The 57,383-nt window shown below is 74.7% G+C and carries 47 protein-coding genes (1 of these 47 only partly in view); 18 read left to right on the top strand and 29 right to left on the bottom strand.

From position 1 onward, the window contains the following. Nucleotides 1-1,675 carry the 5' portion of a hypothetical protein gene (locus AC07B0_RS38520; protein ID WP_469384175.1) on the bottom strand. The gene continues 329 nt to the left of window position 1, outside the view, so 1,675 of the gene's 2,004 nt are visible here — the first part of the coding sequence; the start codon lies at nt 1,673-1,675; its stop codon lies off the left edge, out of view. Between the two features lie 274 nt (nt 1,676-1,949). Here AC07B0_RS38520 and AC07B0_RS38515 point away from each other — a divergent pair, with 274 nt between their 5' ends. The 5 genes from AC07B0_RS38515 to AC07B0_RS38495 all read left to right on the top strand — a co-directional run bounded on the left by AC07B0_RS38515 (nt 1,950) and on the right by AC07B0_RS38495 (nt 6,307). Further along, nucleotides 1,950-2,375, top strand: coding sequence for a nuclear transport factor 2 family protein (locus AC07B0_RS38515; protein ID WP_469384173.1), 426 nt, complete (start codon nt 1,950-1,952; stop codon nt 2,373-2,375). After that, nucleotides 2,372-3,211, top strand: a complete 840-nt coding sequence (locus AC07B0_RS38510) for an NmrA family NAD(P)-binding protein (RefSeq protein WP_478900337.1) — start codon at nt 2,372-2,374, stop codon at nt 3,209-3,211. Before AC07B0_RS38515 ends, AC07B0_RS38510 begins: the two co-directional genes overlap by 4 nt. A gap of 118 nt (nt 3,212-3,329) precedes the next feature. Then, nucleotides 3,330-3,926, top strand: a complete 597-nt coding sequence (locus AC07B0_RS38505) for a TetR/AcrR family transcriptional regulator (RefSeq protein ID WP_356883892.1) — start codon at nt 3,330-3,332, stop codon at nt 3,924-3,926. Between the two features lie 104 nt (nt 3,927-4,030). Next, nucleotides 4,031-4,762 carry a GntR family transcriptional regulator gene (locus AC07B0_RS38500; RefSeq protein WP_467291553.1) on the top strand — a complete coding sequence of 244 codons (732 nt, stop codon included), beginning with the start codon at nt 4,031-4,033 and terminating at the stop codon, nt 4,760-4,762. Between the two features lie 165 nt (nt 4,763-4,927). Further along, the gene (locus tag AC07B0_RS38495; protein WP_478900335.1) at nt 4,928-6,307 is read left to right on the top strand and encodes an amidohydrolase; all 1,380 of its coding nucleotides are present in this window, start codon (nt 4,928-4,930) and stop codon (nt 6,305-6,307) included. A gap of 15 nt (nt 6,308-6,322) precedes the next feature. On the opposite strand, the gene AC07B0_RS38490 is transcribed toward AC07B0_RS38495, so the two are convergent. The 3 genes from AC07B0_RS38490 to AC07B0_RS38480 form a co-directional block, all read right to left on the bottom strand. After that, nucleotides 6,323-7,111, bottom strand: a complete 789-nt coding sequence (locus tag AC07B0_RS38490; protein WP_356883898.1) for a VOC family protein — start codon at nt 7,109-7,111, stop codon at nt 6,323-6,325. A gap of 150 nt (nt 7,112-7,261) precedes the next feature. Then, entirely contained in the window at nt 7,262-7,450 is a 189-nt protein-coding gene (locus AC07B0_RS38485) for a DUF6381 family protein (RefSeq protein WP_356883900.1), read from the bottom strand. A 102-nt stretch (nt 7,451-7,552) separates the two neighbouring features. Next, nucleotides 7,553-8,359 (bottom strand): ribonuclease BN, encoded by an 807-nt coding sequence (locus tag AC07B0_RS38480; protein WP_467291560.1) that lies wholly within the window; start codon nt 8,357-8,359, stop codon nt 7,553-7,555. Nucleotides 8,360-8,655: 296 nt separating this feature from the next. Here AC07B0_RS38480 and AC07B0_RS38475 point away from each other — a divergent pair, with 296 nt between their 5' ends. The 4 genes from AC07B0_RS38475 to AC07B0_RS38460 all read left to right on the top strand — a co-directional run bounded on the left by AC07B0_RS38475 (nt 8,656) and on the right by AC07B0_RS38460 (nt 13,404). Then, nucleotides 8,656-10,332 (top strand): NAD(P)/FAD-dependent oxidoreductase, encoded by a 1,677-nt coding sequence (locus AC07B0_RS38475; protein ID WP_356883903.1) that lies wholly within the window; start codon nt 8,656-8,658, stop codon nt 10,330-10,332. After that, a complete protein-coding gene (locus tag AC07B0_RS38470) occupies nt 10,329-11,804 on the top strand; it encodes an ATP-binding protein (protein ID WP_478900333.1) in 1,476 nt (491 codons plus the stop codon). The genes AC07B0_RS38475 and AC07B0_RS38470 overlap by 4 nt, the downstream gene beginning before the upstream one ends. Further along, nucleotides 11,801-12,151, top strand: a complete 351-nt coding sequence (locus AC07B0_RS38465; protein WP_356883907.1) for a UBP-type zinc finger domain-containing protein — start codon at nt 11,801-11,803, stop codon at nt 12,149-12,151. The genes AC07B0_RS38470 and AC07B0_RS38465 overlap by 4 nt, the downstream gene beginning before the upstream one ends. A 755-nt stretch (nt 12,152-12,906) precedes the next feature. After that, nucleotides 12,907-13,404, top strand: coding sequence for a helix-turn-helix transcriptional regulator (locus AC07B0_RS38460; protein ID WP_478900331.1), 498 nt, complete (start codon nt 12,907-12,909; stop codon nt 13,402-13,404). Here the strand turns inward: AC07B0_RS38460 and AC07B0_RS38455 are convergent. The 10 genes from AC07B0_RS38455 to AC07B0_RS38410 all read right to left on the bottom strand — a co-directional run bounded on the left by AC07B0_RS38455 (nt 13,401) and on the right by AC07B0_RS38410 (nt 33,526). Continuing rightward, a complete protein-coding gene (locus AC07B0_RS38455) occupies nt 13,401-14,423 on the bottom strand; it encodes a TolB family protein (RefSeq protein WP_469384155.1) in 1,023 nt (340 codons plus the stop codon). The two genes, AC07B0_RS38460 and AC07B0_RS38455, sit on opposite strands and share 4 nt — an antisense overlap. Continuing rightward, entirely contained in the window at nt 14,420-15,658 is a 1,239-nt protein-coding gene (locus AC07B0_RS38450) for an MFS transporter (RefSeq protein ID WP_478900330.1), read from the bottom strand. Before AC07B0_RS38450 ends, AC07B0_RS38455 begins: the two co-directional genes overlap by 4 nt. 66 nt (nt 15,659-15,724) lie before the next feature. Further along, entirely contained in the window at nt 15,725-16,963 is a 1,239-nt protein-coding gene (locus tag AC07B0_RS38445; protein ID WP_469384151.1) for an alkaline phosphatase family protein, read from the bottom strand. Nucleotides 16,964-17,064: 101 nt separating this feature from the next. Further along, nucleotides 17,065-17,973 (bottom strand): galactokinase, encoded by a 909-nt coding sequence (locus AC07B0_RS38440; protein ID WP_469384149.1) that lies wholly within the window; start codon nt 17,971-17,973, stop codon nt 17,065-17,067. After that, entirely contained in the window at nt 17,970-19,820 is a 1,851-nt protein-coding gene (locus AC07B0_RS38435) for a methyltransferase domain-containing protein (RefSeq protein WP_469384147.1), read from the bottom strand. The genes AC07B0_RS38440 and AC07B0_RS38435 overlap by 4 nt, the downstream gene beginning before the upstream one ends. Continuing rightward, entirely contained in the window at nt 19,817-20,989 is a 1,173-nt protein-coding gene (locus AC07B0_RS38430; RefSeq protein WP_356881455.1) for a glycosyltransferase, read from the bottom strand. Before AC07B0_RS38430 ends, AC07B0_RS38435 begins: the two co-directional genes overlap by 4 nt. After that, on the bottom strand, nt 20,986-21,819 hold the full coding sequence (locus AC07B0_RS38425) for an alpha/beta fold hydrolase (protein WP_469384144.1): 834 nt from the start codon (nt 21,817-21,819) through the stop codon (nt 20,986-20,988). The genes AC07B0_RS38430 and AC07B0_RS38425 overlap by 4 nt, the downstream gene beginning before the upstream one ends. A gap of 5 nt (nt 21,820-21,824) precedes the next feature. Next, nucleotides 21,825-22,157 (bottom strand): acyl carrier protein, encoded by a 333-nt coding sequence (locus AC07B0_RS38420; RefSeq protein WP_478900329.1) that lies wholly within the window; start codon nt 22,155-22,157, stop codon nt 21,825-21,827. Further along, nucleotides 22,147-26,709 (bottom strand): beta-ketoacyl synthase N-terminal-like domain-containing protein, encoded by a 4,563-nt coding sequence (locus AC07B0_RS38415; RefSeq protein ID WP_478900328.1) that lies wholly within the window; start codon nt 26,707-26,709, stop codon nt 22,147-22,149. The genes AC07B0_RS38420 and AC07B0_RS38415 overlap by 11 nt, the downstream gene beginning before the upstream one ends. After that, entirely contained in the window at nt 26,699-33,526 is a 6,828-nt protein-coding gene (locus tag AC07B0_RS38410; RefSeq protein ID WP_478900326.1) for an SDR family NAD(P)-dependent oxidoreductase, read from the bottom strand. Before AC07B0_RS38410 ends, AC07B0_RS38415 begins: the two co-directional genes overlap by 11 nt. 667 nt (nt 33,527-34,193) lie before the next feature. Between AC07B0_RS38410 and AC07B0_RS38405 the strand changes: the two genes are divergently transcribed. The 3 genes from AC07B0_RS38405 (at nt 34,194) to AC07B0_RS38395 (ending at nt 37,051) form a co-directional block, all read left to right on the top strand. Then, nucleotides 34,194-35,087, top strand: coding sequence for a LysR family transcriptional regulator (locus AC07B0_RS38405; RefSeq protein WP_356881465.1), 894 nt, complete (start codon nt 34,194-34,196; stop codon nt 35,085-35,087). Nucleotides 35,088-35,193: 106 nt separating this feature from the next. Continuing rightward, nucleotides 35,194-36,366: a putative Ig domain-containing protein gene (locus tag AC07B0_RS38400; protein WP_478900324.1), complete on the top strand. Its 1,173-nt coding sequence runs from the start codon at nt 35,194-35,196 to the stop codon at nt 36,364-36,366. A gap of 172 nt (nt 36,367-36,538) precedes the next feature. Continuing rightward, the gene (locus tag AC07B0_RS38395; protein WP_478866991.1) at nt 36,539-37,051 is read left to right on the top strand and encodes a universal stress protein; all 513 of its coding nucleotides are present in this window, start codon (nt 36,539-36,541) and stop codon (nt 37,049-37,051) included. 73 nt (nt 37,052-37,124) lie between these two features. Here the strand turns inward: AC07B0_RS38395 and thpD are convergent, their stop codons facing one another. From thpD to AC07B0_RS38370, 5 genes are all read right to left on the bottom strand, one after another. Next, nucleotides 37,125-38,027, bottom strand: coding sequence for an ectoine hydroxylase (thpD, locus tag AC07B0_RS38390; RefSeq protein WP_478900323.1), 903 nt, complete (start codon nt 38,025-38,027; stop codon nt 37,125-37,127). A 70-nt stretch (nt 38,028-38,097) separates the two neighbouring features. After that, nucleotides 38,098-38,502, bottom strand: coding sequence for an ectoine synthase (locus tag AC07B0_RS38385; RefSeq protein WP_356881473.1), 405 nt, complete (start codon nt 38,500-38,502; stop codon nt 38,098-38,100). Between the two features lie 44 nt (nt 38,503-38,546). Continuing rightward, nucleotides 38,547-39,815, bottom strand: coding sequence for a diaminobutyrate--2-oxoglutarate transaminase (ectB, locus tag AC07B0_RS38380; RefSeq protein WP_356881475.1), 1,269 nt, complete (start codon nt 39,813-39,815; stop codon nt 38,547-38,549). Between the two features lie 68 nt (nt 39,816-39,883). Then, complete coding sequence (gene ectA, locus AC07B0_RS38375; RefSeq protein ID WP_467291595.1) at nt 39,884-40,441, bottom strand: diaminobutyrate acetyltransferase; 558 nt, start codon at nt 40,439-40,441, stop codon at nt 39,884-39,886. 300 nt (nt 40,442-40,741) lie between these two features. Beyond that, on the bottom strand, nt 40,742-41,602 hold the full coding sequence (locus AC07B0_RS38370; protein WP_469384128.1) for a DUF4344 domain-containing metallopeptidase: 861 nt from the start codon (nt 41,600-41,602) through the stop codon (nt 40,742-40,744). Between the two features lie 270 nt (nt 41,603-41,872). Here AC07B0_RS38370 and AC07B0_RS38365 point away from each other — a divergent pair, with 270 nt between their 5' ends. Next, a complete protein-coding gene (locus AC07B0_RS38365; RefSeq protein ID WP_478900322.1) occupies nt 41,873-42,229 on the top strand; it encodes a hypothetical protein in 357 nt (118 codons plus the stop codon). Nucleotides 42,230-42,313: 84 nt separating this feature from the next. On the opposite strand, the gene AC07B0_RS38360 is transcribed toward AC07B0_RS38365, so the two are convergent. Beyond that, a complete protein-coding gene (locus tag AC07B0_RS38360) occupies nt 42,314-43,921 on the bottom strand; it encodes an FAD-binding oxidoreductase (protein ID WP_356881483.1) in 1,608 nt (535 codons plus the stop codon). Nucleotides 43,922-43,985: 64 nt separating this feature from the next. Here AC07B0_RS38360 and AC07B0_RS38355 point away from each other — a divergent pair, with 64 nt between their 5' ends. Beyond that, on the top strand, nt 43,986-44,645 hold the full coding sequence (locus AC07B0_RS38355; protein ID WP_356881485.1) for a TetR/AcrR family transcriptional regulator: 660 nt from the start codon (nt 43,986-43,988) through the stop codon (nt 44,643-44,645). A gap of 85 nt (nt 44,646-44,730) precedes the next feature. Beyond that, the gene (locus AC07B0_RS38350) at nt 44,731-45,426 is read left to right on the top strand and encodes a VOC family protein (protein ID WP_478900321.1); all 696 of its coding nucleotides are present in this window, start codon (nt 44,731-44,733) and stop codon (nt 45,424-45,426) included. 40 nt (nt 45,427-45,466) lie between these two features. Here the strand turns inward: AC07B0_RS38350 and AC07B0_RS38345 are convergent, their stop codons facing one another. Beyond that, the gene (locus AC07B0_RS38345; RefSeq protein WP_478900320.1) at nt 45,467-45,943 is read right to left on the bottom strand and encodes a MarR family winged helix-turn-helix transcriptional regulator; all 477 of its coding nucleotides are present in this window, start codon (nt 45,941-45,943) and stop codon (nt 45,467-45,469) included. Between the two features lie 89 nt (nt 45,944-46,032). Between AC07B0_RS38345 and AC07B0_RS38340 the strand changes: the two genes are divergently transcribed. After that, complete coding sequence (locus AC07B0_RS38340; protein WP_469384121.1) at nt 46,033-46,893, top strand: SDR family NAD(P)-dependent oxidoreductase; 861 nt, start codon at nt 46,033-46,035, stop codon at nt 46,891-46,893. 196 nt (nt 46,894-47,089) lie between these two features. Here the strand turns inward: AC07B0_RS38340 and AC07B0_RS38335 are convergent, their stop codons facing one another. Beyond that, on the bottom strand, nt 47,090-48,316 hold the full coding sequence (locus AC07B0_RS38335) for a cytochrome P450 family protein (protein ID WP_478900318.1): 1,227 nt from the start codon (nt 48,314-48,316) through the stop codon (nt 47,090-47,092). A 510-nt stretch (nt 48,317-48,826) separates the two neighbouring features. On the opposite strand from AC07B0_RS38335, the gene AC07B0_RS38330 reads away from it, so the two are divergent. Then, entirely contained in the window at nt 48,827-49,216 is a 390-nt protein-coding gene (locus AC07B0_RS38330) for a gamma-glutamylcyclotransferase family protein (protein ID WP_469384116.1), read from the top strand. A 22-nt stretch (nt 49,217-49,238) separates the two neighbouring features. Here the strand turns inward: AC07B0_RS38330 and AC07B0_RS38325 are convergent, their stop codons facing one another. The 3 genes from AC07B0_RS38325 to AC07B0_RS38315 all read right to left on the bottom strand — a co-directional run bounded on the left by AC07B0_RS38325 (nt 49,239) and on the right by AC07B0_RS38315 (nt 51,548). Then, the gene (locus AC07B0_RS38325; protein WP_478900316.1) at nt 49,239-49,943 is read right to left on the bottom strand and encodes a M24 family metallopeptidase; all 705 of its coding nucleotides are present in this window, start codon (nt 49,941-49,943) and stop codon (nt 49,239-49,241) included. A gap of 22 nt (nt 49,944-49,965) precedes the next feature. Further along, nucleotides 49,966-50,742, bottom strand: coding sequence for a class I SAM-dependent methyltransferase (locus tag AC07B0_RS38320; RefSeq protein ID WP_478900315.1), 777 nt, complete (start codon nt 50,740-50,742; stop codon nt 49,966-49,968). A gap of 104 nt (nt 50,743-50,846) precedes the next feature. After that, nucleotides 50,847-51,548 (bottom strand): pyridoxine/pyridoxamine 5'-phosphate oxidase, encoded by a 702-nt coding sequence (locus tag AC07B0_RS38315; protein WP_478900313.1) that lies wholly within the window; start codon nt 51,546-51,548, stop codon nt 50,847-50,849. A gap of 307 nt (nt 51,549-51,855) precedes the next feature. On the opposite strand from AC07B0_RS38315, the gene AC07B0_RS38310 reads away from it, so the two are divergent. Continuing rightward, nucleotides 51,856-52,611: a helix-turn-helix transcriptional regulator gene (locus AC07B0_RS38310; RefSeq protein ID WP_478900311.1), complete on the top strand. Its 756-nt coding sequence runs from the start codon at nt 51,856-51,858 to the stop codon at nt 52,609-52,611. A gap of 89 nt (nt 52,612-52,700) precedes the next feature. Here AC07B0_RS38310 and AC07B0_RS38305 read toward each other — a convergent pair whose 3' ends face one another. The 4 genes from AC07B0_RS38305 to AC07B0_RS38290 form a co-directional block, all read right to left on the bottom strand. Further along, entirely contained in the window at nt 52,701-53,333 is a 633-nt protein-coding gene (locus AC07B0_RS38305; protein ID WP_478900310.1) for an isochorismatase family protein, read from the bottom strand. A gap of 68 nt (nt 53,334-53,401) precedes the next feature. After that, nucleotides 53,402-55,042, bottom strand: coding sequence for a (2,3-dihydroxybenzoyl)adenylate synthase (locus AC07B0_RS38300; RefSeq protein ID WP_356881508.1), 1,641 nt, complete (start codon nt 55,040-55,042; stop codon nt 53,402-53,404). Beyond that, complete coding sequence (locus tag AC07B0_RS38295; RefSeq protein WP_478900309.1) at nt 55,039-56,265, bottom strand: isochorismate synthase; 1,227 nt, start codon at nt 56,263-56,265, stop codon at nt 55,039-55,041. Before AC07B0_RS38295 ends, AC07B0_RS38300 begins: the two co-directional genes overlap by 4 nt. A gap of 100 nt (nt 56,266-56,365) precedes the next feature. After that, on the bottom strand, nt 56,366-57,190 hold the full coding sequence (locus AC07B0_RS38290) for a 2,3-dihydro-2,3-dihydroxybenzoate dehydrogenase (RefSeq protein ID WP_478900308.1): 825 nt from the start codon (nt 57,188-57,190) through the stop codon (nt 56,366-56,368). Nucleotides 57,191-57,383: the final 193 nt, after the last annotated feature.

Below are 57,383 nucleotides of genomic sequence, written 5' to 3'. Positions count from 1 at the left end.
CCGGTACGACGGCGAAGCGCCGCGTCAGGTGGGCGGTGACCTCCTCGGTCCGCCCGCGGGCGAGCTGGTGGTACATCTCCTGCACCGGCTTGCCCTCCTCGCGGTAGTACTCCGCGAGGAGTTCGTGCACGGCGTCCCACCCGTCCGGGCGTGCGGCCAGCCGCCACAGCAGCAGCCGGCGCAGCCAGGGGTGGAGCACGGGGACGACGGCCACCGGTCCGGTCAGCAGCCAGCGGGAGCGGATCTCGCCGAACAGGGAGTCGTCGGGGCTGAGCAGCCGCGTGGCGACGGAGAAGTCCCGGGCGGCGGCGCATTCGGCGAGGGCGGCGCGCTGTGTTCCGTCGAAGTCGCGCAGGAGGTGGCCGAGGGCGGTGTCGGCGAGGGTGGCCGAGTTCTCCCCGGTGCGCAGCGCCCGGTCGGGCAGGGTGCGCAGCCAGTGGTCCTGCCGGGAGCCCGAGTCCGGCGGCGGGCCGGCCTGGCGCAGCACGTCGAGCACCTGGTGGACGGCGCGCGGCAGCCCGCCGGTGAGCCGGTGCACGAAGGGGGTGAGGCGGGTGAGGGGGGCCAGGTCGCTGTTCCCGCCGAGCTGGAGCTCTATCCGGATCCGTACCTCGTCCAGGTTGAGGTCGCGCAGGCGCAGCGGGTACCACCAGGTGTCCTCGCTGTCACGGGTCGGCCGGTGGGCGTTCCAGTCGGCGAGGGAAGCACGGTCGGGTCCGCGCAGCTGCCAGGGCCAGGAGTCCCCGGTGGCCGGGCCCCAGCGGGGCAGCCAGCGGTTGGAGCTGGCGACGACGGTCAGCGGATCGCTGGCGTGGCCGGCCACGACCGTCTCGTCGTGCCGGGAACGCAGCAGCAGGTCGAGGAAGCGGCGGCCGTACTCGGTGTGGGAGTTGTCCAGGAGCAGCAGGTAGGAGCGGGGCATGAAGTTGCGGGCCGTGTTGCGCCTGAGGTCCTCCAGGAAGGCCGAGAACAGGACGAGGTCGAGCCGCTCCTGTTCGTTCTCGTCTCCCTCGTGGCGCCAGAGGTTGAGCTCCACGAGGGCTTCCATGGGGTCCGCGCTGCGGGTCATGGGGTGGCGTCCGTACCAGTGGGCCCCGGAGGTGAGCCGGCTGCCCAGGCGGCCGCCGAACAGGCCCGGCACGGTGCGGCGGCCGCGCCGCAGGGCGTCCTGGAAGAGGGTCAGCGCGGCGGAGGAGGCGCCTTCGGGCATGCCGACCGCGCCCATGCCCACTTCGAAGAAGGCGGCCAGGTAGTCGCCGTGCCGGGCCTCGTTCTCCTCCTGGAACTCGTCGAGCTGGCGCTGCACCGCGCGCCGCCCCTCGGCGAGGCTCCGCATGCGCAGCTCCTGGTCCGAGGCGAGCAGGCCGAGGCTGAGCAGCGGGAAGTGGGAGCGGCCGTAGCGGGGGAGTTTGCGTTCGAGCTGGCGGGCCAGGAGTCCGAGGGCGTAGCGCGGCAGCAGGGACTGGGCGCCGCCGAAGTTGACGAAGGCGAAGGGGTAGTCGTGCCCGAAGTGCTCCATGAGCGCGCTGTGCGCCTCGCTGGCTCCGCTGCCCGCGGGGCCGAGGAGCATGGTCAGGGGCCGCTCGGCCGCCGGGTCCTCCTTCAGGCACGCGTCGACCAGCGACAGGATGCCGCTGCGGCCCCGCAGGCCCATGCCCGTACCCGGCTCCCTCACGTGTGATCCCCCCCCAGGACGACGTCTCCGAGGAGTAGAGCCTGCCATCCTGAGGCCCGGTCAGACAGGGGTTTCGGCCCCTTGATTCGTTTCGGCCCGCACCGGGCCGTGTCGCCACCCGTCTTGTGAAGCGGACCGGCGGTCCGTATGGTTCATCCATGCGGACCGTCGGTCCGCTTTGCGTCCGTCGCCGTCGGTGCCGCCGTCGGCGCCGCCTCGACGTCTGCGGCGGGCCGGGAACCACCGCGCCCCCGAACAGAACGGAAACCCCGACATGACCACCCCCACGGCCCCCGCGGAGCTCTACCGCCACGGCCTGCGGCTCCTGCTGGACAAGGACATACCCGGTTGGGTGGACCTGTGGCACGAGGACGGGATCCTGGAGTTCCCCTTCGCGCCCCCCGGCTGGCCCCGGCGCCTGGAAGGGCGGCAGGCCGTCGCGGACTACATGCGCCACTACCCCGACCACGTCGACCTCCACGACTTCCCCGAGGTGACGGTCCACCAGACCACCGCCCCCGAGACGGTCGTGGTCGAGATGCGCGGCGTCGGCCGCCTGGTGCGGACCGGCAGCCCCTTCGACATGACCTACATCGCCGTCGTCACCGTCAGGGAAGGGCTCATCACGTCCTACCGCGACTACTGGAACCCCCTCGCCGCTCAGGAGCCCGGCGCCGACTTCGTAGGAGCGAACCGATGAGCGACCCCCGTGCCACCCTCGTCATCGGGGCCACCGGCACCACCGGCCGCCGCGTCACCGCCGGCCTCCTCGCCGAAGGCCGCCGCGTCAGGGCGGCCGGCCGCACCGCCGCCCCGGTGGAGGGCGCGCAGGCCGTCCGCTTCGACTGGAACGAGCCCGCGACCTGGGGTGCGGCCCTGGACGGCGCCGACCGCGTGTACCTCGTCCCGCCCGTCGGCTCCGCCGACCCGGCCGCGGTCATGCTGCCCTTCCTCCGCCAGGCCCGTGCGGCGGGCGTGCGGCGCGCGGTGCTGCTGAGCTCGTCGGCGATCCCGGCGGGCGGTCCGGCGGTGGGACAGGTCCACCAGGCCCTGCCCGGCCTGTTCGGGGAATGGGCGGTGCTGCGGCCCTCGTGGTTCATGCAGAACTTCACCGGAGCCGCCCCGCACGCCCGCGGCATCCGGGACGAGGGCGTCATCCGGACGGCGTCGGGGGACGGCCGGGTCGGATTCGTCGACGCGCGGGACATCGCCGCCGTCGCCGTGCGCGCGCTCACCGACGGGCGGGCCCCCGACACCGATCTGATCCTGACCGGGCCGCAGACGCTGAGCTACGACGAGGTCGCCGCGATCATCACCGAGGTCACCGGCCGGCCCGTCGTGCACCGGCACCTGACCTTCGAGCAGCTGCGCGACCGCTGGGCGGCCGAGATCCCGCTGGAGTTCGCCACCATGCTGGCCGGCATGGACCGCGCCATCGCCGAGGGGGCCGAGGACCGTACGTCCGACGCCGTCGAGCGGCTCACCGGGCGCGCGCCGGGCACCTTCCGCGCCTTCGTCGAAAGGGAGGTGGCGTGAGGCGGCTCCCGGCCCGCTACCGGGCGCGGGGGACCGGCCCGGTCCGCGGAAGCCGGACGGCTGCGCGTATCTTCGACTGGCCCGATGACGCGAACCGACCCACCGGACCGGAGGACCCGTGGCCCAGCGCACAGAACGCACCGAACGCGCGGACGCCCTGCGCAACCGAGAAGCCGTACTGGCCGCGGCCGACGCCCTCTTCGCCGCCAGCAGCAGCCCGCACGGTGTGTCCATGGACGACATCGCCGCCGCCGCGGGCGTGGGCAAGGGCACCCTCTTCCGACGCTTCGGTGACCGCGCCGGCCTGATCGGTGCCGTGATCGCCTCCCGGCTCGAACCCCTGCGGCAATCCGTACGGGAGGCGCGGGACGCAGCCGGGTCCTCCCCCCGGCAGCGGGTGGCGGACCTCCTCGACGCGTCACTTCGCTTCAAGATCGAGAACCGGCACCTGATGTCGGCCGCGGAGGACGCCGGGCTCAGCAGCCCCTACCGGGCCGACCACTACGGCTGGTGGCACGACGTCCTGCGTACGGAACTGGAGCAGGTGCCGGGCGTCCACGACCCGGACTTCACCGCCCACGCCCTGCTGGCCGCCCTGCGCGCCGACCTCGTGGCCCACCTGATCGACGACCGGCGGATGGAGCCCGAACGCCTGCGGGCCTCGCTCGCGGCGCACCTCGACGCCGTCCTCGGTGGCGGCGACGAGCCGGCCTGACCGCATCGCCGGGGCAGGGCCCCGGCGATGCCCGCGGTTCCCCCGGCGCCCGGCGGACGGCGCCGCGTATCCTCTGCGGGGACACCGAGCGGAGGACGGCGTACGTGACGGGCAGCAGCGCAGGGCGGGACGGTACGCGGCCGGGCGCAGGCCGGGACGACGGCCGGGACGACGGCCGGGCGGCTCCCGAGCGCACCTCCCTGAGCGTTCAGGCCCGTGACGCGATCCGGCGGCGGATCGTCGACCGCCGCTACCCGCAGGGCGTGCGCCTCGTGGAACGCGAGGTCGCCGAAGAGCTGCGCATGTCCCGGGTCCCCGTACGCGAAGCGCTGCGCGCGCTGGTTTCGGAGGGGCTGCTCGAACTGCTGCCGCACAGCGGGGTCCGGGTGCGGCGGATGGCGCGCCTGGACGTGGAGCACCTGTACGAGGTGTGGGAGCCGCTCGCCGTCCAGGCCTCGCGGCTCGCCGCACGCCGGGTGGAGCGGACCGCGCCCGACGGGCCTTCGCCGCTCACCGCGCTGCGGGCCGCCCTGGACCGGGCAGAGCAGGCCGCGTCCGACGACGAGGGGGCGCGCGAGGTCGCGGCCCACACCGCCTTCCACGAGGAGATCGTGGCACTGAGCGGCAACCCGATGCTCGGCCGCACGATGGAGCAGCTGAACGGACAGCTCCAGCTGCTGTTCGGCATGCGGGAGGAACCGGAGCACATGCGGGCCCAGCACGCGGTGATGTTCCGGTGCATCGCGGCGGGCGACGAGGAATCGGCGGCGGCGAGCACCCTGCTGCACGTACGGGACAGCCGCGCCGTAGCCCTGAGGTCCTTGTTCGACGTCTAGGCGCGACGCCTGGCCTTTTGTATACCAGAGAGACTCCCCGAGATGCGCGCCGGGCAGGATCCGGCCTGTTTGCGCTGCCGGAATGACCCCTTCCCGAAATCGCGACCCTCCTGGTATACAAAGTGCTCCCACGTTCGCTCGTCCCCAGCGATCAAGGAGACCTCCGTGTCCTTCGCATCCGTCCCGACGTCCTCCCGTCCCCGGCTGACGCGGCGGGGCGTCCTGGCAGGCGCCGCGGCCCTCGCCGGCACAGCCGCCGCGCTCACCCCGTCCGCGGCGGAGGCCGCCCCGACCGGGACGGCGGCCCCCGCCCCCGCCGACCGGATCACCGAGCGGGACGGGCCCGAGGCCGCCGGCCGCGGACGCGCCACCGTCTTCAGGAACGTCCGGCCCTACGGCGCGAGGCGGCCCGTCGACATCACCGTCGTCGACGGAACCGTCACCGCGGACCCGGCGCCGCGCGGCGCCCAGGTCGTCGACTGCAAGGGCAGGATCGCCCTCCCGACGCTCGTCGACGCCCACATCCACCCCGACAAGACGGCGTGGGGCGAGCCCTGGGTCACCCGCAACCCCGCGAGCACCATCGCCGAGTACACCGCCGAGGACGTGAAGCTGTACCACGCCCTGCGCACACCCCTCAAGGACCGCGCGCAGCGCCTCATGGGCCACGCGGTCACCCGGGGCACCCGGGCGATGCGCGCCCACGTCGACGTCGCGCCCGCCTACGGCCTTGCGGGCGTCGAAGGGGTCGGCGCCGCCCGCCGGGCGCTGCGCCACGCCCTCGACGTGGAGATCGTGGCGTTCCCCCAGCACGGGATCGTCCGTACGCCGGGAACCAGGGAACTGCTGGAGGAGGCCGCGCGCACGGGCGCGGTCGACCGGGTCGGAGGCATCGACCCGATCGGCTTCGACGAAGCCCTCGACGAACAGCTCGACGTCGTCTTCGGCATCGCGGACCGGCACGGCGTCGGCGTGGACATCCACCTGCACGAGCGGGCCGCGACGGGAGTGAGGTCGCTGCGCGCGATCATCGCCCGTACGCGCGCGCTGTCGATGCAGGGCAAGGTCACCGTCAGCCACGTCTTCTGCCTCCCGGGGCTGGCCGAACGCGAACTCGACCAGCTGGCCCACGAACTCGCCGAAGCGCAGATCTCCCTGACGACGGTCGCTCCCTCGTCGGACCTGGTACTGCCGCTCGCCCGGCTGCGCGGGCACGGCGTCCGGACCGGCCTCGGCTCCGACGGCGTCCGGGACGCGTGGAGCCCCTTCGGCAACGCGGACATGCTGCACCGCTCCCATCTCCTGGCCTGGGCGCAGGACGCCCGCCTCGACGAGGAGCTGGAGGCGGCCTTCGGCGCCGGCGCCGACGACGGCGCGCAGCTCCTCGGACTGCCGCGGGTGGACCTGAAGCCCGGTTCCGCGGCCGACTTCATGCTCGTCCGGGGAGAATGCCTGCCGCAGGTCGTGGTCGACATGCCGCAGCGGGACGTGGTGGTGCGCGGCGGACGGGTCGTCGCCAGGGACGGCGCCCTCGTGGACGGCTGAGCCGCCGAGCCCGCCTCAGCCGGTGGGGTCCTGGGGCGCGACCACGGTGAAGAGGGCCCCTTCGGCGTCGGCCAGTACCACCGACCGGCTGACGGCGGAGGCCGCGACGGGGGAGGCGGCCCTGCCGCCCAGCCGCGTCGCGGCCTCGATCGCGGCCTCCAGGTCCGGAACGCGGAAGTGGACGTGCCAGCGGGGGCGGACCTGCGGGTCGGGGTCCTCGCCGAGCGCCCCGCCGCTGATCCGGGCGACGGTGTCCCGGCCGTGCCGCAGGACGACGTGGTCGTGCTCGTAGGAGACGGTGCAGCAGCCCTGCCGCTCGCCCGCCCATTCCAGTACCTCGCCGTAGAAGATGGCCGCGGCGAACGCGTCCCGCGTGCGCAGCTCCAGCCACGCGGGAGCGCTGTCACGGCCCACGCCCCAGTCGGGGATGACCTGGCCCTGCCAGAAGCCGAAGACGGCCCCCGCCGGATCGGCGGCCAGGCCCGCGCGCCCGGTGCCGAAGGCGAGGGGCCCGACCGCCACGGTGGCACCGCGCTCACGGATGCGTGCCGAGGTGACGTCGGCGTCCTCGACGGCGAAGTACGGCGTCCACGCCACCGGCATGCCGAGGCTTCCGGCCAGCGCGCCGATCCCCGCGACGGGCGCGCCGTCACGGAACGCGACCGTGAAGCCGTCCCCCAGGCGCGTGGGCCGGAAGCTCCAGCCGAGGACCGCGCCGTAGAAACGCTGGGCGGAATCCAGGTCCCGGGCCATCAGGCTCACCCAGCACGGCGCACCGAACACCTCGTGACTCGACGTCGACATCGCGGCGCACCTCATCTGCCGTACGGGTGGGACGGGGACCCTCCCACCGTAGACCCGACGGACCTGCCGGGCGGCGAGGCACGGCACGCGCCCCACCCATCCGTGGGCCCGCGGCCAGGTCACCGGTCCGACCGCGGCGGCTCTGGACGGCTACATGGGGTCCATGGTTCCGCTGCCCGGGCCGTTCTCCTCCTCGCTCTTGCGGCGGATCCGCAGGGCCTTCTCCGTCAGGCGCCGGCGCTCCGCCGGATCCGCCGCGTGCTGCGCGGCCTGCTCCAGCTCCTGGGCCTTGTCGCGCATCTGCCGGGCCCGCTCGCTCGGCTGGTTCTCGTTGCTCATGACCGGTCCTCGGGTCGGGGGGAACGGGGGTCGTGCCGGTCCCCCCAGCCAAACAGCACCGGGGCCCGACCGCCACCGTGGCTCCCGCCGGACGCGCGGCCCTCAGGGGCCCGGAGCGGCGGGGTTCGCGGGGCGCCGCAGCTCGTCGTGGAGCAGGCGGCCGAGGAGCGCGCCGCCGAACACGACGACGCCGACGCCGACGAGCCAGGACTGGATGACGAGGACGGTTCCGAAGGCGCCGTAGGTGACCGCGCCGGACGCGATCAGCGGCGAGAACACGAGCCGGGAGAAGACCCGCAGCCCGAACAGCCCCAGCATGGTGGCCACCGCCCCCGGCAGCAGGGCGGTCCAGGGGACCCGGCCGCCGAGCAGCAGCCGCTGGGACCACCAGAAGAACAGGGTGCCGATCAGTACCGTGACGAAGCCGCGCGCGGGGGATGCGCGCCACGGCGGGGAGAAGGCCGACAGGTACAGGGCGCCGATCAGTACGGCGAGCCACAGCACGTGCCGCCAGCCGGCCCACCAGCGGCCCGGAGCCAGGTCCCAGATCCGTTCGTAGCCGCTCTGGAGCATCGTCGCGAAGGACAGCCCGAACACGGCGAGCAGCGCCAGACCGAACGCCGTGGTGGTGCGCCACGCCTGGCCGGGCAGGGCGAAGAGCCGCTCGATCTCCAGCCTGGCCGCCGGCGACACGCCGAGCCCGTCCCCGAGCCACTGCGCGAACCCCTGCCCGCCCGCGGTGTCCGCCGCGGAGACGACGATCAGCAGCGGTACCAGCGTCAGGAACCCGAGCGCCGCGAAGCCCAGCGACCGCTGCCAGAGGTCCAGCTCCCGCACGCGCACCCAGCGCCGCCCGGCCCGCGCCCGCCGGACCGCGCTGCCCAGCCGCCCGAAGGACGACCGGATCATCGCGGCGGGGGTACGCGTCGGCGGGCGTCACGGCGGGCGTCACGGCGGGGAAGCGGGTACGGGACCGCGGTGCGAGGCATGGCCGCTCCAACTGCTGCTGCTCCCACGGTAGGACTCCGCGGCCGCCGCCGCGCAGCCGGCCGCCGGGGTGCTGACCCCGCGCGACGCGCAACGCACCCGGCGTACACGGTCCGCTCCGCCCGGGGCGGAGCCGGGCGATCGAACTTACGATGGGCGGGAACCGGCGCGGGCGGCCCGCCGCGCCGGCAGTCCAGGCCTCTCGGGGTGGGAGACGTATGGCACAGGTCCCCGAAACCGCTCGGACCGTCATCCTGACCGTGGACGACGATCCGGGTGTCTCCCGCGCCGTCGCCCGCGACCTGCGGCGCCGCTACGGCGCCGCCTACCGGATCGTGCGCGCCGAGTCCGGCGAGTCCGCACTGGAGGCGCTGCGCGAGCTGAAGCTGCGGGGCGACCTGGTCGCCGTGATCCTGGCCGACTACCGCATGCCGCAGATGAACGGCATCGAGTTCCTCGAACAGGCCCTGAACGTCTACCCGGGCGCCCGGCGCGTGCTGCTCACCGCGTACGCCGACACCAGCGCGGCGATCGACGCGATCAACGTCGTCGACCTCGACCACTACCTGCTCAAGCCCTGGGACCCGCCCGAGGAGAAGCTCTATCCCGTGGTGGACGACCTGCTCACGGCCTGGCGCTCCAGCGACTACCGGCCGGTACCCGCCACCAAGGTGGTCGGGCACCGCTGGTCTGCGCGCTCCTCGAACGTCCGGGAGTTCCTGGCCCGCAACCAGGTGCCCTACCGCTGGTACTCCTCCGACGAGCCCGAAGGGCTGCGGCTCCTGGAGGCCGCCGGCGCCGACGGACAGCGGCTGCCCCTGGTGATCACCCCGGAGGGCGCCGTCCTGATCGAGCCGGAGCCGGCCGAGCTGGCCGCCCGGGTGGGGCTCGCCACGACACCCGCCGCCGACTTCTACGACCTCGTCGTGATCGGCGGCGGCCCGGCCGGCCTCGGCGCGGCCGTGTACGGGGCCTCCGAGGGGCTGCGGACGGTACTGGTCGAGCGTTCGGCGACCGGCGGGCAGGCCGGGCAGAGCTCCCGCATCGAGAACTACCTCGGCTTCCCGGACGGGGTGTCCGGCGCGCAGCTCACCGAACGCGCCCGCCGCCAGGCCGGCCGGTTCGGCGCCGAGATCCTCACCGCGCGCGAGGTCACGGGGCTGGAGGCCAACGGCGCGGCCCGCGTCGTCCGTTTCTCCGACGGCTCCACGGTCGCCGCGCACAGCGTCATCCTGGCGACCGGCGTCTCGTACCGGCAGCTCCACGCACCGGGCTGCGACGACCTCACCGGCTGCGGGGTGTACTACGGCTCCTCGCTCACCGAGGCCTCCTCCTGCCAGGGGCAGGACGTGTACATCGTCGGCGGCGCCAACTCCGCCGGACAGGCGGCGATGTACCTGTCCCGGGGCGCGAAATCGGTGACGCTGCTGGTGCGCGGGGCGTCCCTGACGGCGTCGATGTCGTACTACCTCATCCAGCAGATCGAGGAGGCGCCGAACATCACGGTCCGGACCCGGACCGTCGTCGAGGAGGCGCACGGCGACGGGCACCTGGAGCAGCTGACCCTGCGCGACGTGGACACCGGCGCGACCGAACTCGTCGACGCGCAGTGGATGTTCGTCTTCATCGGGGCGGCCCCGCTGACCGACTGGCTGGACGGCACGGTCCTCCGCGACGAGCGCGGCTTCATCCTGGCCGGGCCGGACCTCACCCCCGACGGGCGGCCCCCGGCCGAATGGGAGCTGGAACGGCCGCCCTACCACCTGGAGACCAACGTGCCCGGCGTGTTCGTCGCCGGAGACGCCCGCGCGGAGTCCGCGAAACGCGTCGCGTCCGCCGTCGGAGAGGGAGCCATGGCCGTGATGCTCGTCCACCGGTACCTGGAGCAGTCGTGAGCGGGCAGGTCATGCCCTGCGGCCCGCAGGAGATCGCCTCGCTGTTCCTGTTCGAGAAGCTCTCCCCGGAACAGCTCGGACGGCTGTGCGCCGAAGGACGGGTGGAGCGGTTCGAGACCGGCCCGGTGTACACCGAGGGCGACCCGGCGACCTGCTTCTACGTGATGATCGAAGGCACCGTCGTGCTGTCCCGCCGGGTCGGCGCCGACGACGTGGAGGTGAGCCGGACCTCGCAGCGCGGCGTGTACTCGGGGGCCATGCAGGCCTACCTCGGCGACCGGGTGCCGCAGACCTACACCAACTCGATGCGGGTGACCGAACCGACACGGTTCTTCGTCCTGCCCGCGCAGTCGTTCGCGGACGTCATGCGGGAGTGGTTCCCGATGGCCGCGCACCTGCTGGAGGGGCTGTTCTTCGGCTCGAAGAGCACCCAGCGGGCCATCGGCCAGCGCGAACGGCTGCTGGCCCTCGGATCGCTGTCCGCCGGTCTCACCCACGAGCTCAACAACCCGGCCGCGGCGGCCGTCCGGGCCACCGCGACCCTGCGCGAGCGGGTGGGCAAGATGCGGCACAAGCTGGCCCACATCGCCCAGGGCTCCTACTCCCGCGAAGCGCTCGCCGACCTCATCGAGATCCAGGACCGCACCGCCGAACGCGTCGCCAAGGCGACGGCGTTCAGCCCCCTGGAGGCCTCCGACCGGGAGGACGAACTCGCCGACTGGCTCGACGACCACGACATCGCCGACGGCTGGCGCGTCGCCCCGACCTTCGTCCAGGCCGGACTGGACACGGACTGGCTGGAACAGGTCGCGGCAACGGTGGACGCGGACCTCCTGCCGGCGGCGATCGGCTGGCTCAACTACACCGTCGAGACCGAGCTGCTGATGGACGAGATCGACGACTCCACCAACCGCATCTCCCACCTCGTGGACGCCGCCAAACAGTACTCGCAGCTCGACCGGGCCCCGTACCGGGTCGTCGACGTCCACGAACTCCTCGACAGCACCCTGCTGATGCTGTCCGGCAAGATCGGCCCCCGGATCCGGGTGGTCAAAGAGTACGACCGCTCCCTGCCGGACGTCCCGGCCTACCCGGCGGAGCTGAACCAGGTGTGGACCAACCTCGTCGACAACGCCGTCTTCGCCATCGGCAGCACCGGCCGCGACGGCACCCTGACGGTCCGCACCGCCCGGGAGGGGGACCGGCTGCTCGTGGAGTTCCGCGACACCGGACCCGGCATCCCGGAAGACATCCGCAGCCGCATCTTCGACCCCTTCTTCACCACCAAACCGGTCGGCGAGGGCACCGGACTCGGCCTGGACATCTCCTGGCGGATCGTCGTCAGCAAGCACCACGGCAGCCTCCAGGTCGAGTCCGTACCCGGCGACACCCGCTTCCAGGTGCTGCTGCCGCTGACCGCCGACCGACCCGAGACCCCGTCCGGAACCGAGACAGCGGAGGAACCGGTATGACAGGCATCGACGGAATCGACCCCGGCGTCCCGCCCAGCGGCACCGGCTGCGCCGACTGCGACGCGGCCGGCGGCTGGTGGTTCCACCTGCGGCGCTGCGCCCGGTGCGGTCACATCGGCTGCTGCGACAGCTCGCCCGGCCAGCACGCCACCGCCCACTGGAAGGCCACCGGCCACCCCCTCGTGCAGAGCTTCGAACCGGGCGAGGCGTGGTTCTGGGACTACGACAAGAACGCGATGTACGAGTCCGGCCCCGAACTGGCGGCCCCGGACGCCCACCCCGCGGAGCAGCCCGCGCCGGGCCCCGCCGACCGGGTACCGCAGGACTGGCAACAAAGGCTCCGGTAGCCGTCCCGACGGTGACGGCCCTCCCCGGACGGCCCGGCCCCGGCACTGGGCTGACGCCGCCCGAAACCCCCGTCCTCGGGCGGCGTCAGCTCAGTGCCGGGACCACGAGAGGTCCCCGGCCGTCGGCGGGGGCTCCGGTTCCCCGTCCCCTCACCGACCCTGCGGCGCCCACTCTGCCAAGCCCCGGAGCACCGCGCATTGACCTGGCGTGCACAGAGTCTTGACGGAGAGTCGCCCCGCCGCCCGCGCCCCGGGCCCCGGCTTTTGTTGCGTGGGCCGCCACGGCCCGTGTAAACCCGTGGTCATGCTGCCCGAGAGAGAATTCCGCAGCGCGGAACTAGCGCCCGCCGACCGTTTCGAGAGCTGGCGGGCCCTGATGTCGGAGACACACGCGCCCATGGAGATGCGCAGTGAGCACGCCGCCGACTTCTGGGTGAACCAGCGCGTCATCTCGCTCGGCGGGATCACGGTCTATCCGATGGAGTGCCGTCCCCTGACCTTCCAGCGCACCCCGAAGCTGATAGCGAGGTCGGACCCCGAGGCGTTCCACCTCTCGCTGATCAAACGCGGGGCGGGAGCGGTCACCCTGGGCAAGGACACCGTGGTGCACGGTGTGTGCGACATCCACACCAGCGACACGTCACGGCCGTTCGAGATCAGCTCCGGCCCGCATTCCGTCGAGATCATCGGGGTCGAGGTACCCAAGGCGCTGCTGCCGCTGCCCCCGCACACCGCCGGCCAGGTTCCTCGACCAGGTGACCAAGGACAGCCGGTCCTACCGGGAGGCCGAGGGCCCGCGCCTGAGCGGCGTACTGGCCGATCTCGTCGCCTCGCTCTTCGCCGGCGTCCTCGAAGCGGACCGGTCCTTGACCCCGGAGACGCACCGACGCGCCCTGGCGCTCCGCGTGATGGCCTTCATCCGGGACAACGCCGACGATCCGCTGCTGGACGTCCCCGCGATCGCCGCCGCCCACCACATCTCCGTCAGCTATCTCCACCGGGTGTTCCAGCAGGAGGGGGACGGGGCGACGGTCGCCGCCTTCCTCCAGGGCCGGCGGCTCGCGCGGGCCCGCCAGGACCTGGCGGACCCGCTGCACCAGGGGGTGCCCGTGCACGTCATCGGCGCCCGGCGGGGCTTCCGGCACGCGTCCGCGTTCAGCCGGGCGTTCCGCGAGGCCTACGGCCTGCCGCCCGCCGCCTTCCGCGGGCAGGCCCGGACGGAAGACCTGGCCGGGGCGGAAGAGACGGCCTAGGGCCGGACCGCCGGGGAGACGGCGGACTTCAGCAGCAGGCGCGGGGTGCCCCCGCCCGTCGCGGGCAGCGACCACAGGTCGCCGCCGAAATCGCCCGGCAGGGCGTACAGGAGCGTGGTGTCGTCGTACCAGAGGGCCTGGTCGTCGACGCTCCGCCGCTCCGCCAGCTCGGTCTCCGCCCCGCTGCGCAGGTCCAGTACGTACAGACGCCACGGAGCCTCGGCCGGCAGGCCGTCCACCCGCTTCTTGAAGGCGATCCGGGTGCCGTCGGGCGACAGGGAGGGGCACTCCACGTTGGTCCGCAGGACGCGCAGTTCGCGGGCCCGCAGGTCCCCCTCGACGAGGTGCGTGCCGCCGCCCGTGGCGAGGGTCGCGTAGAAGCGGTTGTCGTCGGCGGCGAAGGTCACCCCCCAGAAGTTGTGGTCGGCCGCCCGCAGGCGCCGGCCCCCGTCGAACACCGCGAACTCCTCCAGGCTCTCGACGAGCGCCCCCGACCGGGTGTCGTAGACGGCGGTGCGGGTGGAGAACGCCCCGCCCGCGTACGAGTCCCCGCTGACGAACACCGTCCAGCCCAGCAGCCGCCCGCTCGGGGAGACCCGCGCCCGGGTCGGCGTACCCGGCACGGGGAACGAACGGACCGGCCGCAGCGCGGAGTCGAGGACGACCGCCTCGTACTGGGGGACGACCCCGCCCGCCCGGCGCAGGCACACCCCCGTACCCGCCGCCGCGTGGAAACGCAGGCAGTCCTGGCCCGCGGTGGTCCGGGCGGCCTCCTCCGGCGCGCCCAGCGGCACCGAGGCGACCATGTCGCGGCCGGGCCCCCAGGCCAGGTTGCGGAACAGCAGCCGGCCCGGCTGGTCCAGGCTCACCGCCCCGGACCGCGCGGCGGGACCGCCCGGCCGGGCCCGCGCCCGGTCGTCGGCCCGGTCCGCGGCCCGGACCACCGACACCACCCCCACCGCCGCGAGCAGCGCGGAGAACAGGACCAGGAGCAGGACCTTCCGTACGGTGCGCGTCATCGCAGGGCTCCCTTGCCGAGCATCCCGGCCGCCGCCAGCGACAGGGTGAGACCGATGGCCGCCCCGGCCAGCGCCGCGCCGGGACCCGCGTACGTCCAGCCGGCACCGAAGAGCAGCGCCCCCGCGAAGCGGGCCAGGGCCTGCGCCGTCTGCACCACGGCCATGCCGCTCGCCCGCAGCCGCGCGGGCAGCAGCGGCCCCGCGGCCGCCATCAGCACGCCGTCGGTGGCCGCGTAGAACGCGCCGAGGAGGAACAGGACGAGCACCGCCGGGACCGCACCGCCCAGCGGGGACAGCAGCAGCAGGTACGCCGCCACCAGCGCGGCATGGCCCGCCAGGAACACCCGGCCGCGCCCGGCCCGGTCCGCGAGCCTGCCCAGCGGCACGGCCAGCAGCAGGAACCCGGCCGCCGTCGCCACCGGGAGCAGCGGGAACGCGGCGGCGGGCAGCTCCAGCCGCCGCTGGAGGAGCAGGTAGACGAAGGAGTCGCCGACCGTGAACACGCCGAGCAGGGCCGCCGTCAGCGCGATCCGCCGCACGCCGCGGTCGCGGAACACGGAGCCCGGCCCGCGCCCGCCGGGCGGTGCGGGGGACCGGGGCGGCCGGGTGCGGACGTCCCGTACGAACAGCGCGAGCAGCAGCACCGCGAAGGCCGCCGCGCAGAAGCTCACGGTGAACACCGCGTCGTAGGCGTCGTGCGCGAACCACAGCACGCCGAACGCGACGAGCGGACCCAGGAGCGCACCCGCCGTGTCCATGGCCCGGTGCACGCCGAAGGCCCGGCCCTGCCCCTCGGGCGGGGCCGACAGGGAGATCAAGGCGTCGCGGGGGGCGGTGCGCAGGCCCTTGCCGGTCCGGTCGGCGGTCAGGACCGCCGCGACCGCCCACGGGGTGGAGACCGCCAGCAGCCCCAGTTTGCAGACCGCCGACAGGGCGTAGCCGGCGCCGGCCACCAGCTTGTGGCGTTCGGTGCGGTCGGCGAGGTGCCCGCCGGCCAGTCGCAGCAGGGCGGTCGCGCCCTGGTAGAGCCCGTCGAGGGCGCCGAAGGCCAGCGGCGACATGCCGAGGCCCACGACGAGGTACAGCGGCAGGACCGCGGTGACCATCTCGGCGGAGACGTCCGTGACCAGGCTGACCGCGCCGAGCACGAGCACGTTCCCGGCGACGGCCGGGCCGGCCGCAGGGCGCGGCACGCCCCGGGCCGTATCGGCGGCTCGGTTGGCCGACAGGTACACGGACGTCTCCTTCCGGTTCCTTCAGGTCCTCACGGCTGGTGTTGCGTTGTTCGCTGCACCGTTCCGTCAGAACCAGTTGAGGGTGAGCGGGAAGACGGTGCTCGCCGCCTTCCCGGCGGCGTCGGTGGCGGTGGCGGTGATCTGCACGGTTCCGGACCCCCATGGCTTTCCGCTGATCCGGCCGGTCGAGGCGTCCATGGTCAGACCCCACGGCAGCCCGGCCGCGGTCCACCGCAGCGGAGCCGTGCCCCCGGTGGCCGTCACCTGGATCGTGCAGGACTGGTTGAACTTGCAGGTCTGCGCGCCGGGGTTGACGACGGTCGGCCCGCCGCCCGGCGGCGGCTCCTCACCACCGGTCCCGAAGACCTCCGTGATCGGCTGGGCACTCGCCGCGTTGCCCGCGTGCCCGGTCCCGAACAGGTCCTCGAAGGTCCGCAGCAGGTTGAAGTGGTTGTACGCGCCGCTGTAGCGGCCCTGCTTGACGTGCGCGCCGTAGAAGACGGTGGCGATCTGGTTCGACCCGAGGTAGTTGTCCTCGTCCCAAGTCAGCACGAGGAGGCTGTTGTTGGCCTTCGCCCACTGGGCGTACGCGTCCAGGTTGTTCCTGGTCCACGTGTCACCCGTGCTCACCGGGCACGAGTGCATGTCGTTGCACTGGTTCGGCACGACGAACGACAGGTGGGGCAGGGCGTTGAAGTCGGTCCGGGGGAACTGCGCCCAGGTCTTGCCGGTGGTGAGGGGCACGTTCTTGAAGGCGAACCAGGGGTTGTGCTTCTGCGCGTACTGGCCGTTCGTGCAGGCCGTGGACCCCTCGCCCGGCAGGTCCTCGTTGTACGAGGCGAACGTCTTGCCCGCCGCGATGAGTTCCTGGCCGAGGTTGGGCACGCTCATGGACTGGGGCGTGTAGCAGCCGTCCCCGGTGATGCCCTGGGTGCCGCCCGAGAAGAGGTTGAAGTAGTTGGGCTGGCTGGGATGGGTCAGGGCCTTCATGCCCGTGAGGCTCGCGCCGCCGTTCGCCAGCTGGTTGACGTACGGGGCGTTGGCGCTGCCGATGATCTCCCCGTACTGCTTGTTCTCGTAGACGACGACCACCACGTGGTCGTAGCCGGGGAGGGCCGCCGCGGCCCCGGCGGCCTTCGGGGGATTCGGCGCCGAAGCGACGTCGGCGGCCTGGGAGTTGCCGATGGTCATGGCGGTGACCAGGCCCAGTGCGCAGGCGAGGGCGGTCGCGGTCGCCCGCCACCTCCTGTTCCGCCCGTGCGGTGGTGCGACCGGGATGTCCGGTGCCGGATGTCTGGTGCGCATGGCTGATGCCTCCTGTGTCCTCTGTCCTCGGGGTGTCGCGGTGCGGAGGTCTGGGGTGTGGGGGTCAGGGGGTGCGGGGGCCCGGGGGTGCCGGGCCCCGGTCATTCCTCCCGGCGGGCCGCTCCGGCCACGGCCACGTTCACGAACCGCGGCACGGGCAGGCCCCGGTCGCGGAACGCGTCCGCGACCGCCGCGCGGACCGCCGTCAGCCGGTCCCGGGGCAGCAGCACCAGGACGCTGCGGCCCGGCCGGCCACCCGGCGGCCAGGCACTGAGCGCGCCCGCCCGCCGCGCGCACTCCACCGCCCGCGCCAGGCCGTCGGCGCGCTCCCGCGCGGAGCCCCGTACGGCCATGAGCACCAGGCACGCCCCGGAGGCGGGCGGGTCGAAGGGCACGCTCCGCCGCACCCCGCCGGGCCCGGCGTGCAGGGCGGTACCGGGCCGCGCGAACAGCACCGCGTCGCGGAGGGCGTCGTCGTCCCCCGGGGCCACCTCCCGGACCAGCGCGGCGAGCCGCTCCCGCGAAGGCCGCGCCCCGCCCTCCGGGGTGTGTACGTCGGCCACCGCGAGCGCGACCGCGCAGTCGAGCGGTTCCGTGAGGCTGAGCCCGGCGGCCTCGGTGAGGGTGCCCTGGACGTGCAGGTCGGTGCCGGAGCGGCCGTAACCGGCTCCGGCGAGGGCCCGGAGCAGGGCGTACGGGCGGGCCGCCCACTCCGGGGTGTCCGGGAAGGGGCCGGTCAGCGGCAGGTCGCAGCTCTGCGCGGGATGACCGAGCGAACTCAGCCGCACCGTGCCGTCCTCGCGCGGGGCCGCCGCGGCCGCCACCGGCCAGCCGGCCGCCGCCACCAGACCCGGCGAGCCGAGGTGGAAGGCGTGCGGCGCGCTCCACACCGCCGCCGGGGGCCGCCCGTGCGCGGTCTCCAGCGCGTGGGCGACCAGCCGGAACAGCGGGTCGGCGGTCGCCCGGTGGGACAGCGGCAGCGGGGCCCCCTCCGTGGCCGGGGCGTTCACCGCGCCTCCTTGCGGGCCAGCAGCCGGTACGCGTTCCCGCCGTCCGTGCGGCGGGCCGCGGCACTGCGGACGGCGTCCAGCACCCCGGCCGCCGCCAGGCACGGCAGCGCGGCCGCGCGTACCGCCAGCCGGGCCGCGCGCCGCCCGGGGCGGGCCAGGGCCGGATCGGCCCACGGACTCGCGGGGTCGGGGGCGAGCCGGTTCGTCACGAGGGCCACGGCTCCCACGAAGTCGTTGTGCTGATGGGCCGCCCCGTGCTCCTCGGCCAGTACGGTGAACCCGCGCCCGGCCAGTGCCGCGCGGAGGTTGCCCACCGGGATCAGGTGCTGGTGCTGCGGCTGGAACCACGGCAGCCAGTGCGCGCCCAGCAGGCGGGCCATCCGCGACTCCGGATCGGGCAGTTCGATCAGCAGGTGCCCGCCCGGCACCAGGACCCGCGCGGCCGCGTCGAGCTCCGCGAACGGGTCCCGGGTGTGCTCCAGGTAGTGGTACATGCTGACGGCCTCGTACTGGCCGGCCAGCTTGTCGGCGAGGTCGGGGAACTGGCCCTGGTAGCCGGTGGCGACCCAGCCGCGCCGTTCGGCGTCCTGGATCCCGTCGCCCATGTCGAGCCCGTCGAAGCGGGTGTCGGGCCACACGTCACGGGCCACGTCGCAGAAGTGCCCGTGACCGGTGCCGACGTCGAGCCAGGAGGCGGGGGTGGCGTACGGGGCGAGCATCGCGGCCCGCGCCCGGTAGTGGGCGCCGAGCCGGCCGAACACCACCCCGGCCCCCTCGCCGCCCCGGCCGTCGTAGAAGTCGCGGTAGTAGAAGTCCAGCCCCTCCACCGTCAGCCGCGGGTTCTGGAAGACGTGCCCGCAGGACCGGCACTCCTCCAGGGTGAAACGCCCCGGCTTGCCCTGGAGGAGGTCCGGCATCCGCACCCGCACCACCGGCCCGGGCGCACCGCACCACGGGCAGTCGGCGCGCCGCGGCTCGAAGAACCGGGCGGTGCCGCCCGCCAGTTCGGCGGCGTACTCCGCCGTGCGCTCCCGCTCACCGGCCGGCGGCCGGGACCGGGCCCCGGCTGCCGTGCGCACGGCGGCGCGCAGCGACCGCAGCGGCCGGGCCGCGCTCGCACGCGCCAGGTCCGCGGGCCGCAGCGGGCCGCCGGTGCCCAGTACGAGCAGCGGCTGCAGCCAGTACAGGCCGGCCGCGGCCACACCCCAGCGGCCGTCCCGCACGGCTGCCGCCGCCAGCAGGGCGAGGCCGGCCAGCTGGAGCGCCGACAGCAGCCCCGGCGGCAGGCCCTGGGCCCGCAGCTCGGCAGCGCGGTTCCCCCCGCCGGAGGGCGCCGGGTGGGAACTCAGGCCGGGGGCGACGGCCAGGTCGGTGGAGGCGGTGGCGTACTCCTTCAAACGGCGGGTCAGTTCGAGGAGTTCCACCCGGTTCCGGGGCCGGTCCGGATCCACCCCGGCCCGCGCCAGCACGTCCCCGGAGACGAGCACGGCGTACCCCGCGCCGCGCCCGGCGGCCAGCCGGTCCTGCCGGTACCCGGCCGGGTCGACCAGCCGCAGCAGCCCGAGGGCGTCCTCGGCGGCCAGGTCCTGCGGCAGCAGTTCCAGTACGTCGAGACCCTCCCGGTCGGCGTGGGCGCCGGCCGCAGCGAGGACCCCGGGCTCCACCACGACGCCCCGCGCGGTGAGCAGCCGCCGGCGCGGCCCCGGGGAGGGCCGTCCGTCCGGGTCTTCCGCGGAGGTCCGCCCGTCGGCGGAGCGCAGGACCGGCAACGCGTGCAGGCGGCTGCGGGCCCGTACCGTTCCCGCGCCGAGTGCCGCGGCGATCACGAGGGAAACCCATGGGCTCATGACAGCTTCTCCAACCTGTCGGCCGCGGTGGCGGCGCCGCCCGCGGCGGCGAAGGACGCCTGGATCCGCCGGGCCGCACGACGGTGCGGGCCGAAGTCCTCCAGTACGGCGGTGAGCGCGTCGCACAGGTCGGCCGGCCGGGCCCGGCCGAACCGCACCCGGACCCCCGCCCCGGCATCGGCGACCTGCTGCGCGACGATCGGCTGGTCGTCCCGGATCGGGGCCACGACCAGCGGGAGGCCGTGGGCGAGCGCCTCACAGACCGTGTTGTGGCCGCCGTGGCTGACGACCGCGTCGAGGTGGGGCAGCAGCCGCAGCTGCGGCACGGTCTCCCGGAGCAGGGCGTGCGCCGGCCCGGGGCCGGTCAGGTGCCGGGGCGCGGCCACGACCAACTGCACCCGGTCGGCGAGGAGTTCCCCGGCGGCCAGGACCGCGGCGTAGAACCGGGAGCCCGCCTCCTGGTTGAGGGTGCCCAGCGAGACCAGCACCCGGCGCCGGTCGGGGTCGAGCCGCTGCCACGGGAAGTCCGTACCCGGCGGGCGGGCCCCGAAGGCGGGCCCCACACAGGCGTAGTGCCCGGGGAAGGATCCGGCGCCGCCGATGAGCTCCGGCGTGGAGAACACCAGCACCAGCCGGTCCGAGAACCGGGGGTCCCAGCCGGGCGGCGCCCCGCACGAGGCGAGCAGCCCGGCCAGCTGCTCCGCCACCCACTCCCCGACCTTGGGGAACCCGGCGAACGGCCGCGTGAACTCGGCCGAGGTGCTCGCCGAGGTCGCCCACGGGATACCGAGCCGCCGGGCGACCACGGCCCCGGCCAGCGCCTGCTGGTCGGCGACCACCACGTCCGGGGCGAAGGCCGCGACGGCACGCTCGACGCCCGGCACCATCGCCCGGGCCAGCGGCACCAGCGCCTCCTCCCACAGGAACCGCAGCGCGGCGACGCCCCGCAGGTCCCGCCACCGCCCGTGCAGTGCGGCGTACCCGCCGGATCCCGGTCCGGCGGCGTCGCCGGCGGGGAACAGCCGGGCGTGCGCGGGCAGCAGCCCGGTCAGCACTTCGGCGGGGCCCGTCCAGGCGGTCTCGTGGCCGCGGGCGGCGAGTTCCGCGGCGACGGCGACCGTCGGATTGACGTGGCCGGCGAGCGGGGGCACGACGAACAGGAACCTCATGTGATCAGCGCTCCCGCCCGGGCCCGGCGGACGGCCGCCGCGTGCGCCAGCACCGCCTCGCGGAGCACCCCGCTCGCCTCCTTGAGCACGTCGTGGCCGAGCCCGGGCAGGATCCGCAGCGCGCCGCGCGGGGCGTGCCGTACCAGTTCCCGGGCGCCCGGGACCAGTTCGGAGTGTTCCCCGCAGACGACCAGGACCGGGCAGTCGACCGCCCGGTAGTCGGCGGGCGTGAAGGTGCGGCCGGCCGCGACGTCGTCGATGAGGGTGGTGCCGTTGAGCAGCGCGTCGGCGATGGCGGTCAGCTTCGCCGCCTTCCGCAGCCGCAGCGAGGCCAGCTCGGCGGGGACCTCGCTGTCCTCCAGGCTGAGCGCGGCGACGGACAGGGTGTCGACCATGTTCTCCACCCAGGGGCCGCTGAGCGGCGGTTCGAGGAGGGTCAGGCCCGCGACGAGACCGGGCCGGGCGAGGGCGGCGTGCAGGGCGAGCGTGCCGCCGTAACTGTTGCCGACCAGGTGGACCGGCCGGGAGTCGAGCCCGAGCGCGGACAGCAGGGCGAACAGGTCCCGGACGGCGGTGCGGCTGTCGTACCCCGAGGGCGGGCGCTCGCTCAGGCCGTGGCCGCGCAGGTCGTAGAGGACCACCTCGTGCCCCGCCCGCGCCAGCGGCACGGCCAGGGGGCAGTAGAAGCTGGAGAGGTTGTCGACGACGAGGCCGTGCAGGAAGACGACGGGGGTGGCACGGCCACCCGACGTGCCCTCCGGCGCCGGGACTTCGGATGCGGGAAGCCGCTGGACGTGGAAGCGCAGCGCGTTGGCGAGGATCTCGGCCATGGCGGTCAGGCCGTCGTGACCGGACGGACCGGACGGACCGGGCGGACCGGGAGGGCGGCGAGGGAGCTGTGGGCGACCCGCGCGATGTGGTCGACGAGTTCGCCGACCGACATCGCGAGGATCGCCTCCATGTCCTTCTCCGCGAGGAAGCCCATCAGGTCGACGCGGGATCCGTAGCGCTCGTGCAGCAGCTCGGCGAGGGCGACGAACTCGATGCTCTCCAGCGCCAGGTCCTCGTTGAACGTGGTCTTCATGGTGACCTCGTCGGCCAGGAGGAACTCGTCGCCGACGATCCGGACGAGCATGCCGGTGATCTCGGCGAGGATGTCAGATGCCATGGCTGTTCTCCGTCGGGGTCGGAAGGACTGCGGGGGCGGATTCCGGTGCGGATGAGGGGGCGGAGCGTGGGGCCGCAGCGGCCGGGACGGTCCGGGCGACCAGGTGTCCCGCGTGCGTCGTGGTCCGTACGTGGTGGGTGCGGCCGGCGGGGGACAGGACCCGGAGCCCGTCCGCCGGGTACTCGGTCACCCGCCAGCGCACGAGCCGGCCGCCCAGACCCGTGCCCTCCGCCTTCGCGGCGGCCTCCTTGGCGCACCAGAGGGTGGTGACGGCGGCCGCGAGGCCGGTCCCGTCCCGGGCCGCGAGGCGCTCGGCGAGGCGGTGCTCGTCCGGGGTGAGCGCGACGCGGATCAGCGCGCCGGGGTCCTCGGCGACCGGCTCCACGTCGATGCCCACGGGGGCGTCGGGATGCGCGACCGCGACGGCGATCCGGTCCTTGTGGGCCAGGCTCAGGTGCAGGCCGGCGGCCAGGCCCCCGGGGACCGGCCGGCCCGCACCGTCGGCGGTGACGGTGACCTCCGCCGGGAAGACCGGGCCGGCCCCCCGGTCCCACAACAGCTGTCGCAGGGCGTCCTTCGCGGCGATCCGGCCCAGCAGCCACGGGGCGCGGGCGCGAGGCGAGAGCCGCTCGTACGCCTCGCGCTCGGCGGCGCCGAGGTAGCGGCGCATGACCAGCTCCTGGGACGCGGGATCGTTCCAGCGGCGCACGGCCACGCACCAGCCGCCGGGCTGCGGCTCGCCGATCCCGGACACCTCCGGGGTGAACTTCATCGGCCACACCCGCTCGTCGGCGGCGAAGCGCCGGTACGTCCAGTCCTCCAGCCGGGCCCAGACCGCGCCGTCGGGGGTGCGGAGCTCCACGTCCCCGCGTACGGAGGTCGGTGCCACCTCGCGGACGCGGGCCGTCGCGCCGAGGAGGGTGCCGGGCGCGGGCGGGGGTCCGTACAGACGGATCCGGGCGAGCACGGCGGGGAACACGAGCTTGTCGGAGTCCAGGCGCAGCTGCATCCAGTGGCCGAGGAGCTGCCCGGCGGCGTCGAGCAGCGCACCGGGCGCGGGAAGGGCCCGGAGCACTCCGCGGATGCCGTCGTCGGCGACGGCGGTGACCTCGTGGACCCCGGCGAAGCGGGGGCCGTGGAACATCCAGCGGTCCCGGTAGAGCGCCCCGGCGGAGACCGGCGCCGGGCGTTCGGCGGTGAGCGGGGCCGGATCGGGCGGGGGCGGCGCACCGTGGCCGGACCCGAGGCGGACGACGACGGACGCGCAGTCGCCGATGGTCACCCGGACGCGGCCGTCTCCCTCCGGGCGGGTGGTGAACTCGACGTCCACGGCGGGCGCGACCGGCAGCCAGCGCAGGGCGCGCATGTCGTCGAAGCCGGTGACGAGCTGCCCCGGACGGGTGGCGAGGGCGGCCTCGGCGGCCAGTTCCAGCATGGTCGTCATCGGGACGACGGGGAAGCGGTCGGAGTTCTCCGGCCAGCCCTCGGGCTGGAGGTAGACGCAGTGGTCGCGGACGGAGGGCAGGGCGTCGAGGGAGAGGCGGCGGCTGTACGCGCGCGCCGCGCCGGCCGGTGCCCCGGCCGGGGTGGCCGCCGGCCCCGCTCCGGCGGTGCCGCTGCCGGTGCCGGTACGAGGGGCCGCGGCGGCCGTCGTTCCCGCCCCGGCCAGGGCTTCGGTGACGGCGTGGGCCGCGGCCTCCGCCTCGTCGAGGACGGCGTCCAGAGCGGACAGGAGCACGGGCCGGCGCGGGCCGGCCGGGCCGCGCCGCGGGCCGGCGAGGGGTCCGGCCTCCCGCAGGGGCCGGGCGGCGCCGTTGAGGCGCACCAGCGGGGAGCCGAGGTCGAGCAGCACCGGATGCCCGACGCGCTCCGGCGCGGGCCGGTCGAGGAGCCGATCCCAGCGGGGTTGCAGACCCTCGGTCCACAGCGCCGCGGCCAGGTGGCGCAGGGCGTCCGGGCCCGGACGGCGCGGGCTGGAGGCGGCGACCGCGAGGTGCTCCGTACCGCGCAGGGTGTCCTCCACGAAACCCGTGAGGCTGCCCGGGCCCGCCGACACGAAGGCCCGTACGCCCGCCGCGTGCAGCCGCAGGGTCAGGGAGCGGAAGTCCACCGGCTCCAGCAGGTGCCGGACCACCAGCTCCCGGACCGCGTCCGGATCGGACGGGTACGGGGCGGCCGTGGTGGCCGACCACACGGGCAGCCCGGCCGGCTGGAGCGGCAGCCGCGCGAACGCGGCCCGCACCTGGCCGAGGTACGGCTCCCACATGGGGGTGTGGAAACCGGACCGGAACGGCAGCTCCTGGCCCAGTACGCCCTCGGCCGCGAGCCGGCCGAGCACCGACGCGATCTGCTCCGGCGGCCCGCAGACCACCGACTGGTGCGGGCAGTTGTCGTGGCTGACGGCCACGCCCTCCAGGCCGTGCAGGGCGGCGGCCGCCTGGGGCGCGCCGCAGCCGAGGGCCGCGTACACGAGGTCCGGGACGGCGAGAGATCCGGGCCGCAGCGAGCCGAGGAAGGTGTCGACCGCGTCTTGCGGGTACATGCCGGCGGCCACCATCGCGGCCCACTCGCCGAGGCTGTGCCCCGCCAACAGGTCCGGCCGGACGTCCAGTTCGGCCAGGACCCGGGCGAAGAAGCGGCCCGTGGCGAGGGCGTCGAGGGCGCGCTCGACGAGCTCCGTGCCGCCGGTCAGCGCGGGCGCGGCCACGCCCAGGCGGGCGCCGACCTCCTCCAGGGCGGGTGCGAACTCCGGTTCCAGGCCCGGGAAGAGCAGGGCGAGCCGGCCGCCCGGCTCGGCGGCGTACGGGCCGAGCAACGGCCGGGGCGTGAACCACACGCCGCCCCGGCCGCGCCAGGGGCGGCCCCGCGCGAGCACCTTCGCGGCCAGGGCCAGGCGCTCCGGGGTCGGCCCGGCGACCGCCAGCCGGTACGGTCCGCCGTGCTCGGAGCCGGCGGCCCCCGCCCCGGGTTCCGGGGAGGCCAGGAGCCGGGCCAGGGCTTCGGGGGTCTCCGCAGTGAGGAGGAGTACGGACGCGGGCGTTGCAGACCCGCGGGGGCCGGCCGTGGTGCCCGCGGCCGGCAGCGGGAGGAAGCGGCGTACGGGAGGCCGGGCGGCCGTGCGGGACCGGGGGGCCTCCTCCAGGATGACGTGGGCGTTGATGCCCCCGAACCCGAAGGCGTTCACCGCCGCCCGGCGCGGCTCCCGGCCCGGCTCCCAGGGTTCGGCCGTACGGGCCGGGCGCATCCGGGTCCGGGCCAGGGCCTCGTGCGGATCGTCGAGGTGGAGGGTCGGCGGCAGCACCCCCTCGTGCACGGCGAGCGCCGCCTTGATCAGCCCGGCCATGCCGGAGGCCTGCATGGTGTGCCCGAGCATGGACTTGACGGAGCCCAGCGCGACGGAACCGGCGGCCGTCCCGCCGCCGCTCCGGGGCGGGCCGAACACCCGGGCCAGGGTGGTCAGTTCGGCCTCGTCGCCGACCGGGGTGCCGGTGCCGTGCGCCTCCAGCAGACCGATCGACCCGGGTGCCTTCGGGTCGAGGCCCGCCATCGTCCAGGCCCGCTCCAGCGCCTGGACCTGCCCGTCCACGAGCGGGCTCATCAGGCTCGCCGCGCGGCCGTCACCCGCGACGCCGACCCCGCGGATCACCGCGTACACCCGGTCACCGTCCCGCTGCGCGTCCGCGAGCCGCTTGAGCAGGACCACGCCGGTCCCCTCGGACAGCAGCGTGCCGTCGGCCCGCCGGTCGAAGGGTCGGATGCGCTCGCTGGGGCTGAGCGCGCCCAGCTGGGTGAACACGCTCCAGAGCGTGGCGATGTGGCAGTGGTGGACGGCGCCCGCCACGACCAGGTCGCAGCGGTCGGCGGCCAGCAGCGACACCGCCTGGTCCACGGCCAGCAGCGAGGAGGCGCACGCCGCGTCCAGGGTGTAGGCGGGGCCCCGGAAATCGAGCCGGTTGGCGGTCCGGGCCGCCGTGAAGCTCGGCACCAGACCGATCGACGCCTCCGGCTGCTCCGGGCCCAGGGCGCTCTGGAACGCCTGCCGGATCCCGGCGATCCGGCCGTCGCTCAGCTCCGGCGCCAGCTCGCGCAGCGTCGCGCTCAACTGGTGGGCCGTGCGGACCCGTTGGTCGAGCCGGGCGGTCGCCACGCCCATGAAGCCGCCCCGGCCCAGCACCACGCCGATCCGGGCCCGGTCGGCGGGCAGCCGGTCCTCGCCGCCCGCGTCGGCGATGGCCTCGGCCGTCGCGTGTAGAGCCAGCAGCTGGTCGGGCTCGGCCCCGGCCACGGCGGCGGGCATGATGCCGAAGCGGGTGGGGTCGAAGGCGGCGAGGTCGTCGACGAAGCCGCCCCGCCGGCAGTAGAAGCGGTCACTGCCGGACGGCCCCTCGGGGGCGTAGTACACCTGCGGGTCCCAACGCCCCGGCGGTACCTCGGTGATGGCGTCGACACCGGTGAACAGGTTGTGCCGGTAGGCGGCGAGGTCGCCGGCGCCGGGGAACACGGCGCCCATGCCGACGATCGCGGCATCGGAGGGACGCGGGTCAGCGGCCATGGCGGGCCTCCGGGTCCGTCGCGTCCGTGCCGCCCGGATCCTCCGTGCCGCCCGGATCCTGCGGACCGTCCGCCATGAGGACGACCTGCGGATCCGTGCCGTGGGCCAGTTCCGCCAGGAAGGCCTCCACGCCCGCGTCCGGCGCGATGAGCGCGATGCCCCGTCGCGCGTACGCCCGCTCCAGCTCCGGGGTGACCATGCCGCCCGCCTCCGCGGCCCACGGGCCCCAGTCGACGGCGAGGACCCGGCCGGGGGAGGCCGCGGCCCAGACGTGGGCCAGCGTGTCGAGGGCGTCGTTGGCGGCCGCGTAGTCGACCTGGCCGCGGTTGCCGTACACGCCGGCGACGCTGCCGAAGAGGGCCAGGAACGCCGGGGCGGGCGCCGCCGGCGCGCCCTCGTCGGCGACGGCGGCGGCGAGGTGCCGGGCCCCGTCCACCTTGGTGGCGAAGACCTCGGCGAAGGACGCCGGGTCCTTGTCGCGCAGGAGCGAGTCCCGGAGCAGGCCCGCGCCGTGCACGATCCCGTCGAGCCTGCCGTGGCGGGCCCGTACTCCGGCGACGACCGCGCGGACGGCGGCCTCGTCGGTGACGTCCGCGCAGTGGTAGCGGACCGACGCCGCCGCGCCGCCGAGGGCGCGCAGGGTCTCGCGCACCTCCCGGGCGGCCAGGGTCGCGGAGGCGACCGCCTCGATCTCGGCCGGGGTGCGCAGGCCCCCGGTGATCAGCGCGGCGCGCAGGGCCACCCGGTCGTGCGCCGAGGCGAGGGCGGGATCCTCGGCCCCGGGCGGGGGAGTGCGGCCGATCAGTTCGACGTGGCAGCCCGTGGCGCGGGCCAGGGCCAGGGCGACGCGGGCGGTGATGCCGCGGGCCCCGCCGGTGAGCAGGACCACGCTGCCGGAGTCCAGCGGCAGCCGTACCGGCGCGGTGTCCGGGAGCGGCGCGGGCACGGTGCGCAGGACGGTACGGGTGCCGTTGGTGTACCCGACGGCCACCGGCTCGGCCGGGGCGCACAGTTCCGCGAGCAGGTGGGCGGCGATGCGTTCCGGACGGTCCTTGGGGTCGATGTCCACGGCCCGTACGAGGACTCCGGGGCATTCGAGTGCGGCGCTGCGGGCGAACCCGCGCAGCCCGAGACCCGGCACCGGGTCGGGCGCCGCCGGGCCGTGGCCGAAGGTCCCGCCCCCGGCGGTGACGACCACGAGCCACCGCACCCCGCCGAGCAGCGCCCCGCGCAGCCTCGCGAAGGCCTCGGGCAGGGCGGGGTCCGGGCCGGGACGCAGGGCGCTCAGGTCGACGAGGCCGTCCACGCCCTCGGTGTCCGCCGGAGTTTCGGCCGGGAGCGTGCGCACCCGGGCCCCGTGGGACTCCAGGAGCGCGGCGAGTACGGAGCCCACCCCGAGCCCGTCCTCCACCAGGGCGAAGCTCCGCCCGGCCAGTGCCTCCCCGGGGTCGCCCGCGCGGGGTGGCCCGGCCGGGCCGGTCTCGACGCGGAGCCGGACCGGACGGCGTACGAGGGCCCCGCCGGGCCGCGGCTCCGCGGCGGCGGCCCGGACCGGGTCCTCGACCGCACCCCCACCGGCCGGGGTCGCGGCCGGTGCCGCCGGCTCCCGGGCGGCGATCCAGTCGACGATCCCGCGGATCGTCTTGATCCGGGACAGCTCCTCCACCGCCGACTCCGCGGCGCCGTCGAGCTGCCGGGGCAGGCCGATGCGGTCGGCCAGGGCCCCGACGATCTCCACGCGCTTGATGGAGTCGACCGACAGGTCCGCCTCCAGGTCGAGATCGGGGTCCAGCATGTCGCGCGGATAGCCGGTGCGGGTGTGGACGATCTCCAGGACGGCGTCCATGACCTCGTGCGGCGTGAGCGGACCCCGGGCGGCGGGAACCTCCGCGGGCCGGGCAGGGGCCCGCTCCTCTTCCACCGCCGCCGGCCCCGGCGGCGCAGGCAGCGGCGAGACGGGCAGCGGCGAGGCGGGCGCCTCCGCGCCCAAGTAGCCCAGCAGGACCTCGCGTTGGGCCGCCACCAGCTCCCGCGCCCCGCGCAGGTACTCCAGTACGGTCTCCTCACGGCGGTCCACCGCGGCCGCCGGCCGCGGCAGCGCCACGCGCCGGGCCGGAAGGAGCCCGCCCGCCACGGGCGAGCCGTCCGCGGTGCGCACCAGATGGCCGTCGACCAGCCAGCCGGGCCTGCGGGGCGCCCGCTCGGGCAGCAGCGCGGTCCGCCCCTTGAAGAGGACCTCCGGATCGACGGGCACCCCCGCCGCCGCCAGTTCCACGAGCGCGGTCAGCAGCCGGCGCAGGCCCGGTTCACCGGGTACGTCGACGGCGACGGCCGTGTGCGGCCGGTCGCCCAGGATCCTGGCGACCAGGCCCGTCAGCACCCGGCCGGGCCCGGCCTCGACGAACGTCCTCACCCCGGCCGCGTACATGGCCTCGACCTGGTCCACGAACCGCACGGGCTCGGCCACCTGCCGGGCGAGCACGTCCCGGACCTCCGTCGGATCCGCCGGGTACGGGCGGGCCGTGGCGGTGGACCAGACCGGGACGGCGGGCTCCGCCACCGCCGTCCCGGCCAGCTCGGCGGCGAGGGCGTCCACGGCTCCCGCGACGACCCCGCTGTGGAACGCGCAGGCCACCGGGATGCGTTCGCCGCGCAGCCCGGCGGCGCGCAGTGCGGCCAGGGCGGCCTCGACGCCCGCCGTCGGACCGGAGATCACGCACTGGGACGGCGCGTTGTGGTTCGCGACGACACATCCGGACCGCGCCGCGATCTCCCGGACCTGTTCGGGGGCGGCCGTCACCGCGGCCATCGTCCCGGGATCGGCTCCGGCGGCCTCCAGGATGGCCGAGGCCCGGCGGCCGCTCAGCCGCAGCAGCGCCGCGGTGTCCAGGGAGCCCGCGGCCCACAGCGCGGTCAGTTCCCCGTACGAGTGCCCGGCCGTGCAGTCGGGCCGGACGCCGAGCGAGCCGAGCAGCAGGTGCGCGGCCGCGCCCGCCAGACCCAGCGCGGGCTGGGCGACGCGGGTGTCGGTGACCGCGTCCCGCTGCCGCGAGCGTTCCTCCGGGGTGAAGGCGGTCGGCGGGAACATCGCCGCCACCACCTGCGCCGGCGCCCCGTCCAGCAGGGCGCGCAGCCGGGGGAAGGCGACGTACAGGTCTCCGAGCATGCCCGGCCGCTGGCTGCCCTGCCCGGGGAAGAGGAACGCCACCTGCCCGGGATCCGCCTCCGGCGCCCGTACGCGGACCCCCTCGCCCGGGGTCAGGCCGCGGGCGCGCTCCAGCTTGGCGGCGAGGTCGTCCAGGCCGTCGGCGACGACCGAGACCTGCACGGGACCGGACGCCGACGCGGCGGTCTCGGCGGCCAGGTCGCGCAGCGGCCAGGGCCGTCCCGCGGCGTCGTTCTCCGCCAGCCGGGCCGCCAGCCGGTCCATCGCCCGCCCCGCCGCCCGGTGGTCGGCGCCGCGGAAGCAGAACAGCTCGGCGGGCCAGGCGTCCAGCCCGTGCGGGGGCTCGTCCTCGGAACCCGCCAGCACGGCGTGGTAGTTCGTACCGCCGAAGCCGAAGGCGCTCACACCCGCGATCCGCCGCCGGGCGGGCGCGGCCCACGGCCGGGCCTCGGCGTCGAAGAAGAACGGGCCCTCCTCCGCCCGCCAGTCGGGGTGCGGCCGCTCCAGGTGCAGCGTCGGCGGCCGCACCCCGGCGTGGACCGCCCGGGCCGCCTTGATCAGCCCGGCCAGTCCGGCCGCGCACTTGGTGTGGCCGATCTGGGACTTGACGGAGCCCAGCGCACACCCGGCATTCCCGGAACCACCGAACAGCGCCGTCAGCACGGCGAGTTCCGTTCCGTCGCCGACCACGGTGCCGGTGCCGTGCGCCTCGACCAGGCCCACCTCGGCCGGTGAGACGCCCGCCCGTTCGTAAGCCCGTTCCAGGGCGCGCCGCTGTCCGTCGGGGCGGGGAGCGGTGAGCCCGAGGGAGCGCCCGTCGCTGGACGCGCCGACGGCCTTGACGACCGCGTACACCCGGTCGCCGTCGCGCTGGGCGTCCTCCAGCCGCTTGAGCACCACCGCGGCGACCCCCTCGCCGAGCGCGATCCCGTCCGCGTCCGCGGCGAAGGGGCGGCAGCGGCCGGTGGGGGACAGGGCCCGCACGGAGGCGAACATCAGGTAGTCGTTGATGCCGTTGTGCACGTCGGCACCGCCGCACAGCACCATGTCGCTGTCACCGGAGCGCAGTTGGCGGCAGGCCAGGTCCAGGGCGGCCAGCGACGAGGCGCAGGCCGCGTCGACCGTGCAGTTCGCGCCGCCGAGGTCGAGCCGGTTGGCGATCCGGCCGGCGATCACATTGGCCAGGACGCCCGGGAAGGAGTCCTCCGTGAGCTTCGGCAGCCGGGCGTCCAGTTCCGGTGGCAGTTCCCCCAGGTAGCCGGGGTACAGGGCGCGGAACCCGTAGGCGCCCGCCAGGTCCGTGCCCGCCTCCGCACCGAAGACCACCGAGGTCCGCGAGCGGTCGTACGCGCGGCCGCCCCCGTACCCGGCGTCCGCCAGGGCGCGGCCGGCGATCTCCAGGGCGAGCAGCTGCACCGGTTCGATCCCCGGCAGCGAGGCCGGCGGGATGCCGTGGGCGAGCGCGTCGAAGGGCACCGGCGGCAGGAACCCGCCCCACCGTGAGGGGGTGCGCTCCCCGGCCCGCGCCGGGTCGGGGTCGAAGTAGAGCGCCGGATCCCACCGGTCGTCCGGGACCTCGGTGACCGCGTCCCGCCCGGCGACGACGTTCGCCCAGAAGCCGGCCAGGTCCCCCGCGCCCGGATAGGCGCAGGCCATGCCGACGATCGCGATGTCCAGCGGCTCGGCCGGCCGCGCCGCGGGCGGAGCGGCCGGGGCCAGCTCCCGTGCCCTGCGCTCCAGGAAGGCGCTCGCCCCCTGCGTCACCTGGGTGTGCAGGGCGGCGACCGTGGTGGTGGCCGACCGGGCCGTCGCGGCCTGGCCCAGCATGAAGAGGCCGTCGCGCCGCTGCTCCTCCTCGCCCACCGGCACCGGTCCCGGACTCCCGTGCCGCAGGCCCTTGCTGGCGATGCGCAGCCGCCCGAGGTTGAGCCGCTCCAGCTCCTCCCACACCTCGCGCGGGCTCGTCCCGTCCTGGGAGAGGCGTTGCCGGGCCGCCTCGAAGGTGTCGGCGTACTCGGTCGCCGCGCACCGGGTGGCGTGCCCGGGCGCCGTCCGCAGGAGGACCGTCGCCTCGCAGTCGAGCGCGGCGGCCTGGAAGCCCGGCAGGACGGCCCCGGCGGTGACCGCCTCCGCGGTGAACAGGTAGGCGGTGCCCATCAGCACCCCGATCCGGGCCCCGCGTGCGGCGAGCGGAGCCGCGGCGACGGCGGCCATGGCGGCCGACCGGTCGTCGTGGACGCCGCCGGCGAGGAGGACGTCCAGCGCCGGGACGTCGTCGTGGGCCAGCAGCCGGTCGATCTGCTCCTCCCACAGCGTGAAGGAGGCGCGGGGGCCGATGTGGCCGCCGCATTCCAGACCCTCGAAGACGAACCTCCGGGCACCTTCGGCGAGGTAGCGCTCCAGCAGCCCGGGGGAGGGGACGTGCAGGTACGTCCGGGTGCCCGCCGCCTCCAGGGGGGCCGCCTGGGCGGGCTGCCCGCCCGCGATGATCGCGTACGGGGGACGGACCGCGGCCACGGCGGCCAGCTGCTCGGCCCGCAGCTCGGGCGGCGCGAACCCGAGCAGGCCCACGCCCCAGGGCCGCGAGCCCAGGAGCCGGGCGGTCTCGGCGAGCAGGAGGCGGACCTCGTCGCCGGGCATGACGGCCAGCGCCAGGTACGGGACCCCGCCCGCGTCGGCGACGGCCCCGGCGAACGCGGCCTGATCACTGACCCGGGTCATCGGGCCCTGGGCCACGGGCAGGTGCGGGGCGGAGTCCCGCGGCCGCAGCGGCGCGCTCTCCACGGCCGCGTCCAGATGGGAGGCGACCGCCTCGCGCACGGCCTGCACCACGCCGCCCGTGGTGCGGTGACGGGCCGCGAGACGGGCGGCGAAGGCGCCGTCCTGGCCGAGGGGCAGGGCGTGGGTGTGCAGGGAGCGGGCGCCGAGCCGGTGGGCGAGCTCCGCGGGGTCCGGCGGTGCGAGGTCGGGGCGCGTGTAGATCCGGTGGCCCGCGACGACCAGGGTCTCGCTGCCGTCCATCGCGCGGACGGCGGAGGTGATCTCCCCGGGGAGCGCGGTCTCGCCCTCGGTGGTGAGGGCGAGCTGGGAGTCGAGCACGACCCCGGCGGCGCCGCCCGCGACGGCCGCCGCGGCCGTGTGCGGGCCGATCCCGCCCTGCGCGAGGACGGGTACCGTCACGTCCGGGTCGGCCAGCAGCCGCTGGAGCAGGACGAACGTCGTCAGCTCGCCGACCCGCCCGCCCGCCTCGTGCCCCTTCGCGACGACCGCGTCCGCCCCGGCCGCCACGGCGGCGGCCGCCTCCTGCGGGCTGGTCACCTCGGCCCAGACCCGCCGGGCCCCGCCGGCCGCCCAGGCCGCGGGGCGCGGCTGCTGGGCGGGATCGGCCAGGAGCACGGTGTCCACCTCGGCCGGCAGCTCGTCCGGCCACACCGGGCAGCCGGCCGGCACGCGTACGCCGTAGGGCTGCCGCAGCGCCCCCGTCGCCTCGGCCAGGGCGCGGCGGGCCAGGCAGGCGTCTCTGCCGAGGTCGAGCAGACCGAGGGCGCCGGCGCGCTCGGCGGCCACCACGATCCTGGGATTGGGCTCCTCGAAGGGGCTGAGCGCGACGACGAGGTCGCGGACGGCGGAACGGGCCGGATGGGGGGTCACAGGCGCTCCTGACGTGCCGAACGGGCAGGGCGGGCGGGCAGGGCGGGACAGGTGGTACCGGACGGGCGGGGCGAGCGGGCGGGGCGAGAGCGGTCGATGCGGAAAGCGGACGGGGCGGAAAGCGGACGGGGCGGAGAAAGGGCGGGGCTGAAAACGGGCGGTGCCCGTGCGCCGGTCCGGACCGGCGCGCCGGGGGACGGCAGCGCGAGCGGGCGGAACGGACGGGGCGCACGGTGCTGACGGCGGACGGTCGGCGACGGGCGGTGCGGCGAGGGTCCAGGCAGGTCAGGGGGGTGGCGGGGGGTTCGCTCAGGCCGCACCGACGGAACACCCGCCAGAGGTGACCCGCCGGTAACGCCGTGCCGCGTTGCATCGTGCGGTGACCGCCGTGGAGTGTCAACGGCCCCGCAGGTACGGTCCATTGGCTTCCGGCCGCGCGGAGATCGCTGCGGAATCCGCAGCCCCGGACGGCTCCCGGCGCCCCGGCCTGCACGGTTGTACGGACCGGAGCCATGCCTTCCGGGCGGCGGTCGCGACCGGTCCGCGCCACCGGGCATGCCGTGCCGGTATGACTCGCGTGAGACCTGGTATGCGGGGTTCCACAGTCGGCCCGTTGTTCACTCGGCTGCCCCTTACAAGGTGTCGATCTGGGAGTTACCGTCCGGTCATGACCCCCACGCTCGCGCAGCTCCGCTATCTCGTGGCCGTCGCGGACTGCCGCTCCATCACCGGCGCGGCGGCCTCGGTGTTCGTCGCGCAGTCCGCCCTCTCCCGGGCCGTTCAGGCCATGGAGCGCGATCTCGGAGTGGAGCTGCTCGCCCGCCGCGGGCGCGGCGTGGACCTCACGCCCGAAGGCACCCGCGTGGTCCGGCTCGCCCGTACCGTCCTCGACGCGGTGGAGGCGATCGAGGACGTCGGCGCACCGCACGCGCAGAACGCCCGGGCCACCCTGCACGTCGTGGCGACGCCGACCCTGGCGCTCGATCTGGCCGTCGACCTCGTGCCCGCCTTCACGGAGCGCAGTCCGGGGGTCGACGTACGCCTGCACCAGCACGACAGCCGGGAAGTCCTCGTGCAGGAACTCGTCGACGGAACGGCCGAGTTGGGGCTGGTGGACCTGCCCGTGGACAAGGAGCTGTCGGCGCACCACATCCAGGAGCGTGAGGTCGTCCTGATTTCGCCGCTCGGATCCAGACTCCCCGACCCGCTGCCCTTCCGGATGCTCGACGGTCTCGACATGGTGCTGCCGGCACCGGGCACGGGCCGCCGTACGGAGCTGGAGGCGATGTTCAGCAGCCTGGGCGTACGGCCCGTGCCCACGCTGGAGGTCAACGAACGGCTGGCCTGGGTGACCGGCGTGATCGACGGCCGCGGCTCGCTCATCTGGTACCGCGACGTCGTCTTACGGGCTTTCGGCCGCCGCGCGGAGGTCCGCTCCTTCACTCCGCCGCTGCTGCGGCCCGTGGGGATCGTGCACGCCCGGCGCCCCCTGAGCCGCGCCGCGCGGGCCTTCCTCGCCCACGCCCGGCACAACTCCCCGGTCCGCGAGCCGAGTCGCTGACGGGCCCGCCGGAAGGCGGGCCCCATGCCGGCCCGGCATCGCTCCATGCCCAACGCGGGAGTGCCTGCCGCTTGGGAACCGCGGCCGCCGCCCCCACATTGTGCGCATGTCCCCACTCCTCGCATCTCCCCGCGCCGCGGCGGCCGTTGCCGCGGCGGGCCTCGTCCTGCTGTCACCGGTGCCGCAGGCCGCGTACGCCTCGGCACCGGCCGCCGCCCCGGAACGCAAGTGCACCCTGCCCGCGGGCCTGACCGAGATCAGCGGGCTCGCCATGAGCACGCGCCACCCCGGCGTCTTCTACGCCGTCAACGACAGCGGCAACACCAACCAGGTGTTCGCCGTCGACTGCAACGGACCCACCGGACAGCTGCGGGCCACCCTCACCGTCGCCGGCGCCACCAACACGGACTGGGAAGCCCTGGCCCTCGGCAAGGACCAGGCCGGCCGCCCGGTGATCCTCGTGGGCGACATCGGCGACAACTTCAGCGGCCGCGCCGAGCTCACCGTCCACGCCCTCCCCGAACCCGACACCCTCGCCAACGCCACCGTCACCCCCACCACGTACCGCTTCGCCTACTCCGACGGCCGCCACGACGCCGAGTCGCTCCTCGCCGACCCGGTGACCGGGCAGCTGTACGTCGCCAGCAAGCTCATCGGCGCCACCGGCCGGCTCTACAAGGCGCCGCTGCCCCCGCAGCCCGGGCAGCTCAACACCCTCACCCCGGTCCGGTCCGGCCCCGTCTTCACCACCGACGGCGCCTTCTCGCCCACCGGAAAGTCCTACGCCCTCCGCAGCGGCGGACCCCTCGGGGCGAACACCGCCACCGTGTACGACGCGGCGACCGGAACCAAACTCGCCGATGTGGCCCTGCCCGCCCAGCCCCAGGGCGAGATCGTGACGTACGCCGACTGCGCCACGCTCCTGGTGGGCTCCGAGAACGACAACCAGATCTGGCGCGTGCCGCTGCCCGCCGAGGCCGCACCCGGCTGTGACGGCACCACCCCGCCGCCCACCGGTGACCTCAAGCTAGCCAACCCCGGCCCGCAGACCTGCAAGTTCAACCAGAGCTGCACGATCCAGCTCACCGCGACCGGCGGGAAGCCCCCGCTGCGCTACGCCGCGAGCGGACTGCCCTGGGGCCTCGTCCTCGACACCGCGACCGGACGCATCAGCGGCAAACCGTGGGCGTCGGGCACCGTCCAGCTCACCGCCACCGCCACCGACTCGACGGGAGCCTCCGCCACCACCGCCTTCCCGCTCACCCTCAGCTGGTTCTAGTGCCGTGACCGCACGGGGGCGGGGCGGCATCAGGAATCCGTCAGGGTTGCGCGGTTCCGTGTGAGGAGAACGTCAACGACCGCGCCCCGCCGCCCGGCAAGGCCTTCCATGGGAGTCCGTGGCCGAAGGACCGTGGCCGGAAACGAGAGAAAGAGAAAGAGGGGCGGGGCGCATGCCGAGAGTCGTGGTCGGGGTGACCGGAACCCCGGGGAGTCTCACCGCGCTGCACCGGGCCGCCGCGGAAGCGCGGGTACGGGGCGCGGAACTGCGCGTGGTGCTGGCCTGGCAGGCGCCGGGAGGCGGCCTCGGCAGCCGGGGCGGCTCCGGGGTTCCGGCGCCGGCGGATTGCCGTGCGGCGGCCGTCGAGCGGTTGCGGGAGGTGCTCGACGGGGCCTTCGGCGCGGCGCCGCCCGGCGTCACCCTCACCGGCTACACGGTGAGGGGCACCCCGGGTGCCGTCCTCGTGGACGTCGCCCGCGACGCGGAGGACCTCCTCGTGATCGGTACGGGACCACGCGTCCCGCTGCGCCGGCTGGTCCGTCCTTCCGTCGCCCGGTACTGCCTCGCGCACGCCGCCTGCCCGGTCCTCGTCGTGCCGCCGTCTCCCCTCGAGGCCGAGCTGGACGCCGTGCACCGCCGCAACTTCTGGCGGCTGCCGCTGGACGTGCGGGAGCTGACCTCCTGAACCGGCGCCGTACCCCCTCTGCCGGACGGCGTTCCGGCCGTCCGGCAGAGGGGAGTGACGTGCTTCCCGCCGGTCAGCGCAGCGGAGTGAAGTCGCGCGAGGCGATGAACGACGGGCGCCGCACCGGCGCGGCGAAGGGCTCCGCGGGCAGGTTCTCCACGCTGTTGAACACCAGGAAGACGTTGCTGCGCGGGTAGGGGGTGATGTTGTCCCCCGAACCGTGCAGCGCGTTGCAGTCGAACCAGGTCGCCGATCCGGCGTCACCGGTGAACTGCCGGATGCCACAGGCGGACGCGAACCTGCTCAGCGCCTCGCGGGAGGGGGTGCCGGCGTCCTGCATCTGCAGCGACCTCTTGTAGTTGTCCTTCGGCGTCTCTCCCGCGCAGCCCAGGAACGTCCGGTGGGAACCCGGCATGATCATGAGGCTGCCGTTGGTCGCGTGGTTCGGCGTGAGGGCGATGGACACCGAGACCGTCCGCATCCGGGGCAGTCCGTCCTCGGCGTGCCAGGTCTCGAAGTCGGAGTGCCAGTAGAAGCCGCTCGCGCCGAAGCCGGGCTTGGCGTTGATGCGGGACTGGTGGACGTACACGTCGCAACCGAGGATCTGCCGGGCCCGGTCGGCGATCCGGGGATCGGCCGCGAGCCGTGCGAACGCCTCGCTGATGCGGTGGACCTCGAAGACCGAGCGGACCTCCCCGGACCCGGGCTCCACGACGGCGCGCTCGTCGGCCCGGACGGACGGGTCCGCCACCAGCCGGTCCATCTCGGCCCGGTACAGCTCGACCTCCTCCGGGCGGATCAGCTGCTCGTCGGTGAGGAACCCGTCGCGCTCGAAGCCCTCCAGCTCGCGCGCCCAGAGCGGTCCCGGGGTGCCGGGTTCGGACCACACGACGGGGTCCTTGCGTCCGACGAGGGTCTCCTCGGAGCCCCGGGTGGGATACAGGTCGGCGAGGGTGCGTTCGGTGACAGTGGTCATGGCGGTGCTTTCCTCTCCTCTCGGATTCATACGGTGCGCGCGGTGCGGTGCGGCGCGGTGCGCGGTCGGGTCAGACCGGGTCCGGCTCGGTGAGCAGCGGGTACACGCCGTTCTCGTCGTGGTCCTCGCGGCCGGTGACCGGCGGGTTGAAGACGCACACGCAGCGGAACTCACGGACCACGCGCAGGGTGTGGCGTTCGTGGCCGTCGAGGACGTAGACGGTGCCGGGCGTGATGGTGTGCTTCAGGCCCGTCTCCTCGTCGGTGAGTTCGGCCTCGCCCTCGACGCACACCACCGCCTCGACGTGGTTCGCGTACCACATGGAGGTTTCGGTGCCGGCGTACAGGACGGTCTCGTGGAGGGAGAAGCCGACGCGTTCCTTCGCCAGGACGATGCGCTTGCTCTCCCAGGTGCCGGAGGCCGCCTTGACGTGGCGGTCGGTGCCCTCGATGTCCTGGAAGGATCGGACGATCACGGTGGAAGTCCCTTTCGTCGTCGGGGTGGTGCGGGATGCGGCCGTCAGGCGGTCTCGCGTACGGACCGGGCGAGGATGTCGAGGCCCTCTTCGAGCTCGTCGGCGGACACGGTGAGCGGCGGGAGCAGCTTGACCACCTCGCTCTCGGGACCGGAGGTCTCGATGAGGAGTCCGTGCTCGAAGGCCCGGTTGCAGACCTCGGCGGCGCGTTCCTTGCGGGTGAACTCCAGCCCCCACACCATGCCGCGGCCCCGGTACGAGGCGCCGTCGCGCTCGTGGTCGGCGCAGAGGTCGACGAGGGCCCGTTCGATGCGGGCGCCCTGGACGCGGGTGCGTTCGCGCAGGACGCCGTCGCGCCAGTAGGTCTCCAGGGCGGCGGTCGCCGTGACGAAGGCCGGGTTGTTGCCGCGGAAAGTGCCGTTGTGCTCGCCGGGCTCCCAGATGTCGAGCTCGGGCTTGAACAGGCACAGCGCCATGGGGAGTCCGTAGCCGCTGATGGACTTGGAGACGGTGACGATGTCGGGCGTGATGCCGGCCTCCTCGAAGGAGAAGAAGTCACCGGTGCGGCCGCAGCCCATCTGCACGTCGTCGACGATCAGCAGCATGTCCCGGCGGCGGCACAGGTCGGCGAGGGCGCGCAGCCATTCGGCGCGGGCCACGTTGACCCCGCCCTCGCCCTGCACGGTCTCCACGATCACCGCGGCGGGGTTGTTGAGGCCGGAGCCCTGGTCCTCCAGGAGCCGCTCGAACCAGAGGAAGTCCGGAGTGCGGCCACCGAGGTAGTTGTCGAAGGGCATCGGCGTGCTGTGGACCAGCGGAACGCCGGCACCCGCGCGCTTGAAGGCGTTGCCGGTCACGGCGAGCGAGCCCAGGGACATGCCGTGGAAGGCGTTCGTGAAGGAGACGACCGCTTCGCGCCCCTTGGCCTTGCGGGCGAGCTTCAGCGCCGCCTCGACGGCGTTGGTGCCCGTGGGGCCGGGGAACATCACCTTGTACGGCAGTGCGCGGGGGGCGAGGACGGTGGAGTGGAAGGTCTCCAGGAAGGCCCGCTTGGCGGTCGTCGACATGTCCAGGGCGTGCGTGATGCCGTCGCGCTGGATGTAGTCGACCAACGCCTGTTTGAGCACGGGGTTGTTGTGCCCGTAGTTCAGCGAGCCGGCCCCGGCGAAGAAGTCCAGGTAGGTGCGTCCGTCCTCGTCGTGGAGGCGGCTGCCCTCCGCGCGGTCGAAGACGACGGGCCAGGCGCGGCAGTAGCTGCGCACCTCCGACTCGACGGTGTCGAAGACGGTCGGGCTCGGTGCGGTGGTGGTCAAGGTGATCCTCTCCTGAGGTGCTCTGGGGCGGTCGGTGCTGTTCTGTGGCGGACGCGGTCGGTGGGCGGTCAGGGGGACAGGGGTGCGATCCGGTGGAGGACCTCCGCCTCGTGTGCCCCCGCGTTGCCGGGGAAGTCCTCCTCGGCGAAGAGGACCTTCCGGGTGACGCGGGCGCCGTGGCGTTCGGCGTAGGACGCGAACAGCCGCTCCGACGCGGTGTTTCCGGGGCTGATGGTCGTCTCCAGGCCGTCGATGCGGTGCTCGGCGGCGACCCGTGCCGTGAGGTGGTCGAGGAGCTGCCCGGCGACCCCCTGGCCGCGGGCGGCCGCGTCGACGGCGATCTGCCAGATCAGCAGCGTGGCCGGGGCGTCGGGGCGCAGGTACCCGGTGACGAAGCCGACCGGCCGGCCGGCGGCGTCCCGGGCGACCGCGGAGGTCCCGGCGAAGTCGCGGCACCACAGCAGGTAGCTGTAGGGGGAGTTGACGTCGAGGGTCTTCGTGTCACGGGCGATGCGCCAGAGGGCGGGGCCGTCGGACACGGTGGGCCGGTCGGCCCGGATGCCGGGCCGGGTCGTCGGGGCGGGGGTTCGGGAACGGGTGGCCGGAGCTGCGGGTGCAGTGGTCATGCGGGCCGAAGCTACCGACCGTCGGCCGAAATCACATGCCGCGACGGGGTTCCGCCCGCGGATCATCCGTGTTATCCGGCGGCACGGTCCGACCGGTCGAAGCCCCGGTCGACCGGGGCGGAAAGGGTGGGTTTATCCGGATAATTCACCCCACCCCCCGCGAAAGTAACGAGACGATAACGACTTCGACCTGTCCCATATGCGTGATGTGAGAGCCGTGACATTCGCCGCCGGCCCCGTTTCGGCACGACGGAACGGGAAAGACGCGCTGCTCCCGGAACGCGGGACGCGGGGGACGGGTCAGCCCTCGGGGGGCCGCCCCTTCCAATGGGCGGCCAGGTGCTTGCCCCAGCTGCTGTTCGCCTGCTCGAACTCCTCCTCGCAGCGGTACGCACGGTGCTTCGGCAGCCATTCGTCCGACACCACCCAGGCGTACTTGACCTGGTCGGAGCCGTACAGCATGCACAGCTGGTTGTAGTAGCGCTGGGCGCTCAACGCGTGCTCGTCCGAGTAGTCGGGGGTGCCGGCGGCTTCCCTGCGGGCCTCCAGCTTCTTCGCCCACAGGGTGCTGCGCGTGGTGTCCCCGCTCGGGTCGACCGCGAGGAGCAGCAACACGGCCAGCTCGTCGGCCGCGTCCTCCTCGTTGCCGGTGAACGGCAGGTCGTAGACGTGGATGACGGCGTGGCCGAGTTCGTGGAAGTAGGTGCCCAGCATCGCCCCGGCCACGTCGGCCAGGACCGGGTCGTGGCTGGCGCCCGGGTCAGCGGCGTCCACTTCCGCGTTGGCCTCCGTGAACATCCGCTCCCGCTGCGCGGCGTACTCGTAGCAGAGGTTGATGTACGGGTGCTCGTAGAAGGCGTTTGCCTGTCCGCACTGCACCGCCCGGACGACGATGTCCGTCGGGAGGGTGAGGCGGGCGTTGGACAGGGCCACGTACTTCTCCAGGTACTCGCCGCCTTCCATGATCTCCCGGCCGCGCGCCGCCGCGCCCCCGTCCCGGCGCGTGATCGGCGCGTACTCGCCGCGGAACGCGCCCTCGGCGCTCGCCGACGGCTCCGGGGTGACGGCGCGGACCGAGGCCGCGGCCGGCGGCGCCACCGCGCACAGGCTCCAGGCCGCGGCCGCCGTCACGGCGGCGAGGGACGTGCTCCAACGGTTCACGGCAGACCTCCGATCGGCCCGGTCCCCGCACCAGCATCCCGCGGGAAGGCCGTACGGGCGATTCCGCCGGGCCGTTCGAGTGGGCTGCGGGCTCCTCGACTTGCGGGCCGGCCGGACGTGTGGGCGTCCGGCGCGGACCGTGGAGCGCCCGGTCCCGCCGGGGGAAACCCGGTTGCGGCCGGGCGGCGCGGTCGCATCTCCTGGGACGTCGGAGATCATGGCGCCGCGCGGCCCGGCCGGGACGGCGCGGCATAGGGGCTGGTGGAGCCGGTGGGGACACGCACGCTGAGGTTCGAGCTGTACGCGGACACGGACGGGCTCGCCTGGGTCCGGGAACTCGTCGACCGGGAAGCCGCCTCCCGGCGCGCCCGCGTCACGGACCGGACCGTCGTACGCGCCCGCCCCGACGGCGGGCCGGCGGACGACGGTCACGACGGCCTCCTCGCGGAGCAGTGGGCCGTAGAGAACCCCGGGCGCAGGAGCGGCGGACGGGAGAGCGTCGGGCTGCGCGTCCGCCTGGACTGTTCGCTGCGCACCTACCGGGCCGTCCGCAAGGCGGTGATCCGGGGCCTGTGCCCGGAAGGCACGGCCCCGCACACCTGCCGCGTGCCCTGGTCCGCCTGGTGACGCCGGGCCCGTACGCGCGGCCGGTGCCGGCGGGCCCGGACCGGCGGCCGGTGCCGACGGGCCCCGGACCCGCGCGGCCCCCGGTCAGTCCACGAGCACCCCGGGGTTGAGGATGCCCCGCGGGTCCAGTGCCCCCTTCGCGGCCCGCAGCGCGAGGGCGAAGGGCTCGGGGCGCTGGCGGTCGTAGCCCGGCCGGTGGTCCCGGCCGACGGCGTGGTGGTGGGTGATGGTGGCCCGGTGGCGGTGCAGGACCTCGCCCGCCACGGCCTTCAGGTCGTCCCACAGGGCCACCTCGTCACCGGCGCGGCCCGCGGCGAGGACGGTGAAGTAGGGGGCCGCGCCGTCCGGATACACGTGTGTCAGGCGGCAGTTGACGGTCGCCGGGTGGCCGGTGGCCTTGAGCGCGGCCGCGCCGACCTCGGTGCGCACCGCTTCGATCAGGCCCGGGATCCGGTCCCAGGTGGCCGCCGTCTCGAACGTCTCCGCGACGGCGCCCATCCTGGCCAGCCCGTCGCGGAGGTACGGCATCCGCAGGAACGCCGAGCGCCAGGCGCCCACCGCCGCGTCGCCGCCCGCACCGCCGGACGGGTCCCCGTCCGGGATCCCGCCTTTGCCGCCGTACGAGCGGGCCAGGCCGACGGCCCGCTCCAGCCGGTCCGCCACCGGCGCGTCCGCCGACTCGAAGCCCAGCACCAGCACGGCGCTCCCGTCCCGCGCCGCGCCCGACAGCGCGGCCTCACCGGCGTCCAGCAGACGGCAGTTGGCGGGGGAGAGGTCGGACCGGGCGAGCGTGCGCACCGCCCGCAGCGCGTCCTGGAAGTCCGTGAAGGAGACCGCCGCGGACGCCTTGTGGCGGGGGCGTTCCTGGAGCCGCACCCACGCCTCGGTGATCACGCCCAGGGCCCCTTCGGAGCCCAGGAACAGCCGGTCGGGGGAGGGGCCCGCCCCGGAGGCCGGCAGCCGCCAGGAAGCGCTCGTACCGGCCGGGGTGACGACGCGCATCGACTGCACGAAGTCGTCGATGTGCGTGCGGCCGGTGGCGTAGTGGCCGCCCGCGCGGGTGGCCAGCCAGCCGCCGAGGGTGGAGAACTCGAAGCTCTGCGGGAAGTGCCGCAGGGTCAGGCCGTGGGGCCGCAACTGGTCTTCCAGGGCCGGTCCGAGGGTGCCTGCCTGGATGCGGGCGGCCCGGCCCTCGGTGTCGACCTCCAGGACGCGGCCCATGGCCGTCAGGTCGAGGGACAGCACCGCCCGGTGGGCGTCGCCGCGGTATTCCACGCCCCCGCTGACCGAGGAACCCCCGCCGTACGGGACGACGGCGACCTGCCGGTCACCGGCCCAGTCCAGCAGGGCGGCCACCTCGCGCTCGTCCGTCGGGCGCGCGACGAGGTCGGGTACGCGGCCGGGGCGCCCGCGCAGGGCCCGTACGACGTCGCGGTACGCCTTGCCCATCGCGTGGGCGGCGCGGTCCGCCGGGTCGGCGGTGACCAGGTGGGCCAGGCTCGTCGGGGGTTCGAGGACGGGGGCGCCGATGCCCAGGTCGCGGACGCGGGGCACGGGGAGCGGCCGGGCGAGGGTGCCGGGGAGCAGGGCGCCCAGCGCGGCGCACTCCGCGTCGTCGGGATGGGCGTCCGACCAGCCCCAGCCCCACCAGGAGCGGCTGCGGGACGTCGGCTGCGGGGTGGTGCCGGTCATGGGTGCGCTCCGGAGGTCGCAGGAATCTACCTAGAGGTAAATTACCTACTGATAATATCGGCTCATGGCAACCCCTCCTTCGAAGGCCGGCACCAAGGGAGTCCCGCGCGAGCACCGCCGCCGGCAGATGCTGGACGCCGCCACGGAGGAGTTCGGCACCCGTGGCTACGCGGCCGCGTCGCTCCCCGCCATCGCCGCGCGCGTGGGCGTCACCAAGACGCTGCTGCACCAGTACGTCGGCACCAAGGAGGAGCTGTACGTCGCCTGCCTGGTGCCCGTCGGCGAACGGCTCCTGGAGACGATCGGCACGGCCATGGGCCCGGACCCGGCCGCGCCGCACACGCCGCTGCGCGTGCTGCACGCCCTCTTCACCGCCCTGGAGGGACAGCGGGAGGCGTGGTTCGTGCTCTACGACACCTCGCTGCCGCCCGGCGGCGAGGCCGAGCGGCGGGCTTCGGCGTACCGGTCGGCCATCGACCGGCTCGCGGCCGGCGGCACCGCCGCACTGCTGCGCGCGGCCGGCTCGACGGACCCGCTGGACGCGGACGCGCTCAAATACGTCTGGCGGGACCTGGTCGCCACCCTCGTCCGCTGGTGGGTCAAGCACCCGGAACAGACGCCGGCGGCCATGACGCGGCGCTGCGCCCGTCTCTTCGCGGCCGCCGCGGGCCTGGCTTCGGACGCGTCCGCCGTCACCGGCGAGCCGGACGGCGGCTCCGGCTGACCCCCGGCCCCCGCCGCCCCGTGCGCCCCCTGCGGATTTCGAGGTCCACCGGACGGGTCTCGCGGTGGACTGCGAGGATGCGGGCATGGACCGAGTACTGAGCCGGCGGGAAGCGTCGGAGGCCGTCCACGACTACGGCTGGCGCTTTCTGCTGGGCACGTTGCGGACGTCGGTCCCGGTCGGATCGTTGGCTCGGGCGATCGGCCTGGCGGCGGACGCCGTCGCGGTGTGCGGCAGCAGCGCCGACCGGCACCTCCGGGTCGATGCCCGCCCCCAGCGGCTCGTGCTCACCCTCCAGTCGCCGGACCATGCGGCGGTGACCACCCGGGACGTCGAACTCGCGCGCCGGATCTCCGCCGCCGTCAAGGAGACCGGGTCGCCGATGACGGAGCCCGAGATCGGAACGGGGGCACCGCGGTCCGTCCAACTCGTGGAGATCGCGATCGATGCGCTGGACATCGCCGGGATCCGGCCGTTCTGGAAGGCGGTGCTGGGCTATGCCGACGAGGCGGGCGCCGAAGGGCCGGAGGATCCACTCGTCGACCCCGTCGGGCAGGGCCCGGCGATCTGGTTCCAGCAGATGGACCGGGCGCGCCCCCAGCGCAACCGCATCCACTTCGACGTCTGCGTTCCCCATGACGAGGCACCCCAGCGGATCGAGGCGGCGCTGGCGGCAGGGGGCCGGCTCGTGTCCGCGACCCGGGCCCCCGCGTTCTGGGTGCTCGCCGACGCGGAGGGGAACGAGGCCTGCGTGACCACGTGGCAGGGCCGGGACGACTGAGGCGCGCTCCGAAACCTCCGAGACCGGGAGGCGTGTTCGGCTAGGAGGCGTTTTCGTCCTTGAGGCCCTGGTCGGCCTTGAGCTTGCGCCACGCGGTCCCCAGCGCCTCCATGTCCCGCTCGTCGAGGAGTCCGGTGAAGACCGGTGCCAGGACCTCGCGCCGGGTGGCGTCGGCCTCGGCGAACACCGCGCGCCCCGCGTCCGTGAGGGACACCTCCACCGACCGGGCGTCACGCGCCGAGGGCGTACGGGTGACCAGCCCGCGCGCCCGTAGGGCGTCCACGACCCGGGACACCTGGCTGCGGCTGAGCAGCGTGCTGTTGCCGAGGACCGAGGCGGGTACGGGCTCGGGGCTCGAAGCCAGCCAGAGCATGACCTCGAACCAGGACACGGGCAGGTCATGGGCTTTCACCAGGGCGCGGTCCACGCGGTCGGTCAGCACGGTGCCGGCCCAGACCAGCCCGTAGAACGCGTAGTCGGCCGCGGGCATCTCGGCTTCGGTGAGCTTCTTCGGCATGTCGGCAGTCTAGAGGTTGCGTGCGCACGCACATAACTTTATGGTGTGTGTGCACGCACATAAATTACGTTCCGTGAAAGGCGACCGCCATGTCGACCCTCCCCACCACCCCCCGCACCGTCCTGATCACCGGGACTTCCTCCGGCATCGGCCTGGCCGCGGCCGTCGCGGCCGCCCGCGCGGGATGGCGCACGATCGCCACGCTGCGTGACACCGCCAAGGCCGATGCCCTGCGCGAGGCCGCCGCCCACGCCGGCGTCGAACTCGACGTCCGGCAGCTCGACGTCGTCGACGAACGCTCCGTGGCCGCCGCCGTCGACGGTGTGATCGCCGACTACGGACGCCTGGACGCCGTCGTCAACAACGCCGGCGCCGGACACGTCGGGACACTCGAACTCGAAACCGTCGCCGACGTCCGCGAGGTCATGGAGGTCAACTTCTTCGGCGTGCTGAACGTCTCCAAGGCGGCGCTGCCCCACCTGCGGGCCACCGGAGGCCGCCTGATCACGGTCACCAGCGTGGGCGGCGTCGTCGGCCAGCCCTTCAACGAGGCCTACTGCGCCGCGAAGTTCGCCGTCGAGGGATACATGGAGAGCCTGGCCCCCGTCGCGGGCGCCGTCGGCGTGAGCGTGTCCGTCGTCGAACCGGGCGCGGTGGCCACGGAGTTCGTCAACAACATCGGACTCGACATCGAGGGGCACGTCGCCGCGGCCGGTCCGTACGCCGACGCGCTGCGCCACTACGTGGACCGTACGGTCGGCCAGTTCCTGGACGGCGCCCAGACCCCCGCCGGTGCCGCCGAGGCCGTCATGGAGGCGCTGACCGCCGACCGCCCCGCGTTCCGCATCCAGACCTCGCAGTGGGCCCGCGACTTCACCGGGACCAAGCTGGCCGACGGGGACGGCTCCGCCGTCCTCGGCATGACCGGAGCCTGGGTCGCCGGAGCCTGACGGGCCCGCCCGGCCGAACTGCGCCCCGCGCGGAACCGGGCCATGATGGCCGGACACGCCCGAACCGGGAGGTGACGCGTACGCATGGACGAATCGCGACGGGCCTGGATCACCGTGGGCGGCGTCATGGCCGTCATCCTCCTCAACCTCACGGCCATCGTCCTGATGAACACCCTCGGACGTTGACGGGGGAGGGCTAGCCCACCGGTCGAAGGCTTTCGTCCGTGACGTGGAGCTCGCGCAGCGCCCGGGACCGGAACGAGGTGTTCCAGTGCAGGGCCGCGGGTTCGGCGACCGCCAGGGCCGGGAAGCGGGCCAGCAGCGTCGTGAGGGCGGTCGACACCTCCAGGCGGGCCAGGGGCGCGCCGAGGCAGTAGTGCACGCCGTGGCCCAGCGCGAGGTGCGCCAGGTCGGTCCGGCCGGGATCGAAGCGGTCCGCCTCCGGGTACCGCTCGGGGTCGCGGTGGGCGGAGGCCAGGCAGAGCAGCACCGTGTCGCCCGCCGGGACCGCGGTGCCGCCGATCTCGACGGGCTCGGTGGGGAAGCGCCGGATGGCGCTCTGGTTGGGGTGGGCGTACCGCAGGAGTTCCTCCACGGTCGCGTCGAGGAGGCCCGGGTCCCTGCGCAGGGCGTCGAGCCGGTCGGGGTGCCGGAGCAGGGTGAGCGTTCCGCCGCTGATCAGGTGCTGGGTGTTCTCGGTGCCGGCCAGCAGGATCAGGAAGGCGAGCGAGACGAGCTCGTCCTCGGTGAGCCGGTCCTCGTCGTCGCGCGCCACGATCAGCGCGGACAGCAGGTCGTCGCCGGGACGGGCCCGGCGCTCGGCGACCCAGCGCAGCAGCAGCCCGTAGATCCCCTTGACGGCGGTCGCGACGTCCTGCGGTCCCGCGGGCGCGACCATCGCACCGCCCCACGCGGCGAACTGTTCCCGGTCCGCCTCGGGGGCCCCGAAGAGGTCGCCGATGACGCGCAGGGGCAGCGGTGCGGCGAAGCCGGCCACGAGGTCCGCCCGGCCCTCGGCGGCGATCCGTCCGGCCAGCTCGGACGCCAGCCCCTCGGCCGCGGCCGTCACCCGGGGGCGGAGGGCGGCGGTGTGCCGCGGGGTGAACGCCTTGGAGACCAGGCGCCGCAGCCGCAGGTGGTCCGCGCCGTCGAGGTTCAGCAGGTTCGCGTCGAGGGCCGGGGGCAGGGAGAAGCCGCGGTAGCCGCTGCCCGCGTGCTTCTTGTCGACCGAGAGCCGGGGGTCGGCGAGTCCCGCCCGGACGTCGGCCTCCCGGGTCACCAGCCAGGCGAGCGTCCCGTCCGGCAGGGCGACCCGGTGCACCGGACCGGACTCCCGCAGCCGGCCGAGGACGCCGTGCGGATCGTCGCGGTAGGCCTCGTCGAACGGGGTGGCGCCGGGGTGGGCTGCGGACGGTGCGGTCATGGGTGTCCTCTGTCGCGGGGCGGGGGCGGGCCGGGCGGCCGGCGGACGGCCTCACGGTGGCGCGTCCTCGACCCCATGATGATCCACGGCGCCGCCCGGCCGTTCGAATCCGGACATCGGGAGACGGCCCGCGCGCATGACGGAGCCCCTGCGTGTCGAACACCGCTGATCGACGCGCAGGGGCTTCCTTCGCCGCGCCGCCTCGGGGCCGCGAGAGCCGCAAGCGGTCCCTGGGGGCGCGGCGTCTGCACCAGTGAACCAAGGGCCGACCCGTGGGGACGACTGGTTCCTGCAACGGAATCAGGCCACTGGTGCCCGTGTGGTTGCAGTGAATCATCCAAGAGCCGAATCGCGCAATATCCCGCGCACCTGCCAGGGCGAACGTTGAGCTCAGGTGGCAAATGCGCAATGGCGGTCCCTGTCGTCTCGGCGTTCGGTAGGTTGGGATGATCACGTCGGCGCCAGGTGCGCGCGGCAGGTATCCGGCAGGTATTCCAGGAGGTTCTCCGCATGGCAGCCCCGATGCGCCACCAGCTGTTCTCCTACGGCACCTTGCAGTTCCCCGAGGTCCAGCTGGCCCGGTTCGGCAGGCCGCTCGAAGGGGCTCCCGACGCGCTGCCCGGATTCCGGATCACCTACATCCGGATCACCGACCCGGAGGTGATCGCCGCGAGTGGCACCGACCGGCACCCCCTGCTCGTCGCCTCCTCGGACGAGGCCGACGCCGTCGAGGGCACGGTCTTCTCGATCACCGATGAGGAACTGGCCTCCGCGGACGACTACGAGGTCGACGACTACGCCCGGACCCGGGTCCTCCTGCGCTCCGGCACGAAGGCGTGGGCCTACCTCGGCGCGCAGGCGGCCCCGGCCGCCGACGGGGAGTCCGGTTCCGCCGCCTGACCGGCCCCGGGCCCCGCCGACGTCACTCCAGGTCGAGCAGCTGCTCGTGGAACCCTCCGAAGCCGCCCCGTTCGTCCACGAGGTGGACCTCCAGGATCCAGTGGCACCGCCAGTCGGCCCGGTCGGTGCGGCGCAGCGGGGTGTCGTTGTCGGGGGTGATGTACGACTCGGCCTTGGCTCCGTCGATGGTCTCGTGCGGGAACTCGCCGACCAGGTGGCCCGCGTGCCAGCCGCCGAGGCTCCAGCCGGCCTCGTGCGCGAGCCGCTCGACCTCGGCGTACAACTGCCGTCCGGTGATGTGCGGATCGGCCCGGAAGGCCCGCCGTCCGCCGGCGAAGACCTCTTCGAGGCCGTCGCGCAGGCGGTGCTTGGCCGGATCTTCACCGAAGACGAAGGTCCGGCCGAAGTCGGCCTCGTACTCCTCGAAGATGGGGCCGAAGTCGGCGAAGGCGATGTCGTCCCCGCCGATGATCCGGTCCGGCGGGTTCTCCTTGTACGGGAACAGGGTGTGGGGCCCGGAACGGACGATCCGCTTGTGCCAGTGCTTGGTGGTGCCGAACATCTCGTTCGCGAGGTCCCGGATCCGGTCGCTGACCTCCCGCTCACCGGCTCCGGGGGCGACCAGGCCCCGGGCTTCGACCTCGGTGAAGAGACGTACGGCCTTGCGCTGGGCCTCGACGAGCCCCAGGGCGCGCAGCTGCTCGTCCATGCGGTCGGGTACTCCCATGGTGCTGTTCCTCTTCCCGGTGTTACGGGGTCGCGCGCACGATCACGAGCGATCCCTGGTACGTCGCCTGCGTGCGCAGGTGCCCGAAGCGATCGTCCCAGGCCCCGGACTCCAGATCGCGGCGCAGTGTCCCGTCGAAGCGTTCGCGGACACCGTCGTCGACGAAGCTCCAGGCGGAGCAGGCCTGCCGGGCGGCGGGGTCGAGGAGCATCTCGGGCCGTCCGTAGTAGGCCTCGTTGAAGCCGTCGGTGCAGTCGAGGGGGATGGGTACGGTCTGGATGGTGCCGCTGCCGCCCAGGGCGGCCGCCATGTCCTCGATCGGAGGGTACCGGCGGGCTTCGGTGTCGAGGACCTCGGGGGCGTACTCGTGGAGCCAGAAGTCGCGCACGAGCTTGGGGTCGCAGGTCAGGACGACGACCGGGCCGCGGGTGACGCGGCGCATCTCGCGCAGGCCGGCCGTGACGTCGTTCCACTGGTGGACGCTGAAGAGGGTCATCGCGCCGTCGAACTCCCCGTCCCCGAAGGGGAGGGACTCGGCGACGGCGTCGACCGCTCGGGCGAGTCGGGCCGGGCGCTGGGCCCGCATGGACTCCGAGGGTTCCACGGCCGTCACCGCGCGGGCCGCGTTCTCGTACGATCCGGCGCCCGCGCCGACGTTCAGCACGGTCCGCGCCCCGTCCAGGGCCTCGGCGATGAACCGGGCGACCCGGGGGTCGGGCCTCCGGTAGGAGGCGTAACCGGTGCCGACGGCGCCGTAGTCGACGTCTCCGGCGCTGCCGTCCTGGGTGCGTGCGTTCATGGGTCCTTACCTCGCCTCGTGAGCAGGAACAGGGAGGGGCGCCACGGGTCGCGGCGCGCGGGTCGTGCGGGAGCGGGGGTGGCTGCGGTGGCAGCGGACGGGCGCTACGACCAGAGCGCGAAACGCTCCCAGCCGCCGTCGCCGCCGCCGGCTGCGACTCCGACTCCGGCGCGTTCGTAGCGCAGCCGTGTGTGGAGGCGGCTCTCGGCCGCCTGCCAGAACTCCACCTCGGTCGCCTCCAGCGTGTACAGCGTCCAGGCGGAATCCACGAGCGAGGGCTCGCGCCGGATCAGGGCCAGGGAGCCCGCGACGGCCCGCTCCTGCTCGGCCGGGTCCGTCAGGTACTGGCTCTGGCGGCCCAGCAATGACTCCGCGCGGGCGGTGGCCGAACGGCCCAGGAAGTCCGCCGCGTTGTCCCGCGCCGAGCCCGTGGTGACGCTCCCGCGCACCCTCACCTGCCGGCCGTGCTCCGGCCAGTAGAAGGTGAGCGCCGCCCGCGGATGGCACGCGAGCTGCCCGCCCTTGGGACTGAAGGCGTGCCCCGCGAAGCTCCACCCGGAGGTGTCCACGCCCTTGAGGATCAGTGTGCGGGCGTCGGGGTCACCGGCCGCGTCCACCGTCGACAGCGTCATCGCGTGCGGATCGGGAACGCCCGCCGCGACCGCCTCGGCGAGCCACGCCAGGAACAGGGCGGCCGGTTCGGCCGGAGCCCGGTCGCGGTCGAACGCGGGCAGCGGGCGCGCGAACACGTCGATGCTCCTGAGCCACTGGCGGACGTCCGCGCCGCCGCCTCCTGTGTCAGCCACCCGATACGCCTTCCTCCGCCCGGCAACCCTTCACCCGCCATCCTGCATCTGCTACCTGATCGATGGCAATCGCATGGCAAATGCTTAGTTGATCGGCCAAAAATCGACACCGGTGCCGGTTGGATGTTGGAGAGAGCCACGACTCGGCTCCCGCCCGCCGAACCGGAGCGGAACAGGAAACTTAGGGTAGCCTTACTTGCGGGGGTGGCTCGGTGTGGAGAGCCGGGCCCCGCCCGTGACCAGGGGCGGGCCCGTGATCCCCGGAGTCCCGGACAGGCCGGGCACTTCAGTCTGTGGAGGTAGGCCCGTGGCCACAACCGCTCTGCTCGGCGCCCCCGTTGCGAGCCGGACGCCCGACACCGTGGTGGACGACGACTTCATCGCGGCCGGCGGACACCCCCTGCACGTCCACGACTTCCACCAGTTCCTCTACGTGCCCATGGGCCGGATCACGGTGACCATCGGCCGCGAGGAGCACCAGCTCGACCCCTCGGTCGGCCTGTGGATCCCGGCAGGGGTGTGGCACAGCGCCCGCTTCGAACCGGACTCGCTCATCGTCGTCGAGGCCTTCGACCCCGAGGCGCACCACCTCCCGTACCCCGGGCCGGCCGTCATCAACGTCACCGGCGCCCAGCGGACGTTGCTGCTCGCCCGGATGCGCAGTTCGGAGCCCGTCCCGGACGATCCGGCCGTCTTCGCGGCGCTGAGCGGCGGACACCCGGACTCCCTGCCGCTGCCCCAGCCCGTCAGCCGGGCCGCCGCGGAGGTCGCCCGGCTGCTGTCCCGACGGCCCAACGACCCGCGAACCGCCACCGAATGGGCCCGGGACGTCTACACCAGCTCGACCAGCCTGCGCCGTTCCTTCCGGGACGAGACCGGCCTGGCCTTCTCCGAGTGGCGCACCCGGCTGCGGCTGAACTGCTCGCTGGAACTGCTGGCCCAGGGACTCCTGGTGGGGACCGTGGCCGCCCGCGTGGGCTTCACCAGCGTCAACGGCTACATAGCGGCCTTCCGGCGCTACTTCGGTGAAACGCCGGGCTCCTACAGCCGCCAGTCGCCCTGACGGCCCCCGCGGCACGGCACCGGACCCGGCCCCGGCGCCGTGGCGACCCGCAGCGGCCGCGCCGACGCCGGGGCCGCCGCGGGCCGCCGTCACCAGGCCGCGGCCACCCCGTCGGCGGTGGTCACGTACGCGCACCGGCCGGCCGCCCACTCCAGTGCCATCCGGTGCTCCGCGGACGAGAAGTCCGCCACCGCGTCGGCCACCACGAACGCCTGGACGTCCTGCATCCAGGCGTCGCAGGCCGTCATCATGACGCCGATGTGCGCGTACACCCCGGTGATCACCAACTGGTCCCGGCCGAGGGAGCGCATCCGCTCCAGCAGGTCGGTACGGACGAAGGCGCTGTACTTCCACTTCGTCAGCACGGTGTCCCCGGGCCCCGGCGCGACGGCCGGCGCGATCGCCTCGGCCTCGGGGTCGGCGGGCAGCCCGGGACCCCAGAAGTCCTGCTGGAGCCCCCGCTCCCGCGCGCTCTGGCCCCCCGGCTGCGCGGTGTAGAACACCGGGACGCCCGCCCGGGCCGCCTCCTCCCGGAGCCGGGCCACCCCCCGGAGCAGTCCGGTGACGGGCTGCCGGGTGGCGTCGTAGGCAGACAGGAAGTAGTTCTGCAGGTCGTGGACCAGCAGCACCGACCGCCGCGGATCCGGCTTCCAGTCCACCCGGTTCGCGGGCAGTTCGGCGGCGGTGGGCATCGGGTAGGGGGCGACGGCGGGCAGGGCCATGGGAGTTCCGTTCGGAGTGCGGGGGAGGCGGCAGCGGGGGAGGGGGAGGACAGGGGGAGCGGTTCGGATCAGGGGCGGGCGGGGGTGCGGGTGCGCAGGTCCTTCTTGGAGATCTTGCCGACCCCGGTGGTGGGGAAGGCGGTGACGAACACCACCCGGTCGGGCACCTTGTACGCGGCCAGCCCGCGTTCCCGTACGAACCTGCGCAGCGCGGTGCCCGTGGCGGGCTCGGCGTCCGCGCGCAGGATCACGTAGGCGCAGGTCCGTTCGCCGAGGTAGGGGTCGGGCTCGGCGACCACGTTGGCGTCGTGCACGGCGGGGTGGGCGAGGAGGTGGTTCTCCACCTCCTCGGCGGCGATCTTCTCCCCGCCGCGGTTGATCTGGTCCTTCGCCCGCCCCTCGACCACCAGGTGGCCGGTCGGGGTGGCCCGGACGAGGTCGCCCGTACGGTAGAAGCCGTCCTCGGTGAACGAACGGGCGTTGTGCTCGGGGGCGTTCCAGTAGCCGCGGATGGTGTAGGGGCCGCGGGTGAGCAGGTGACCGACCGTGCCGGGCGGCACCGGCCGGTCCTCGTCGTCGACGATCAGGATCTCGTCGTCCGGTGAGATGGGCCGCCCCTGGGTGGTGACGACGACCTCCTCGGGATCGTCGAGCCGGGTGTAGTTGACCAGGCCCTCGGCCATCCCGAACACCTGCTGGAGGGTGCACCCCAGGGCGGGCCGCACCCGGCGCGCCGCCTCCTCGCTGAACTTGGCGCCGCCGACGAGGAGGACCTCCAGGCTGCTCAGATCGTGCGTGGTGTGCCCGGCGGCGTCGGTCCACAGCAGGGCCAGCGGCGGCACCAGGCCGGTGATCGTCACCCCCTCCGCCTCGATGAGGGGGAAGGCCACGTCGGGCACCGGCTGCGGGGCGAGCACGACGCGGCCGCCCGCGTACAGTGCGCCGAGCGAACCGGGCGACGAGAGCGGGAAGTTGTGCGCGGCCGGCAGGGCGACGAGGTAGACGGAGCCGGCGTCCACCCCGCACAGCTCGTTGGAGCCGCGCAGCGAGTAGAGGTAGTCGTCGTGGGTGCGGGGGATCAGCTTCGGCACGCCCGTACTGCCGCCCGACAGCTGGAGGAAGGCCAGGTCCTGCGGGCCCGGCTGGTGCGCGGGGAAGTCCGGGCCCGGATCCTCGGGCACCTCGGCCAGGGCGGTGAACCTCCCCGGATCCCCGTCGGCCACGAACACGTGCCGCAGCTCCGGCGCGTCCTCCCGTACCGCCGCGGCCAGTTCGCGGTAGTCGAAACCGGCGTGCGCGGAGGGGATCACGTAGGCGGCGGCCCCGGTGAAGGAGCAGAAGTACCCGATCTCGGAACGCCGGTGGGCGGGCAGCGCGAACACGGGCAGCGCCCCGAGGCGGAACAGTGCGAACACCACCTCGAAGAACTCGGCGCAGTTGGGCAGCTGGACGACGACCTTGTCCCCGGCTCCGATGCCGCGGGCGGCGAAGCCGGCGGCCATCCGGTCGGCCCGCAGGTCGAGTTCGCCGTACGTCCAGGTACGACGGCCGCCGTCCGGGCCGCCGGCTGGGTCTACGACCGCGATCCGTTCGGGGTGGGCGGCGGCCCGTTCGGCGAGCATCCCGCCGAAGGTCTCGCCGCGCCACCAGCCGGCCGCCCGGTAGCGGTCGGCGAACTCGGCGGGCCACACGGGTGCCTGGGTGCTCACAGCGCGACCCCCACGGCCTGCAGGAACGTACGGAACTTGGCGGCGGTCTCCGCGGTCTCCTCCTCGGGACGGGAGTCCGGGACGATCCCGGCCCCGGCGTACAGCCGCAGTCGCCCGCCGCCCCGCCCGCCCCCGCCGTCCTCCGCCTCGGCGCAGCGGATGGTGACGACCCACTCGCCGTCGCCGGACGCGTCCTGCCAGCCGACCATCCCGGTGAAGAAGCCCCGGTCGAAGCCCTCGGTCTCGGCGATGACCCGGCGCGCGACATCGGTCGGGGTCCCGCATACGGCCGGGGTGGGGTGGAGGGCGCCGGCCAGGTCCAGGGCGGTCAGCTCGGGGCCGGCCACGGTCGCGGTGAGGGTGGTGGACAGGTGCCACATGGTGGCCGTACGGATCAGCGTGGGCCGCTCCGGTACGACCAGGCCGGTCGTGTACGGGGCCAGCGCACGGCGCATGGCGTCGACCACGACGGCGTGCTCGTGCAGGTCCTTCGGCGAACGGAGCAGGGCCGCGGCCCGGCTGACGTCCTCGGCGAGATCGGCGCTGCGCGGGGTGGACCCGGCGAGCGGATTGGCGACGAGGCGCTCCCCGCGGCGGGACACCAGCAGTTCCGGGCTGGCGCCGACGAGGGTCCGGCCGGGGCCGGTGGGCAGGGCGAAGTTGTAGGCGCCGGGGTCCCGGCGGGCCAGCCGCTGGAGCATCGCGGGCAGGTCGAGCGGGGCGTCGGAGGCCAGGTCCAGGGCGCGGGCGAGGACCACCTTGGTGAACTCGCCCGCGCGCATGCGCCGGACGGCGTCCTCGACCCCCCGGCCGTAGACCTCGGGCTCCGGGACGGGGGTCACCGTCCACCGGGCGCCGGAGGCGGGCTCGGGCGGCAGGGCGATGAGGGGGTCGGAGGCCAGCGGAGGTCCCTCGAACACGGTCTCCGGCACGACCAGGGCGGCGGGCGCGTCCGGTGCGAAGGGGATGCTCCCGATCACCAGGGGCCGGGCGTGGCCGCCGCCGGCGGCCCGGGCCACGGCGGAGCGGACCCGCTCCGGAAGGGGGCGGCCGTCGTCGGGCACCTCCGCGTGCACGCCCTCGGTGAGCAGGGTGCGGGTCGGGGTGGCCAGGAAGCGCAGCCCGGGCCGGTAGGCGTCGAGCAGGCTGGTGGCGGCGCCCACCGAGGGGTGGGCGGGCTCGCCGGCTGCGGTGGGGGTGGCGGTTGGGTGGACCGTCGGCACGGTGACTCCTGTTCGGGGAGGGGAGGGAGGGGAGACAGGGGGAAGTCGTGAGGGGCTGGTGGGGCTGGTCGAGCTGGTGGGGCCCGAGGTGCGGCCGTGCTCAGCGCAGCGTGGCGCCGCCGTCCACGTAGAGGTCCTGCATGGTGATGTGACGGGCCTGGTCGGAGCAGAGGAAGGCGACCGAGTCGGCGATGTCCTGGGGGTCGGCGATCCGGCCCAGCGGTATGCCGGTGCGGTAGCTGGCGAGGTCCCCGTCGAGGACCCGTCGCGGCGCGTCCGGGTCGGTCCACAGGGCGCGCTGCATGGGAGTGTCGGTGGAACCGGGACAGACCGCGTTGCAGCGGACACCGCTGCCCGCGTACTCCAGCCCGACGCACTTGGTGAACATCACGGACGCCGCCTTGGACGCGGCGTACGCGGCCATGTGGGTCCGCGGTACGCCGGCGGCGTTGGAGGCGACGGTGACGATGCTGCCGCCGCCGCGCAGGGCCATCGCGCCGACGACGGCCCGGGTGGTGTGGAAGACGCCGGTGGTGTTCACGGCGAAGGTCCGGGCCCAGTCCTCGTCGGTGAGTTCGGCGGCGGGCGCGGTGCGCAGCACCCCGGCGACGTTGACGAGGATGTCCACCGGGCCGAGCTCCCGCTCGACCCGGGCGACGGTCGCGTCGACCGCCGTACGGTCGGTCACGTCCATGGGGTACGCGTGGACGCGGCCGGACCGCTCCCCGCCGGCGGGCCGGCCTCGTCCGCCGACCGGGTCGGCGAGCTCGGTCAGGGTGGCGGCGCGCAGGTCGGTCGCGGCGACCTCGGCGCCGAGCCCGGCCAGGGTGCGGGCGACGGCCTCGCCGATGCCCCGTGCGGCCCCGGTGACCAGCGCGATCCGTCCGTCGAGCCGGGACCGGCCGGTCAGTGTGGCAGCGGACATGGGTCCGTCCTCCAGAGATGAGATGAGATGAGGGGATGGGGATGGGGCGGGTGGGGACCGGGGTCCGGTGGCGGGGCGGCCCCCCCCGCCCCCCGCCCGCCCCCCCCCCGGGGGGGGGGGGGCCGGGCGGGGGGGGGCCGGCCCGGCCACCATAGGTGCGGTTGGGGGGACCGCCGCGGGGGGCCTCACGGTC

The sequence above is a fragment of the Streptomyces sp. NPDC044704 genome (assembly GCF_056433525.1).
Note: the sequence above shows the minus strand (reverse complement) of the source record. Positions and strands in the feature narration are given on the sequence as shown.

Bases quoted from the DNA above. Each gene is read 5' to 3' on its own strand.
- AC07B0_RS38515 (WP_469384173.1), top strand. From the start codon at position 1,950: ATGACCACCCCCACGGCCCCCGCGGAGCTCTACCGCCACGGCCTGCGG.
- AC07B0_RS38510 (WP_478900337.1), top strand. From the start codon at position 2,372: ATGAGCGACCCCCGTGCCACCCTCGTCATCGGGGCCACCGGCACCACC.
- AC07B0_RS38490 (WP_356883898.1), bottom strand. From the start codon at position 7,111: ATGTCGACGTCGAGTCACGAGGTGTTCGGTGCGCCGTGCTGGGTGAGC.
- AC07B0_RS38485 (WP_356883900.1), bottom strand. From the start codon at position 7,450: ATGAGCAACGAGAACCAGCCGAGCGAGCGGGCCCGGCAGATGCGCGAC.
- AC07B0_RS38480 (WP_467291560.1), bottom strand. From the start codon at position 8,359: ATGATCCGGTCGTCCTTCGGGCGGCTGGGCAGCGCGGTCCGGCGGGCG.
- AC07B0_RS38475 (WP_356883903.1), top strand. From the start codon at position 8,656: ATGGCACAGGTCCCCGAAACCGCTCGGACCGTCATCCTGACCGTGGAC.
- AC07B0_RS38465 (WP_356883907.1), top strand. From the start codon at position 11,801: ATGACAGGCATCGACGGAATCGACCCCGGCGTCCCGCCCAGCGGCACC.
- AC07B0_RS38455 (WP_469384155.1), bottom strand. From the start codon at position 14,423: ATGACGCGCACCGTACGGAAGGTCCTGCTCCTGGTCCTGTTCTCCGCG.
- AC07B0_RS38445 (WP_469384151.1), bottom strand. From the start codon at position 16,963: ATGCGCACCAGACATCCGGCACCGGACATCCCGGTCGCACCACCGCAC.
- AC07B0_RS38435 (WP_469384147.1), bottom strand. From the start codon at position 19,820: ATGAGCCCATGGGTTTCCCTCGTGATCGCCGCGGCACTCGGCGCGGGA.
- AC07B0_RS38430 (WP_356881455.1), bottom strand. From the start codon at position 20,989: ATGAGGTTCCTGTTCGTCGTGCCCCCGCTCGCCGGCCACGTCAATCCG.
- AC07B0_RS38425 (WP_469384144.1), bottom strand. From the start codon at position 21,819: ATGGCCGAGATCCTCGCCAACGCGCTGCGCTTCCACGTCCAGCGGCTT.
- AC07B0_RS38420 (WP_478900329.1), bottom strand. From the start codon at position 22,157: ATGGCATCTGACATCCTCGCCGAGATCACCGGCATGCTCGTCCGGATC.
- AC07B0_RS38415 (WP_478900328.1), bottom strand. From the start codon at position 26,709: ATGGCCGCTGACCCGCGTCCCTCCGATGCCGCGATCGTCGGCATGGGC.
- AC07B0_RS38405 (WP_356881465.1), top strand. From the start codon at position 34,194: ATGACCCCCACGCTCGCGCAGCTCCGCTATCTCGTGGCCGTCGCGGAC.
- AC07B0_RS38400 (WP_478900324.1), top strand. From the start codon at position 35,194: ATGTCCCCACTCCTCGCATCTCCCCGCGCCGCGGCGGCCGTTGCCGCG.
- AC07B0_RS38395 (WP_478866991.1), top strand. From the start codon at position 36,539: ATGCCGAGAGTCGTGGTCGGGGTGACCGGAACCCCGGGGAGTCTCACC.
- thpD (WP_478900323.1), bottom strand. From the start codon at position 38,027: ATGACCACTGTCACCGAACGCACCCTCGCCGACCTGTATCCCACCCGG.
- ectA (WP_467291595.1), bottom strand. From the start codon at position 40,441: ATGACCACTGCACCCGCAGCTCCGGCCACCCGTTCCCGAACCCCCGCC.
- AC07B0_RS38360 (WP_356881483.1), bottom strand. From the start codon at position 43,921: ATGACCGGCACCACCCCGCAGCCGACGTCCCGCAGCCGCTCCTGGTGG.
- AC07B0_RS38355 (WP_356881485.1), top strand. From the start codon at position 43,986: ATGGCAACCCCTCCTTCGAAGGCCGGCACCAAGGGAGTCCCGCGCGAG.
- AC07B0_RS38350 (WP_478900321.1), top strand. From the start codon at position 44,731: ATGGACCGAGTACTGAGCCGGCGGGAAGCGTCGGAGGCCGTCCACGAC.
- AC07B0_RS38345 (WP_478900320.1), bottom strand. From the start codon at position 45,943: ATGCCGAAGAAGCTCACCGAAGCCGAGATGCCCGCGGCCGACTACGCG.
- AC07B0_RS38340 (WP_469384121.1), top strand. From the start codon at position 46,033: ATGTCGACCCTCCCCACCACCCCCCGCACCGTCCTGATCACCGGGACT.
- AC07B0_RS38335 (WP_478900318.1), bottom strand. From the start codon at position 48,316: ATGACCGCACCGTCCGCAGCCCACCCCGGCGCCACCCCGTTCGACGAG.
- AC07B0_RS38330 (WP_469384116.1), top strand. From the start codon at position 48,827: ATGGCAGCCCCGATGCGCCACCAGCTGTTCTCCTACGGCACCTTGCAG.
- AC07B0_RS38325 (WP_478900316.1), bottom strand. From the start codon at position 49,943: ATGGGAGTACCCGACCGCATGGACGAGCAGCTGCGCGCCCTGGGGCTC.
- AC07B0_RS38320 (WP_478900315.1), bottom strand. From the start codon at position 50,742: ATGAACGCACGCACCCAGGACGGCAGCGCCGGAGACGTCGACTACGGC.
- AC07B0_RS38305 (WP_478900310.1), bottom strand. From the start codon at position 53,333: ATGGCCCTGCCCGCCGTCGCCCCCTACCCGATGCCCACCGCCGCCGAA.
- AC07B0_RS38290 (WP_478900308.1), bottom strand. From the start codon at position 57,190: ATGTCCGCTGCCACACTGACCGGCCGGTCCCGGCTCGACGGACGGATC.